Source organism: Gemmiger formicilis, assembly GCF_900167555.1.
Classification (GTDB): domain Bacteria; phylum Bacillota; class Clostridia; order Oscillospirales; family Ruminococcaceae; genus Gemmiger; species Gemmiger formicilis.
Map to the genome: position 1 here is coordinate 1 of NZ_FUYF01000010.1, position 57671 is coordinate 57671.

General features: G+C 58.5%; 50 protein-coding genes and 1 pseudogene (1 of these 51 running past the window's edge). 29 read left to right on the forward strand and 22 right to left on the reverse strand.

The genetic code is table 11. The annotated features are described in order from the left end of the window. Positions 1-425: 425 nt before the first annotated feature. On the reverse strand, positions 426-2861 hold the full coding sequence (locus B5D32_RS09130; protein ID WP_078784756.1) for a glycoside hydrolase family 94 protein: 2436 nt from the start codon (positions 2859-2861) through the stop codon (positions 426-428). Between the two features lie 469 nt (positions 2862-3330). Here B5D32_RS09130 and B5D32_RS09135 point away from each other — a divergent pair, with 469 nt between their 5' ends. From B5D32_RS09135 to B5D32_RS09150, 4 genes are all read left to right on the forward strand, one after another. After that, a complete protein-coding gene (locus B5D32_RS09135; protein ID WP_078784757.1) occupies positions 3331-4347 on the forward strand; it encodes a LacI family DNA-binding transcriptional regulator in 1017 nt (338 codons plus the stop codon). A gap of 79 nt (positions 4348-4426) precedes the next feature. Continuing rightward, positions 4427-5884 carry an ABC transporter substrate-binding protein gene (locus B5D32_RS09140; protein ID WP_078784758.1) on the forward strand — a complete coding sequence of 486 codons (1458 nt, stop codon included), beginning with the start codon at positions 4427-4429 and terminating at the stop codon, positions 5882-5884. A gap of 255 nt (positions 5885-6139) precedes the next feature. Beyond that, positions 6140-7117, forward strand: coding sequence for a carbohydrate ABC transporter permease (locus tag B5D32_RS09145; protein ID WP_078784759.1), 978 nt, complete (start codon positions 6140-6142; stop codon positions 7115-7117). Positions 7118-7198: 81 nt separating this feature from the next. Next, entirely contained in the window at positions 7199-8029 is an 831-nt protein-coding gene (locus B5D32_RS09150; protein WP_242943432.1) for a carbohydrate ABC transporter permease, read from the forward strand. A gap of 240 nt (positions 8030-8269) precedes the next feature. Here B5D32_RS09150 and B5D32_RS09155 read toward each other — a convergent pair. Together B5D32_RS09155 and deoC are read right to left on the reverse strand one after the other, a co-directional pair. Next, positions 8270-8425 (reverse strand): annotated as a pseudogene (locus B5D32_RS09155) (AlbA family DNA-binding domain-containing protein); the annotation flags it as partial. A 184-nt stretch (positions 8426-8609) separates the two neighbouring features. Further along, entirely contained in the window at positions 8610-9290 is a 681-nt protein-coding gene (deoC, locus tag B5D32_RS09160; RefSeq protein WP_078784762.1) for a deoxyribose-phosphate aldolase, read from the reverse strand. 259 nt (positions 9291-9549) lie between these two features. Here deoC and B5D32_RS09165 point away from each other — a divergent pair, with 259 nt between their 5' ends. Beyond that, complete coding sequence (locus tag B5D32_RS09165; protein ID WP_078784763.1) at positions 9550-10725, forward strand: IS110 family RNA-guided transposase; 1176 nt, start codon at positions 9550-9552, stop codon at positions 10723-10725. A gap of 149 nt (positions 10726-10874) precedes the next feature. Here B5D32_RS09165 and B5D32_RS09170 read toward each other — a convergent pair whose 3' ends face one another. The 9 genes from B5D32_RS09170 to agaB form a co-directional block, all read right to left on the reverse strand. Next, positions 10875-11750: a YitT family protein gene (locus B5D32_RS09170; RefSeq protein ID WP_309424224.1), complete on the reverse strand. Its 876-nt coding sequence runs from the start codon at positions 11748-11750 to the stop codon at positions 10875-10877. A gap of 65 nt (positions 11751-11815) precedes the next feature. Next, positions 11816-13249 (reverse strand): HAD family hydrolase, encoded by a 1434-nt coding sequence (locus B5D32_RS09175; RefSeq protein WP_143402726.1) that lies wholly within the window; start codon positions 13247-13249, stop codon positions 11816-11818. A 13-nt stretch (positions 13250-13262) separates the two neighbouring features. Next, positions 13263-13703, reverse strand: coding sequence for a PTS sugar transporter subunit IIA (locus B5D32_RS09180; RefSeq protein WP_078784765.1), 441 nt, complete (start codon positions 13701-13703; stop codon positions 13263-13265). A gap of 44 nt (positions 13704-13747) precedes the next feature. Next, the gene (locus B5D32_RS09185) at positions 13748-14500 is read right to left on the reverse strand and encodes a GntR family transcriptional regulator (protein WP_078784766.1); all 753 of its coding nucleotides are present in this window, start codon (positions 14498-14500) and stop codon (positions 13748-13750) included. Positions 14501-14520: 20 nt separating this feature from the next. Next, positions 14521-15390 carry a PfkB family carbohydrate kinase gene (locus tag B5D32_RS09190; protein WP_078784767.1) on the reverse strand — a complete coding sequence of 290 codons (870 nt, stop codon included), beginning with the start codon at positions 15388-15390 and terminating at the stop codon, positions 14521-14523. A 2-nt stretch (positions 15391-15392) separates the two neighbouring features. Beyond that, positions 15393-16397 carry an SIS domain-containing protein gene (locus B5D32_RS09195; RefSeq protein ID WP_242943429.1) on the reverse strand — a complete coding sequence of 335 codons (1005 nt, stop codon included), beginning with the start codon at positions 16395-16397 and terminating at the stop codon, positions 15393-15395. Positions 16398-16500: 103 nt separating this feature from the next. Then, positions 16501-17286, reverse strand: a complete 786-nt coding sequence (locus B5D32_RS09200; RefSeq protein WP_227594606.1) for a PTS system mannose/fructose/sorbose family transporter subunit IID — start codon at positions 17284-17286, stop codon at positions 16501-16503. After that, positions 17276-18076 carry a PTS mannose/fructose/sorbose/N-acetylgalactosamine transporter subunit IIC gene (locus B5D32_RS09205; RefSeq protein ID WP_078784769.1) on the reverse strand — a complete coding sequence of 267 codons (801 nt, stop codon included), beginning with the start codon at positions 18074-18076 and terminating at the stop codon, positions 17276-17278. Before B5D32_RS09205 ends, B5D32_RS09200 begins: the two co-directional genes overlap by 11 nt. 69 nt (positions 18077-18145) lie before the next feature. Next, a complete protein-coding gene (agaB, locus tag B5D32_RS09210; protein WP_078784770.1) occupies positions 18146-18622 on the reverse strand; it encodes a PTS galactosamine transporter subunit IIB in 477 nt (158 codons plus the stop codon). A 210-nt stretch (positions 18623-18832) separates the two neighbouring features. Here agaB and B5D32_RS09215 point away from each other — a divergent pair, with 210 nt between their 5' ends. Both B5D32_RS09215 and eutH read left to right on the forward strand, forming a co-directional pair. Continuing rightward, positions 18833-19957 carry an SIS domain-containing protein gene (locus B5D32_RS09215; protein WP_078784771.1) on the forward strand — a complete coding sequence of 375 codons (1125 nt, stop codon included), beginning with the start codon at positions 18833-18835 and terminating at the stop codon, positions 19955-19957. Between the two features lie 5 nt (positions 19958-19962). After that, entirely contained in the window at positions 19963-21021 is a 1059-nt protein-coding gene (gene eutH / locus B5D32_RS09220; protein ID WP_078784772.1) for an ethanolamine utilization protein EutH, read from the forward strand. Between the two features lie 110 nt (positions 21022-21131). Here eutH and B5D32_RS15755 read toward each other — a convergent pair whose 3' ends face one another. Genes B5D32_RS15755 through B5D32_RS09255 form a run of 7 tightly spaced genes read right to left on the reverse strand, consistent with a single transcriptional unit; the run spans position 21132 to position 25762 of the window. After that, entirely contained in the window at positions 21132-21356 is a 225-nt protein-coding gene (locus B5D32_RS15755; RefSeq protein ID WP_078784773.1) for an integrase core domain-containing protein, read from the reverse strand. Next, entirely contained in the window at positions 21350-21481 is a 132-nt protein-coding gene (locus B5D32_RS15760; RefSeq protein WP_078784828.1) for a helix-turn-helix transcriptional regulator, read from the reverse strand. The genes B5D32_RS15755 and B5D32_RS15760 overlap by 7 nt, the downstream gene beginning before the upstream one ends. A gap of 17 nt (positions 21482-21498) precedes the next feature. Then, a complete protein-coding gene (locus tag B5D32_RS15555) occupies positions 21499-22593 on the reverse strand; it encodes an NTP transferase domain-containing protein (RefSeq protein ID WP_242943430.1) in 1095 nt (364 codons plus the stop codon). After that, positions 22535-22876 carry a winged helix-turn-helix domain-containing protein gene (locus B5D32_RS09240; RefSeq protein ID WP_078784774.1) on the reverse strand — a complete coding sequence of 114 codons (342 nt, stop codon included), beginning with the start codon at positions 22874-22876 and terminating at the stop codon, positions 22535-22537. The genes B5D32_RS15555 and B5D32_RS09240 overlap by 59 nt, the downstream gene beginning before the upstream one ends. Before the next feature lie 9 nt (positions 22877-22885). Further along, on the reverse strand, positions 22886-23698 hold the full coding sequence (locus B5D32_RS09245; protein WP_078784775.1) for an ABC transporter ATP-binding protein: 813 nt from the start codon (positions 23696-23698) through the stop codon (positions 22886-22888). Further along, the gene (locus B5D32_RS09250) at positions 23695-24678 is read right to left on the reverse strand and encodes a FecCD family ABC transporter permease (RefSeq protein WP_078784776.1); all 984 of its coding nucleotides are present in this window, start codon (positions 24676-24678) and stop codon (positions 23695-23697) included. Before B5D32_RS09250 ends, B5D32_RS09245 begins: the two co-directional genes overlap by 4 nt. Continuing rightward, complete coding sequence (locus B5D32_RS09255; protein WP_078784777.1) at positions 24671-25762, reverse strand: ABC transporter substrate-binding protein; 1092 nt, start codon at positions 25760-25762, stop codon at positions 24671-24673. Before B5D32_RS09255 ends, B5D32_RS09250 begins: the two co-directional genes overlap by 8 nt. A gap of 146 nt (positions 25763-25908) precedes the next feature. Between B5D32_RS09255 and B5D32_RS09260 the strand changes: the two genes are divergently transcribed. The 3 genes from B5D32_RS09260 to B5D32_RS09270 are packed head-to-tail and all read left to right on the forward strand — an operon-like array spanning position 25909 to position 29426. Beyond that, on the forward strand, positions 25909-26670 hold the full coding sequence (locus tag B5D32_RS09260) for an FAD binding domain-containing protein (RefSeq protein WP_078784778.1): 762 nt from the start codon (positions 25909-25911) through the stop codon (positions 26668-26670). 12 nt (positions 26671-26682) lie between these two features. Beyond that, positions 26683-27153: a (2Fe-2S)-binding protein gene (locus B5D32_RS09265; RefSeq protein WP_078784779.1), complete on the forward strand. Its 471-nt coding sequence runs from the start codon at positions 26683-26685 to the stop codon at positions 27151-27153. Beyond that, complete coding sequence (locus B5D32_RS09270) at positions 27150-29426, forward strand: xanthine dehydrogenase family protein molybdopterin-binding subunit (RefSeq protein WP_078784780.1); 2277 nt, start codon at positions 27150-27152, stop codon at positions 29424-29426. Before B5D32_RS09265 ends, B5D32_RS09270 begins: the two co-directional genes overlap by 4 nt. A gap of 189 nt (positions 29427-29615) precedes the next feature. Here the strand turns inward: B5D32_RS09270 and B5D32_RS09275 are convergent, their stop codons facing one another. Continuing rightward, on the reverse strand, positions 29616-30206 hold the full coding sequence (locus B5D32_RS09275) for a helix-turn-helix domain-containing protein (protein WP_078784781.1): 591 nt from the start codon (positions 30204-30206) through the stop codon (positions 29616-29618). Positions 30207-30458: 252 nt separating this feature from the next. Here B5D32_RS09275 and B5D32_RS09280 point away from each other — a divergent pair, with 252 nt between their 5' ends. The 9 genes from B5D32_RS09280 (at position 30459) to B5D32_RS09315 (ending at position 45661) form a co-directional block, all read left to right on the forward strand. Continuing rightward, positions 30459-31532, forward strand: a complete 1074-nt coding sequence (locus tag B5D32_RS09280; protein WP_078784782.1) for a mandelate racemase/muconate lactonizing enzyme family protein — start codon at positions 30459-30461, stop codon at positions 31530-31532. A gap of 35 nt (positions 31533-31567) precedes the next feature. Beyond that, positions 31568-32737, forward strand: a complete 1170-nt coding sequence (locus tag B5D32_RS09285) for a DUF819 family protein (protein ID WP_078784783.1) — start codon at positions 31568-31570, stop codon at positions 32735-32737. 22 nt (positions 32738-32759) lie between these two features. Beyond that, complete coding sequence (locus B5D32_RS09290) at positions 32760-34841, forward strand: CocE/NonD family hydrolase (protein WP_078784784.1); 2082 nt, start codon at positions 32760-32762, stop codon at positions 34839-34841. A 469-nt stretch (positions 34842-35310) separates the two neighbouring features. Next, the gene (locus tag B5D32_RS09295; RefSeq protein WP_078784785.1) at positions 35311-36018 is read left to right on the forward strand and encodes a LytR/AlgR family response regulator transcription factor; all 708 of its coding nucleotides are present in this window, start codon (positions 35311-35313) and stop codon (positions 36016-36018) included. Beyond that, positions 36018-37331 carry an ATP-binding protein gene (locus B5D32_RS09300; RefSeq protein WP_078784786.1) on the forward strand — a complete coding sequence of 438 codons (1314 nt, stop codon included), beginning with the start codon at positions 36018-36020 and terminating at the stop codon, positions 37329-37331. Before B5D32_RS09295 ends, B5D32_RS09300 begins: the two co-directional genes overlap by 1 nt. 228 nt (positions 37332-37559) lie before the next feature. After that, the gene (locus B5D32_RS09305) at positions 37560-39947 is read left to right on the forward strand and encodes a glycoside hydrolase family 2 TIM barrel-domain containing protein (protein WP_078784787.1); all 2388 of its coding nucleotides are present in this window, start codon (positions 37560-37562) and stop codon (positions 39945-39947) included. A gap of 16 nt (positions 39948-39963) precedes the next feature. Then, a complete protein-coding gene (locus B5D32_RS15215; RefSeq protein ID WP_159447020.1) occupies positions 39964-40107 on the forward strand; it encodes a hypothetical protein in 144 nt (47 codons plus the stop codon). Positions 40108-40644: 537 nt separating this feature from the next. Further along, positions 40645-45084 (forward strand): efflux RND transporter permease subunit, encoded by a 4440-nt coding sequence (locus B5D32_RS09310; RefSeq protein WP_078784788.1) that lies wholly within the window; start codon positions 40645-40647, stop codon positions 45082-45084. Next, positions 45071-45661 (forward strand): TetR/AcrR family transcriptional regulator, encoded by a 591-nt coding sequence (locus B5D32_RS09315; protein ID WP_078784789.1) that lies wholly within the window; start codon positions 45071-45073, stop codon positions 45659-45661. Before B5D32_RS09310 ends, B5D32_RS09315 begins: the two co-directional genes overlap by 14 nt. Positions 45662-45884: 223 nt before the next feature. On the opposite strand, the gene B5D32_RS09320 is transcribed toward B5D32_RS09315, so the two are convergent. Then, positions 45885-46730: a MurR/RpiR family transcriptional regulator gene (locus B5D32_RS09320; protein ID WP_078784790.1), complete on the reverse strand. Its 846-nt coding sequence runs from the start codon at positions 46728-46730 to the stop codon at positions 45885-45887. A 126-nt stretch (positions 46731-46856) separates the two neighbouring features. Beyond that, the gene (locus tag B5D32_RS09325) at positions 46857-47525 is read right to left on the reverse strand and encodes a GDSL-type esterase/lipase family protein (RefSeq protein ID WP_078784791.1); all 669 of its coding nucleotides are present in this window, start codon (positions 47523-47525) and stop codon (positions 46857-46859) included. Positions 47526-48071: 546 nt separating this feature from the next. Between B5D32_RS09325 and B5D32_RS09330 the strand changes: the two genes are divergently transcribed. The 10 genes from B5D32_RS09330 to rfbH all read left to right on the forward strand — a co-directional run. After that, a complete protein-coding gene (locus tag B5D32_RS09330) occupies positions 48072-49439 on the forward strand; it encodes an ABC transporter substrate-binding protein (RefSeq protein ID WP_078784792.1) in 1368 nt (455 codons plus the stop codon). A 170-nt stretch (positions 49440-49609) separates the two neighbouring features. Next, complete coding sequence (locus B5D32_RS09335; RefSeq protein ID WP_078784830.1) at positions 49610-50488, forward strand: carbohydrate ABC transporter permease; 879 nt, start codon at positions 49610-49612, stop codon at positions 50486-50488. A gap of 17 nt (positions 50489-50505) precedes the next feature. After that, positions 50506-51441, forward strand: coding sequence for a carbohydrate ABC transporter permease (locus tag B5D32_RS09340; protein WP_078784793.1), 936 nt, complete (start codon positions 50506-50508; stop codon positions 51439-51441). Positions 51442-51784: 343 nt separating this feature from the next. Further along, the gene (locus B5D32_RS09345; protein WP_078784794.1) at positions 51785-52714 is read left to right on the forward strand and encodes a dihydrodipicolinate synthase family protein; all 930 of its coding nucleotides are present in this window, start codon (positions 51785-51787) and stop codon (positions 52712-52714) included. Positions 52715-52724: 10 nt separating this feature from the next. After that, positions 52725-53174 carry a NanQ anomerase/TabA/YiaL family protein gene (locus B5D32_RS09350; RefSeq protein ID WP_078784795.1) on the forward strand — a complete coding sequence of 150 codons (450 nt, stop codon included), beginning with the start codon at positions 52725-52727 and terminating at the stop codon, positions 53172-53174. A gap of 181 nt (positions 53175-53355) precedes the next feature. Then, complete coding sequence (locus tag B5D32_RS09355) at positions 53356-54057, forward strand: N-acetylmannosamine-6-phosphate 2-epimerase (protein WP_078784796.1); 702 nt, start codon at positions 53356-53358, stop codon at positions 54055-54057. Positions 54058-54068: 11 nt separating this feature from the next. Then, positions 54069-54983, forward strand: a complete 915-nt coding sequence (locus B5D32_RS09360) for an ROK family protein (RefSeq protein ID WP_078784797.1) — start codon at positions 54069-54071, stop codon at positions 54981-54983. A 362-nt stretch (positions 54984-55345) separates the two neighbouring features. After that, entirely contained in the window at positions 55346-56128 is a 783-nt protein-coding gene (gene rfbF, locus B5D32_RS09365; protein WP_078784798.1) for a glucose-1-phosphate cytidylyltransferase, read from the forward strand. Next, on the forward strand, positions 56128-57207 hold the full coding sequence (gene rfbG / locus B5D32_RS09370) for a CDP-glucose 4,6-dehydratase (protein WP_200805183.1): 1080 nt from the start codon (positions 56128-56130) through the stop codon (positions 57205-57207). Before rfbF ends, rfbG begins: the two co-directional genes overlap by 1 nt. A gap of 2 nt (positions 57208-57209) precedes the next feature. After that, on the forward strand, positions 57210-57671 hold the beginning of the coding sequence (rfbH, locus tag B5D32_RS09375) for a lipopolysaccharide biosynthesis protein RfbH (RefSeq protein ID WP_078784799.1). The gene runs 876 nt beyond the window's last position; only the first 462 of its 1338 coding nucleotides appear in the window; the start codon lies at positions 57210-57212; its stop codon lies off the right edge, out of view.

Here is a 57671-nt window from a genome sequence, read left to right on the forward strand (position 1 = left end):
CAAGCCGGGGCTTGCAATGTAAATGCTTTTGTTTGCCTGCTGCAAATCCTTTTCGTAAACAGGCAGATAGGATTCACTGTCGAAAATTGCATGATCACATCTTTTTCAGAGCCCTGAAATTGGTGTACAGTGGCGCATATCGCCAAGGAGCTTTGGAATTGGACCGATACATACACCATTGAGGTTGCCGACCTAAGAGATGCCCTCTGCGCGCTGATGCTCGTGCTTGCGATCGATGCAGAGAAATGCTCGCGGAATAACCATACCTGACAGGCTGCACACAAAAAATACTCCCTTATTCTGCTGCGCGCGCAGCAGGATAAGGGAGTTTTCTGGTTCGTGAAGCAGCACGCCGGTGTATAAAGACCGTACAGAAAAAGCAGCAGCCCACTGCGGGCTGCTGCTTTGCGGTAAAAGGCGGACGGTCAGCCCATGACGACCTTGACCTCTACGGTTGAGCCGGCGGGAACAGGGGAAAGGATGTTACCGCTTACAGGCTTGCCGTCCACGGTCATGGCTTTGACGCCCTTTTCCAGATGGTCAGGGTTCTCCACAACGATTTCATAGGTTGCCCCGCGCCAGACACGGCGCAGGGTAAAGCCGTCCATCTCGTGCGGGATGCAGGGATCGATCTTCAGCCCGGCCAGCGTGGGCTGGATGCCCAGGATATACTGGCTCACATCCACAAAGGTCCAGGCCGCCGTGCCGGTCAGCCAGCTGTTTTTTGCTTCGCCAAAGGTGGCGGCGTCGCGGCCAGCCACCATCTGGCTGTAGACATACGGCTCGGTGCGGTGAATCTCACTGATGTCCTCAATGTATGCCGGACAGGTCTTTTTGTAGATCTCAAACGCGCGGTCACCATGGCCGACTACAGTCTCGGCACAGCTGACCCATGGGTTGTTGTGGCAGAAGATGCCTGCGTTCTCCTTGTATCCCGGGGGATAGCTGGAAATTTCGCCTAGTTCGAGATGGTACTTCGTGTAGGCGGGCTGCAGCAGCACAATGCCGTACTTTGTGTCGAGCTTGTCTTTCACGCTCTGCAAAGCGGTCACGGCCTCACCGGTGTCCACACCAATACCCGCCATGACGCACATGCCCTGCGGCTCGATGAAGATCTTGCCTTCCTCGCATTCCTCACCGCCGATCACATGGCCAAAGGCATCGTAGGCGCGGCGGAACCACTTGCCGTCCCAACCGGCAGTCAGTACGGTATGTTCCATCTCTGCAACCTCGGCGCGCACGGCGGCAGCTTCGTCGGTGTGGCCGGTGCTGTCAAGAATTTCGGCAAACTGGTTGCCGTACTTGACATACATACCGGCGATGAACACGCTCTCGGCTACAGGACCCTCGCTCGGGCCGGTGGTCTGGAAGCTTTCGCCCGGCTCCTTGCTGAAGCAGTTCAGGTTCAGGCAGTCGTTCCAGTCAGCACGGCCAATCAGCGGCAGACCGTGCGGCCCCTTGTGGGTGCGCAGATAGCCAAAGCTGCGGCGCAGATGCTCAAGAAGCGGCTGTGCAAGACTGTGGTCGTTGTCAAAGTCCACCGGTTCGTCCAGAATCGAGTAGTCGCCCGTCTCGCCCAGATAGGCGTACACGGCAGCAATCAGCCACAGCGGGTCATCGTTGAAGCCGGAGCCGATGTCCATGTTACCCTTTTTCGTCAGCGGCTGGTACTGGTGGTAGGCGCTGCCGTCGGGGAACTGGGTGGCGGCAATGTCCAGAATGCGCTCCCGCGCGCGGGCGGGGATCAGATGCACAAAGCCGAGCAGATCCTGACAGGAATCGCGGAAGCCCATGCCGCGGCCGGTGCCGCTCTCATAATAGCTGGCAGAACGGCTCATGTTGAAGGTGACCATGCACTGGTACTGGTTCCAGGTATTGACCATGCGGTCGAGCTTTTCATCGCTGCTCTTGACCGAGTAGGTGGACAGCAGGTTGTTCCAGTGGTCGTGCAGCCTGGCAAGTGCCGCATCGACCTGCGCATCCGTGGCATAGCGGGCAGCCATCGCCTGGGCGCGGGTCTTATTGATGACGCCGGGCGCGGCCCACTTCTCGTCCTCCGGGTTTTCTATATAGCCCAAAACAAAAATCAGGCTGCGGCTTTTGCCGGGCTGCAGGGTGACATTGACTTGATGCACGCCAACGGGTGCCCAGCCGTGGGCAACAGAGTTGGTGCAACGGCCGTTTTCCACGACCTCGGGATTCGCATTGCTGCGCCATGCGCCTAAAAAGGCGTCCCGGCTCGTGTCAAAGCCGTCAATGGGCGTGTTGACGGTGAACAATGCGTAATGGTTGCGGCGCTCGCGGTACTCGGTCTTGTGGTAGATGGTGCTGCCCTCGACCTCGACTTCGCCGGTAGAGAAATTGCGCTGGAAGTTGGTGGAATCGTCCACAGCATTCCAGAGGCAGAACTCCAGATAGCTGAATACAGTAAACGATTTCGGTGCATCACTCTCGTTGGTCAGCACCAGACGGTCGATCTCGCAGTTGTCGCCTACCGGCACAAACAGCTCCAGCTTCGCGGTCAGACTGTTCTTTTTGCCGGTAATGATGCTGTACCCGAGGCCGTGGCGGCACTCATAGCTGTCCAGCTCGGTCTGGGTGGGCTGCCAGCCGGGATTCCAGACGGTATCGCCGTCCTTAATATAGTAATACCGGCCGTTAGAGTCCGCAGGTACGTTATTGTAGCGGTAGCGAGTGATACGCCGCAGCTTGGCATCCTTGTAAAAGCTGTACCCACCGGCCGTGTGGGAAACAAGGCTGAAGAATGCCTCGCTGCCCAGATAGTTGATCCACGGCAGTGGCGTGCGCGGCGTGGTGATGACATATTCGCGTGCGGTATCGGAAAAATGACCGAACTTCATAGAGACCCTCTCCTTACTTATGGAAAGCAGATAAAATCGTGAGTTCAAGTCGAAAACGATTAAGTTATTACCCTTACAATACCGCGTTTTTCGGATAATTGCAAGGGCTGCGGCTGAATTTAACGATGATTTGGCAGGTTTCACAATTTTGAAAACCGAAAATTGGCACGAAAATCGAATGCCACCTATTTTATATAAGAGTGTTTTCCGTTTGTGGCACCATAAAGAGCAAATTTGGGTCTGCATCACCGGGCCGAAAAGTGTAAAAACGGCAAGCCGGGGCGCAAATTATGTCCCTTTTTCAGCGAAACTCCAAACGAAATTACCAAAACAGGTGTTTTGGCTTTTTGCAAATCGCCAAATCGAATCGAAATGCACAAAAAATGACAGAAAGGCATTGATTTTATGGTTGACATGTTGTATAGTGAAGATGCGAAAACGATTAAGGAAGATGCAAGGAGGCGATATCATGGCATCCATCAAAGACATCGCAAAGGCATGCGGGGTCTCGGTGGCTACCGTGAGCAAGGCGCTGAACGGTCACAACGATATCAGTCAGGCTACCAAAGAAAAGGTACGCGAGGCGGCAAGGCAGATCGGCTACATGCCAAACTCCGCAGCGCGGGCCTTAAAAACGAACCGTACCTATAATCTGGGCGTCCTTTTCGTGGACGAGGCGCAAAGCGGTCTGACGCATGAATTCTTCGCGGCTGTTCTGGACAGCTTCAAACGCCACGCCGAGGGCAGAGGCTATGATATCACCTTTATCAACCACAACATTGGCCACGGACACTCCAGTTACTTAGAGCACTGCCGCTACCGCGGCGTTGACGGCGTGATTGCTGCCTGCATCAAGTTCGATGACCCGGAGGTTATTGAGCTGGCTTACAGCAACCTGCCGATCGTCACAGTTGACCATGTCTTTAACAACCGGGCTGCCGTACTTTCCGATAACACCGATGGTGTCCACAAGTTAGTGGATCAGCTTGCCGCGCTGGGGCATGAGCGAATCGCTTATATCCACGGTGAGAATCACAGCGCAGTCACCCAGAAGCGCCTGGTCGGTTTCTACCGTGCCTGCGCCGCCCATGGGATCACGGTGCCGGACGCCTACATCGTGCCGAGCACCTACCGAGATGCGAAAAGCTGCGCCGCTGCGACCCGTCAGCTGCTGGCATTGCCGCAGCGCCCCACGGCAATCCTCTTCCCGGATGACTTCTCCGCCATCGGCGGCATCCAGACAATCCGGCAGGAAGGACTTCTGATTCCGCGGGATATTTCGGTGGCCGGCTATGACGGCAACCTGATCTCGCAGATCATGTCCCCGCAGCTGACCACCTACCGGCAGGACACCGAAGCGCTGGGCCGCGCCGCGGCAGAGCTGCTTATCGAGCAGATCGAATCCCCGCGCACGGCCTTGCCGGAACAGAAGCTGGTCTCCGGCAGTTTGCTGAAAGGGCAGTCCGTTGATGTCCCCAATCTATAGGTTCAAACCCGCAAGGATGCGGGTCACAATATCTGATTCATACATGAGTTCTTTTTATTAAAAAGGAGGAAAACACATTATGAAAAAGGCAATGAGTTTATTGACCGCCACTGCAATGGCAGCCACCTTGCTGGCAGGCTGCGGCGGAGGCACCGCAAGCTCGTCCGCAGCCCCCGCCGCTGATTCGACCTCTACCGAAGCCAGCAGCACGGCCGCAGAGCCCGCTGCCGATGCAGCCGCAGAGGAGGGCAAGGTCCTGAACATCTGGTGCTGGAACGATGAATTCCAGTCCCGCTTCAACGACTATTACCCCGGTGTCAAGGCGATCGCCGCCGACAAGTCCACCACAACGCTGGATAACGGTGTCACCGTAAAGTGGACCATCAACCCCAATGATAACAATAACTACCAGAACAAGCTGGACGAGGCCCTGCTCAAGCAGGACAGCGCCGCTGCCGATGACAAGATCGACATCTTCCTGATCGAGGCAGACTACGCGCTGAAATATGTGGATTCCGAATATACGCTGGATGTCAAGAAGGATGTCGGCCTGACCGATGATGATCTCAAGGATCAGTACCAGTACACCAAGGACATCGTTACCGTGGATGGCGTACAGAAGGGCACCACATGGCAGGCGACCCCGGGCCTGTTTGCCTACCGCCGCTCCATCGCCGAGGATGTGCTGGGCACTGATGATCCGACTGAGGTCCAGGCCGCACTGAGCGATTGGGATAAGTTCAACGATGTGGCTGAGAAGGCCGCTACCAAGGGCTACAAGATGCTCTCCGGTTATGATGATTCCTACCGCACCTTCTCCAACAATGTGTCCGCCGGTTGGGTGGACGGCACAACCGTCAAGGTCGACCCCAACATTATGAACTGGGTCGATCAGACCAAGACCTACACCGATAACGGCTACAACAACAAGACCAGCCTGTGGAGCGACCAGTGGGCCGCCGATCAGGGCCCTGCCGGCAAGGTTTTTGGCTTCTTCTACTCCACTTGGGGCATCAACTTCACCCTGCTGGGCAACTCTCTTGCCACGCCTGAGTCTGAGGGAGGCAAGCAGGAAGTCGGCAACGGTATCTTCGGCGATTACGCAGTCTGTCAGGGTCCTCAGCCTTATTACTGGGGCGGCACCTGGATCTGCGCAGCAGCCGGCACCGACAACATCCCCACGATCAAGGATGTCATGTACTCCCTGACCTGTGATGCCGACATCATGACCAAGATCACCGAGGATACGCAGGACTACACCAACTGCAAGAGCGCTATGGATTCCATCGCAGCTGACCCGAACTTCGGCTCCGCATTCCTTGGCGGCCAGAACCACATTGCCCTCTTTGCAGAGGTTGCACCTACCATTGATATGTCCAACGCCGGTCCGTATGATCAGGGCTGCAACGAGACCTTCCAGAGCTGCTTCAAGGATTACTTTGACGGTACGGTTGACCTTGAGACCGCGAAGAAGAACTTTGAGGATCAGATCAAGGTCAAGTATCCTGAGCTGAGCAGCGTCGAATGGCCCGCATAAATACCTGTGTGACCTTAAGGCAACACCGCACAATTCCCGCCTGACGGCTTAAGCACCGCTCCGGCGGCTGCGGCACCTCGCTCGCCGTATCGGCACTTAGAATTATGCGGTATTACCTTGAACAAAACGAACTGAACCGCAAACGCCATGCCAGGGGCGGGGAGAGACGCCCGCCCCTGGTTTTGTTTTTATCAGATTTTGAAAGGCTCTGCCCCCAGCAGGGCAATGCCCACACAGCTAAGGAGGGCGAGACCTATGAAAACAAAGAGAAAGGGCATGAGCTACGCCAAATGGGGCTATATATTTCTGGCGCCGTTCTTTATTACCTTTTTCATCTTCCAGTTCTGGCCGCTGGCAACGACCATCTACTATTCCTTCTTTGAGTATTTCCGCAGCGGCTTAAAGATCATCGGCCCCAACTTTGTGGGGCTGAAAAACTATGCCGCCATGATCAAAGAGGTGCCGAAGTATTTCAGCAATACCATGATCATGTGGCTGATGGGCTTTATCCCGCAGATTATTGTATCGTTGGTGCTGGCGGCGTGGTTTACCGATCTTCGGTTGAAGCTGCGGTTTCAGGGCTTCTTCAAGACCGTCATTTATATGCCCAACCTTATCATGGCATCGGCGTTCGCCATGCTGTTCTTTACCCTGTTTTCAAACGCGGAGACAGGGCCGATCAACTCGATCCTGCTCAAGCTCGGCATTGTGGCCGAGCCGGTGCGCTGGCTTTCCAATGTCTGGACAGCGCGCGGTCTGGTTGGGCTGATGAACTTCCTGATGTGGTTCGGCAATACGACCATCATTCTGATGGCTGCCATCATGGGTGTGGACCCCGGTCTGTATGAGGCCGCCCAGCTGGACGGTGCATCCTCGACCACAATGTTCTGGCGCATCACGATCCCGCTGATCCGCCCGCTGCTCGTCTACACGCTGATCACCAGCCTCATCGGCGGCCTGCAGATGTTTGATGTGCCGCAGGTTTTGACCAACGGCAAGGGCGACCCGAACGGCTCGACCAACACCATTATCATGTACCTGAACCAGCACCTGTACAGCAAAAACTACGGCACAGCCGGCGCTATCTCGGTGCTGATGTTCCTGCTTTGCGCGGTGCTTTGCGTCATCATCTACTTTACCCTCACGCAGGAGGATGACGGCCTGACCCGTGAGCAGCGCAAGGCTGAGAAAGCCCGCATCAAGGCAGCCAAAGCGGCCGCTAAGCATCACTAAGGAAGGAGCGTGAACGGTATGCCGAACGAGACCAAAACTGCAGCCACCACTACCGCAAAGGCAAGCAAAATTCACGACCCTATGCTGACCCTGCAGCGTGCAGTGGCCTATATCGTGCTGTTTGTCCTCTGCTTTATCTGCCTGTTCTTCTTCTATGTGCTGATCGTCAACGCCACGCACAACAACTTTACCATCCAGCAGGGGTTTGACCCGCTGCCCCGCGGCAGCTTTGGCGTTAACTTCTTCAACACCACCCATGATGCCAATGTACCGATCCTGACCGGTCTGCGCAACAGCCTGATCGTGTCGGCTGCCTGTGCGGCGCTGTCGGTCTATTTCAGCGCACTGACGGCCTACGCCATCTATGCGTATGACTTCAAGCTGCGCAAGCTGGCCTTTACCGTCATTCTGCTCATCATGACGATGCCCACACAGGTTTCGGCGCTCGGCTTTTTGAACCTGATGGACTCGATGAAGCTGACCAACACCCTCTGGCCGCTGATTCTGCCGAGCATCGCCGCACCGACAGTGTTCTTCTTCATGAAGCAGTACATGGATTCGAGCCTGCCGCGCGACATCATTGACGCGGCGCGCATTGACGGCTCGGGGGAGTTCCATACCTTTAACACGGTCATTCTGCCTATCCTGAAGCCCGCCATGGCGGTGCAGGCGATATTCAGCTTTGTGGGCGCGTGGAACAACTACTTTATCCCGGCGCTGATCATCAACGATGCCAAGTGGAAGACGGTGCCCATACTGGTTGCACAGCTGCGCAGCGCGGACTTTTTGAAGTTCGATATGGGTAAGGTGTATATGATGATCACCATTGCAATTCTGCCCGTTATGATCGTCTATCTGCTGCTCTCCAAGTACATTGTCCGGGGCGTTGCATTGGGCAGTGTGAAAGGCTAAAAAAGTTTTATAGACCGTAAAAAGCGGGCGAACAGAAATGTTCGCCCGCTTCAGTTTGTCGAAAAAGCCCTTTTTCGGGTAGAAATGTAGGGCGCGTGTCTATCTCCGCGCTAAGAGCCGCCGCTGTGCGGCGGTTGCGCTCCGAAACGCGCCTGCGGGCGCAGTGACCGCGCCGCACCGCTGGCTGCGCGCAGCGCATAAAATCGCGCCGGACGGCGCGCGGTTTCACGGTATATCGTACTATTGGATAGGCTCCATGCGCGTCTTGATGATCTCGCTGATTTTCTCGGCGTCGCTGTCGGGTTCGGTCAGCCCAACGATCTGCCCGTCATCCGCTATGCCGAAAATAAGCGCGCCGCCCAGCGTGTTCGCAAAAGCGCTCATGCTCTTGCACCAGCTTTTGCGCGAACTATCGGTGCTTTAATTATCGCCTGAAAAATATGGCGTTGCTGGATTATATTACAGAATGTTATAAAACAAAAAAAGGAAGTCAATAAAACAATAAGCACTACCAAGTTAAACTTAGTGGTGCTTATTGGCTTTCTGCAGTTCAGACCGTTCCGGGCATCCCCGGCGCTTTTTATAACCTGTGTTTCAGTTCTTCTACAATGCTTACGCTGGCTGTGGAGCCGATGCGGGATACGCCCAGCTCGATCATGCGCAAAGCGGTATCCAAAGTGCGGATGCCGCCGGCCGCCTTGATCTTTACCTCGTCGCCGACGCATTTTTTCATCAGCGCCACATCTTCAAAGGTTGCGCCGCCGGTGCCAAAGCCCGTGGACGTCTTTATGAAATCCGGGCGGACCTCCCGCGCGATGGAACACAGTGCGCGCTTTTCCTCCTCGGTCAGGTAGCAGTTCTCAAAAATCACCTTCGAGATCACCCCTGCACCGCGACATTCTTCTACAATGCCGGCCATCTCATGCTCAATGAAATCGTAGTTCTTCTCTTTCAGCTGCGTAATATTGATAACATAATCGATCTCATCCGCGCCATTGGCGATCGCATCTACGGTTTCGTATTTCTTGACCTTGGGCGTGTTCTGCCCCAAGGGGAAACCAACCGCCGCGCCCACATGGACCGATGTTCCCGCCAGCAGATCCTTGCACAGGGAAACGGGAGCCGGGTTGATCGCCACCATGGCAAAGCCGTACTCGCGAGCCTCTGCGCAGAGCTTTTCAAAATCCCCGCGCTGCGCATAGGCGCGCAGCTGGGTATGGTCAAAGTAAGCTGCCAATTCGGCAGGCGTAATAGGATTCATAACAAAACCTTCCTCGTATTATAAAGTAGTAGTTATTAGAGTCCCTCTCCAAGGACAAAATGCTACAATAGACAAGGTGCTGTGGATTGGTTTAAACCTCCTACCGCAAGACGGTTTCGGAAAGGCTCCAACCGCGGCTCTTTGTTTTTAGTGTTAATCAGTTAGATACCGCCAGACGGTTTATATAGAACGAGGTTACATAGCAAAGAGGTGTGGCTCTAAGCAGCACTGTAAAATAAAACGCCGGAGGTAAAAAGAAATGATTTTTGTTGGTATCGATGTTGCAAAGGACAAGCACGATTGCTTTATCCTCAACTCGGAAGGAACGGTCTTGGCAGATGTATTTACCATTGCCAATAACCGCATCGGTTTTGAGACGCTTCTTTCAAGAATCCAAAGCTGTTCCCAAGGTGAAAGCAAAATAAAAGTAGGGCTTGAAGCCACAGAACATTACAGCTACAATCTGCTGGGGTTTCTTTTAGACAGCGGCCTGGCAACCTATGTCATTAACCCTCTGCACACGAACCTCTACCGGAAAAGTCTCAGCCTGCGAAGAACCAAAACAGATCGGATAGACGCGCGTACCATTGCAATGATGCTCATGTCTGATGTGGACCTCAAGTCCTACTCAAATACAGCATACCACAATGAAGAGCTAAAGTCACTAACCAGATACAGATTTGATAAGGTAAAAGAGCGCGCCAAGCTGAAAAGCTCCGTTGCGCGGTTAGTGAATATTCTGTTTCCGGAGCTCGAAAAGCTGGTCTCAAGCCTGCACATCGCTGTTGTATACGCACTGTTGAGCAACTATCCGGGTGCAAGCTATATCGCAAACGCCAATACTGAAGAACTCGCTGAGACTCTTTGCACCGCCTCTAAAGGTCGTTATACCAAGTCTAAAACCGCGGAAATCCAAGTAGCCGCAGGGGTCTCCATTGGCTCGAAAATGCCTGCTAAGTCTATGGAGTTGAAACACACGATTGCTCTCATCCGCGAGCTGGACAAAGAAATTTCTGAGGTAGAATCCGCAATTGACAAGATTACATCTCAGATGGATTCTCCCATCTTTACAATCCCCGGTATTGGCCGACATATGGGTGCAATGATTCTTGCTGAAGTTGGAGATTTTTCCAACTTTGCAAGCGCAGACAAGCTGCTGGCTTATGCTGGACTCTCTCCATCTACATATCAGTCAGGGCAACTGCAAAACTGTTATGCTCACATGGAAAAGCGTGGCTCCAGATATTTGCGATATGCTCTTTTCAATGCCGCCAAATATGTTTGCCTTTGGTGTCCTACATTCTCGGCCTATCTTGAAAAGAAGCGTTCTGAGGGAAAGCATTACAATGTTGCCATCTCTCATGCTGCTAAAAAGCTGGTAAGGCTTATTTTTGCTATGCAGCGTTCTGGGAAAGCCTTCTTAGCTGATTATTAAGCGTGCGATTTTATACGGAGCGAGTATCCGACAACGGATGCTCTTGTTTGCTATACCAATTTTCACCACCTTAAAATTTCTCTCGAAAATTTTGTTTTGGGGCTTGACTTTTAATAGTTAGTCTTTCTTTTCGTGTGCGGCAGCAGCCTTTACAAAAACGATGCTGTCTTGCCGGGGTCAACGAAGCCCTCGCCGTAAACCTCGCCGGTTTCCGTCACCATGACCATGCAGCCGGGGTCTATGCGGTAGGCAGCCATCCGGATGCGGTACACCTGCGGTCTGGCACAGACGCAGAGCAGCATCTGCCGTTCCGTACCGGTGTATGTGCCCACCGCTTTGACCATCGTTGAGCCGCGCTCACATTGGCGGGAAATTTCGTCCGCAATTTCCTGCCCCTTGGTAGTGATGATCGTCAGCATTTTGCCGGCATTGCTGCCGTACATAATTTTGTCGATAACCAGCGAGGTAACCGCCGTTGTGACAAGACCGTACAAAACGGCATCGACAGAGCCAAACACAGGCCAACCTAACAGGATGACCACAAGGTCTATCGCACCGGTCACAACACCGACCGACAGATGCGGGCGCAGCACTTTGATCGACATCGTCAAGAAATCGGTGCCGCCGCTGGACGATCCCCGCATATACAAAAGCGCCAACGCGCCGCCCCATGTGATACCCGCAAACAGGGCCGCCAGCAACGGATCGCCGCCGTAGCCGGGCTGGTCTGCAAAGACAACATCCTGAAAAAAGGTACACCACAGCATACTGATGACGGTTTTTCCCAGAAAGGCGCGTCCCACAAAGCGGAAACCAAGCAGAACCAGGGGCACATTCAGCACCAGCGTTGTGATGCCGATGGGGAACCCCCACAGATAGTTGCCCAGCAAGGCAAGACCCGACAGCCCGCCGGGCGCAAAGTCCGCGCCCTTGGCAAAATAACAGATGCTCAGGGCGTACAGAAACCCCGCAACCAAGTTATACAGCTGATCTGTTACCAGGGTCTGCGTTTTTTCTTTCATCATAGAACACTGCCCCTTTTGGAAAACGAGGAGCCTTTCATGCGGGAAAGCGCTCCTCGTTTTATGATTTATCCAATCAGTTTTAATTTTTGAAGTGCATGGGCGATGCCATCATTTTCCACGGTGTCTGTGACCATATCGGCACAGGCGCGCACCTGCGGCAGGGCATTGCCCATAGCCACACCGATACCGGCCAGCTGCAGCATTTCCAAATCGTTGTCGGCATCTCCAAAGGCAATGGTTTCCTCCGTGGTGATACCGATTGCCGCACACAGGGCACGGATACCGTTTTCCTTGCCGCCGGATCGGCTCATCAGATCCACCACGGCATCTCCCCAGCGCTTTGTCCGGCAATGGGGCATCTGCCGCAGCAGTTCTTCTTCCTCCTCCTCGTTCACGAAGGGGATGACCTGATATATGCGGCGGTTTTCCAAATCGGAGATGTCACGCACAGCTGGCACGGCGGTGCCGATTTTTGCCTGCTCTGTCTCCATACGGGAATCCACACAGTTGGCGTACATCCTGTCTTTTTCAAGAAAAATGCAGCTGCAGTTCTTTTTTTGTAAAAACTGCTTCAATGCCGACAGATCCCCGGCAGGAATGGGCGTTTCCCGCACGATCTGCCCCTGCAGCTCGCAGAGCTGACCGTTCATATAAACAGCACCGTCAACCGTGATCCCGGGCAGCATATTCTCTTCCTCGATTTCCAGCGCATGGCGGCCGGTACACAGAAACACCTGCACACCGCTGCGCTGTAAAGCCTGCAGTGCCGGGGCTACACCGGGCGGCATCCGATGCCCGCCCACGGTAATCAGGGTACCGTCCACATCAAAGAAGGCTGCGCGTATCCTTTTTCCGCCGCACGCCGCCAGCGCAGGCAGCTCGGCAAGGCTGTCGATATGCAGCTGCGCCGCCCGCTGGTCAAACGGGAATCTTTCGTCCCGCAGGGCAGCCACAACGCCGCCCGCCGCCGTACCTGCCTGCACACCGTAGGTGGAGTCCTCCACAATCAGACACTCCTCCGGCCTGCGTTTCAGCTTGTCCATGGTGAAACGGTAAATTTCAGGATCCGGCTTGCTGTGGGTAAATTCGTGACCGCTGACGATACAGTCAAACAACTCCCGGATTTTGCACTGTGTCAGGACCTGCTCAATACATTCCCGGCTGCTGCTGCTTGCAAGGGCTACCTGCAGTCCCATCTGCTTTAATTCATGCAGCAGCGGGCGAACCTCCTTGCGCAGAATGTCCGGGTAATACACCTGGCAGCCGGCGTTCATGGCGTCCATTTCCTGCCGGAACGCGGCATCGTCGGTGCGGCGGCAGAGTTTTGCCATAAAGGGCATATATTCCTGCCCGGAAATGCCCACCAACGGGTACATGCTTTCCAGGGTGATCCACGGGTAGAGCGATTTCAGGTGCGTATACTGATGGTGCAGGTAGACCGGTTCACTGTCGATCAGCACGCCGTCCATATCAAAGATGACTGCCTTGATCGGCTTCATGGCGTTTCTCCCTTCAGATACCGTCCTCGTCCTCCTGCGGCTGGGCGGGAACCTCCAGCACAAACTTGCCGATGTTCTCGTGCCCGGTCTGCATAATGTCGGCGGCCAGTGCATCCACATCGGGGCATTCGTCACCGGTGATGTTGCGCATACACAGATCCATCAGCATACTGCTGTTCAGCCCGGAGATCACACGCACCCTGGGGCGGGTCATGGAAAGCCCCGCTGCGCGGTTGTACGGCGTACCGCCGGCAATGTCTGCCAGCACCAGAACAGCCTCGCAGTCTGCATAGCTGTCGATTGCCTCTGCCAGCTGCTTTTCAAACACTTCCACATCCATGCCGTCGGCAAAATCCACGGCCTTTACTTCCGCATCACTGCCTGCCAGCATTTTTACATTGGCAGCCATACCGGCGGCAAAGCCGCCATGCCCGGTCACAACTACACCTACCATAGCAAACTATACTCCTTTAGCAAGACCGGGCGCACAGACCCGGCTTATTGGTTGACAACTTCAAATTCAAATTTCTGGGTAACGCCGTCCAGATACTCTTTACTGAGGTCGATCGGACGGTCGTTTTGGTCCATGACCACGTTTTCGACATACAGCACGGGGGAACCGCGGTGTACGCCGAACAGGTTGGCAAACTCGACATTGGCGGTCTGCGCCATCAGCACACGGCGCGATTTGATGATCCTCTCGTGGTAAACGGTTTCAAAGACATCGTACAGCGAGCGCTGGGCAAAGTCGTAGGCATCAATACCGGGAAACACAGATTCCGGCACATAGTTTTCCACGAGAACAAAGGGCTTTCCGCTGACATAGCGCATACGCACAAGATGATAGCAGCGGTCCCCACGTTCGAGCTTGAGCCGTGCAAACAGTTCCGGGGTATAACTTACCCACTCTGCACGCAACACCTCGGTACGGTGTTCCAGGTTCAAAACCCCCATCTCGGCGGCAAAGCTCAGCTGCTTGTTCAGGAAGCGGCCGCGGGTATCGGGGCTGCGCACAAAAGTACCGCGGCCCCGCATGCGTTCCACAAAGCCTTCTTCGATCAGCATATTATAAGCCTGCCGCGCAACGGGGCGTGAAATGCCGAACTGGGCGCACAGCTCCTCCTCCGTCGGCAATTTTGTCCCTGCCGACAGTTTCCCGCTGGTGATAGCCTCCAGCAATGCCTTACGCAGCTGCTCGTACAGAGGGACTGCGCTGATTTTGTCAAGCTGTATTCCGTTCAGTTCGATCATAATAGGAAATCTCCTTTTTGTTATTCAATGCTGTCCCGGGAGATTTCCGCTTTACAGCCAAAGCCGCCCTGTGCCATACAGTTGCGTGCCGAGACCTGCTGCCCGGCAGCCAGTGCTGCCAGAAGCGCCTGCTCCGGCATGGGCTTTGCTTTTTGCCACCCCGCAGTATACAGCGAGCAGAGGAATGCAGCAAGGAAAGAATCTCCTGCCCCCATTGTATCACTTGCCTCTACCATTTGGGTAGTCTTTTCCACAATTTTCCCTTGTACGGACAACATTTGCCCGGCTGCGCCCATTGTAGCCAGCACATGCACCACGCCGCGACGATGCAGCGGCGCGCACAATTCCGCAAAAGCAGCCTTGTCCATCGGCTTGCAGGAAAGCATCGCCAGATCTATACCGTGGCAAACCTCGTCATAGTAGGCATCGGTGCGGTACTTTTCCTTTTCGCCGAAGTCATAGGCGAACACAGCGGGCAGCGCCTGCACAGCCGCCATCTGTTCGGGCATTTTGGCGTTGCAGCTGCTGACGATCAGATCGGCGGTTTTCAGCTCGTCCAGCTCCTGCGCACCGATCTGCAGCGGGCCGGTCCAGCTTTCCCCGGTGATGACCTCGATAAAGCTGCGCTCCCCGTTGACCACATCATAGCTGCACACCTTGGTGGTACGCCCTTGCAAAACGGGGCAATGGCTGATGTCCACGCCGTTTTCCCGGAGTGCTTTCTCCACAATATGTGCCATCTTGTCATCGCCGAGGGAGCCGAGATACTCGGCCTGTGCCCCCAGCCGCGCAGCATGAACTGCAACGTTTACCGCATTGCCGCCGGGGAAGCACTCCTGTGTATTGTGGTAATAGTCTATTACGTTATCCCCTAATGCAATCAGTTTCATACTCAATAGCTCTCTTTTCTGTAATAGCGGCGGATATCCAGAGAATGATCCGTGATGACCTCAATGTTCTTGCTGATGCGCTGCAGAACAGCCGCCATGACAACGGGGCTGAGCAGCGGGCGGAACTCATCGCTGATGCCGGGCAGTGCATACTCCTTCGTGTCAAAGCAGGTCAGCTTTTTGGTATGGCGGGCGGCAAACGCCTTTACGCGCTCGTCCTGTGCACGGGTGGGTCCCTCGGTCAGCAGCAGCGTGGTGCAGACATCGTCCTCCAGCAGCTCCAGTGTGCCGTGGAAGAATTCCGGGCTGGAAACGCTCTTGGTGCGGATCCACTGGCTTTCCTCCAGCACGCACATGCTGTAACTGTAGGCAGTGGGCCACAGATCGCCGCTGCCGATCCAGATGTTATACGGCTCCTTGCAGTAATCCTGCGCATATTTCAAGCACTTGGCATCTGCCTGCTTGCGTACCTGTGCCAGCGCAAAGGCAAGGTTCTTCAGCTCATCCGCAAAGCGGGGATAGGCATCAAAGTTTCCGCTGCGGTACAGGATGCGACCGATCAGGAGATAGAACACCAGCTCCTGCGGGCGGCCCTCGCCGTAGACGATGGTGTCATCGCAGATGGATTCCAGCGTGGAGTTCTCCTTGCCGACGGCGGCAAACAGGCGCACGCCCTGCTCTTTCAGCCAGTTGGCTGCCTTTACGGTCTCGGCGGTATCGCCGGACTTCGAGGTCAGGAACGCCACGGTCTTATCGGTGATGCGGTTGCAGTCACCGGTCATCAGGTTGGCGGACAGGACATTTTCGACCGGCAGGCGGGACATGTGGCGGATATAGAAGGCGAACGGATCCAGCATCGCCTGAGAACCGCCGCTGCTGGTGAACAGCAGCAGGTCAAACCCGTTATCCACAATCGAATCCGCGATTGCCTCGATCTTGGCGCGCTGGTCGTAGATCTTGGCGCCGTTGGCAATGATCTGATTTTCGTCAAAATTTACCATGCTCATGAGTACAATAGCCTCCATTTGTAATTTTGTTATGACAATATGGTCTGTAAAAAATGCGGCTCGCGGGGGAATGCTGAACCGGCGCGAGCCGCCGCAGTAAAACTTACATGATGCCCAGGAAGGACAGTGCAACCGACAAAGCAATGACCAACAGGATCAGCTTCATGGTGTTGACATTTTTCTTCTTGAACAGCCAGTAGAGCAGGAACACAAAGCCCAGCGGCAGAATGTTGGGCATGATGGAGTCAAAGATGCCCTGCACGGAAACACTGGAGATGACAAGCGTTTCGGGGAAAGCAAAGGATACATAGCTGGGGATCAATCCGCCAACGACCATAACGCCCAGAATACCGGCAGCCTTGCTGATATAAGCGGCGTTATCGCCGATGAACTTGATGGAGTTGACACCGGCATTATAGCCCAGACGCACGAACCAGATGCGGCTGAAGATAGCGGTCAGTGCCCAGAACAGAATGTAGAAGATGGGGCCCAGAACATTGTTCTGCGTTGCCAGAGAGCAGCAGATGGAGGCAATGATGGGCATGGCGGTGTACCACCAGATGGCGTCGCCCAAACCTGCCAGAGGTCCGAACAGACCGGTTTTCAGGCTGTGGATCATTGTGCGATCCTGACCGGCCTCCTCCATGGAGACGATCAGACCCTGCAGGATAGCAGCCATGTGCGGCTCGGTATTGATGAAGTCGAGGTTGTTTTTCAGCGCGGCGGCCATTTCCTCGTTGTTGTCGCCGTGGATCTTGCGGAAGCACTTGGTCATGCCGTAGCAGAAGCCTACGGCCTGCATACGCTCAAAGCTGAAGCAGCACTGTTCCGCCATAGAACGGACGGCCATTTCGTTGAGGTCTTTTTTGGTAATTTTGTTAGATGCCATCTTCAAAATCTCCTTCCTGGGCGGCAGTTGCAGCGGATGCAGCCGTCAGCTTGGCAGTCTCCATATCGCGGGTGAAATTGACATAGGCGATGCAACCCGCAATAACAGCAATGGGCAGGATGTTCTGGCAGTTGGTAATGACCATAATGACAAAACCGGCAAGCAGATAGGCTGCGTTTTCCTTCTTGAGCATAACGACCAGCAGCAGGGCAAGGCCGACAGCCGGCATCAGACCACCGGCAACTTCAAAGCCGTGGACAAGCCATTCCGGGAAGGCTGCCACAAAAGCGGAAATACCGCTCTGCAATGCGTAGGTGGACAGGAACGCGGCAAGGGCAAACATGGCGGCATACAGGATCCAGCCGGTATACATTACTTTGGCAATGCCTTTTTCGTCACCGGCGGCAGCGCATTTGTCAACCTTCGGCAGGAAGCCGGCGTAGAAGGTGTTGGTGCCGGTGTTGATCCACTGACCGATCAGTGCGAACGGAACGGCAAGACCCAGCGCCGTGTTGACATCGCAGCCGGTGGTGTACGCCAGCACGGTGGTCATCAGACCGGCAAACAGGGGATCCGGCGGCACGGTGCCGCCAACGGTCAGCAGACCCAGGTAGGAAAGCTCCGCAACGGCACCTGCCTGCATGCCGAGGCGTACATCACCGAGGATGATGCCCGTGAAAAACGCTACGACCAGCGGGCGGAACCACATAAAGGTTTCCATGTGTTTGTCAATCGCGCAGATAAAAACGAGCAGCGCAATCAGCAAACCTTGCACGAGTGTGATTTGCATAGATTTTCTCTCCTCTTTATAAAATATATTTTTTGCTCTGCAGACCGCCTGCAGAGCCGGAACCTTGGGTTACTTTTCAAAGTCCAGCTTGTGGTCGCCGGGTGCGATCTGGATGTAGACATCCACACCCTTGGCACGGATGGCGCGAAGGTCGTCCTTATCCTTCTCGTCCATATAAACGTGCACATCGCCGGTCACTTCCTTGCCGGGGCCGACATGCATATTGCCGATGCACAGCTTATCAATGGGAACGCCGCCCTCCACCAGCTTGCGGGCGCTCTGCGGGTTGCGCACGACCAGGAAGATGTGCTGGCTGGCGGATGCCTTGTGAATGACTGCAATGGTCTTGTCCAGCGTAAAGAATCGGATGCCGCAGCCGGAGCTTTTCGCGGTGGCGGTCATCAGGCTTTGCTGCAGCGGGTCGGCAGCGGCCAGATCATCCGCCACAACAATAAGGTTGACACCCGGTAAAGCGGTGGTCCACGCCACACCGACCTGCCCGTGTACTAAGCGATTGTCGATTCTTGTCATCAAAATGTCAGGCATAAGTTTTTCCTCCTTGTAAGATGCTGCAAAGATTTTTAGATTTTTTCTTAAATTTTTAGAAATTTTTTCTAAAATCTTTGTGTTATTGTAATGACAATATACCAAAGTTGTGGTATAATGTCAATAGAGTTCGGGGACTTCCCGAAGATTTTAACGTTTTACACAAAGTGAACGTTAAAAATTTAGACAAAATGTGAAGGAGACTGCTTTATGGAACACAAAAAGACTATGCTGGACTACATTGCCGACTGCCCGGAGTTTATCCGCAACAATGTCGCCGACAGCGCTGCGCTGACAAAGCCCCTTGTGGATGAGTATGTAAGCGGCGGCTACAAGAACATCTGGATCGTTGCGTGCGGTTCTTCCTCCAACGGTTCGCTCTGCGCACGGCAGTTTATCCGCCGCCACCTGAAGTGCGAGGTCAAGATCGTTACCCCCTTTAATTTTGTATCCAGCGAGAATGATTTCGGCGAGACCGATATGGTCGTTGTCGTCAGCCAAAGCGGCTACAGCCTGAACGCCCTGGACGCCATCAAGGTCATTGAGGCAAAGGGCCGCCGCTGCATCGGCCTGACCGGCGATGTCAACAGCGATCTGGGCAAGGTGTGCGATGTTGTCGCCAACTACGGTGTCGGGCGCGAAACAGTCGCGTATGTCACCCGCGGTGTCACCACGCTGGCACTTTTCTTTATGCTGTTTGCCGTGGAGGCTTCTGTCCGTCTGGGCATCAAGACCGCTGCCGAGGGCGAGGCTGTCAAGCAGCAGCTGCTGAAAGCCGCCGACATCAACGCCGCCGTACAGGCACAGACCCCTTCCTTTATTAAAGAGCACTACCGTCAGCTGTCCGGCATGACCAACGCCTATGTCTGCGGCGTGGGTGCCAACCTCGGCACCGCAAGCGAGGGCGCACTGAAATTCGGCGAGACCGTCAGCATCCCCACCGCTGCCTATGAGGTCGAGGAGTACATCCACGGCCCCAACATCCAGATGACCCCCCGCTACAGCGTATTTCTGATTGACGGCGGCGAAGGCACGGAGCGCATCCACCGCATTTTTGAGGGTACCAAAATCGTGACGGATAACGCCTTCCTGCTGACGCGCTGCGCCGATTACAAAGACGAGCACAATGTTATGTATGTGCCTATGGATGTGCCGGAGGAAATCACCCCGCTGTGCTGGCTGCCCTTCTTCCAGATGACGGCCTGCCGCCTGACGGATGATCTGGACCGCTGGAACAAGCATCCGCTGCAGCGCGCGATGGAGAAGTTTGTTTCCTCCAAGAGTGCCAACTATGTCAACAGCCCCTTCAGTGAAGACACGCCGGGCCGCGGGTAAGAGCGATGGCGTGGATATCTGCCGCCTTTTTCTGTCTGGGTGCTGCGGACACATTGCTGGGTGATCGGCTGGGGTTGGGCAATGCTTTCCGGCAGGGTTTTGCCGCCGTGGTGGATCTGCTGCTGCTCATGACCGGTTTTATGGCACTGGCACCCTGGCTTGGGACCCATCTGGCGCCTGTTATCACGCCGGTGTTTTCCGCCTTGGGGTGTGACCCTTCTCTGTTTGCCTCACTGTTTTTAAGCTGCGATGCAGGCGGCGCCGTGCTGGCCGCACAAATCGCACAGGAACCGGCTGCCGGGCTGTACAACGGTTTGATCGTGGCGGCCTTTCTCGGTGCCACGATCAACGGTACGATCCCACTGGCGCTGGGTCGGCTGACAGGCTCCAAACGAGCCGCCGCCGTTCGCGGATTGTTTCTCGGCTTTCTGGTCCTGCCGGTGGGCTGCCTGCTTACCGGGGCGCTGTGCGGCATTCCCCTGTCGGTTCTGCTGCACAACACCTGGCCTGTTCTGGCAGTAGCGGTCCTGTTGCTGCTGCTTTTCAAATCCGGCAGCAGCGCGATCGGCCCGATCTTCAACGGCATCTCTCTGGCGGTACGCGGTCTGACCCTGTTCGGCTTTTGCATCTCTGTCCTGCAGGAAACGACCGGTATTGTGCTGCTGGAGGGGCTGACCCCCTTGGCGGAAATCTACCCGGTTATATGCAGTATCGGCGCGTTTCTTGCCGGGATCCTGCCGTTTTTCGCCTTTGTACAGCGTCTGTTGACCGCACCGCTGGCCAAGCTGGCCGCACGGCTGCAGCTGGAGCCCGCCTCCATCACCGGTCTGGTCGTGACCTCCGCCAACTGCATCCCCACATTGCTGAGTCTTGATACGCTGGAGGAACGCGGCATCACACTGAACACGGCCTATGCCGTAGTAGCGGCTTACAGCGTCGGCGATTTTCTGGCATTTACCCTGCAATTCAGCCCCGCACACGCCCTGCCGATGATGGCAGGCCGCCTTTTAAGCGGCTTGCTGGCAGTGGTGCTCTGCCTGAAAACGACCCCCAAAACCACCTGAGTAAACACCCCCAACGGGCAGCTAAAGCCCGTTGGGGGTGTTGGTGTTTTCTGAATAGGTTCCCACTGTTGAACCCGGTAACTCCGGTTTGAAGGTGGGAACTTTTCTTTTTATAAGCAGCCAGAATAGAACGCCGATTCATATTGGTTCGGCGTTTTCATGTTTAGTTTTCTATGCGGGCGTTGGCTGTTGTAGAAATTGATATATTCGTCCAGAACGGCTTGCAGTTCCTGCGGTGTGCCATACAGGTGGTGATAGCGCCCGCACAATGCATTAACGCCCGAACGGTTCTGACTTTCAACTGTTCGGGCGCTGTTTGCAGATAAATCTAGCAGGTTTTTAAGCTGGGGGTTCGTTCACCTCGTTCGATAGCAACAACATAGCGTTCGCTTTTTCGTATGCGCTCTGCAAGGTCCTCTCTTGTAAGACCTTTATCATTGCGAGCGTGTTCAATAGCTATAAATCAAAAATACGGCATTACCCCTTGCCCCCGCGCAGCGCCTCAAGGTCGCTGCGGGTGTCGATGTCCCGCAGCTCGGCGGCGGGGGTGGGCAGCAGGCGGATCGCCTGCGGGTGGGCGCGCAGCACGGCGCTGCCGCCGCTACCCTCCGGCAGGTGAAGGAGGGCAGCAAAATAATCCCGACCGAACAGCACAGGGCTGCCCGGTGTGCCGTCGGGTGCGGCCGGCCGCCGGATCGTGTCCGGCGCGGCACCAATCGCCAGCGCCTCCAGCGTCTGGCGGGTCAGGCAGGGCTGGTCCCCCGGCAGAAACACACACCCCTGCAGGTCGGGCTGCTGCGCCAGCAGCGCGGTCAGGCCAAGGCGCACCGTATCGCTGCGGCGTGGCTCGGCATGGCGCAGCACGGGGAAGCCCCCTGCACGGCAGAGGGCCTCGACCTCGGCCGTGCGGGTCACGGCAATGCGCCCGGCAAACACCGGCGCGGCGGCCAGCGCCAGCGCATGGGCAGCCAGCGGCCGACCGTTCAGCTCGGCCATCAGCTTGTTGCCGCCGAACCGCCGCCCCAGCCCCGAGGCCATGACGATGCAGCCCAGCGGCGGCACAGGGCAGTCCAGATCGTACACAAAGGCGTCCGGGTCGGCGCAGAGCGCGCGCAGGAACGGGGTGTCCTGCTTGCGGACGACTGCGAGAACGCGGCAGACTTTCAACATATCCAGCACGCTTTGTTGAAAATCCGCGCAGCCGCTCTCCAGATAGCCAAGCTCGTCCAGCACGGCCCAGCCGCCGGCCGCCGCCATCCGCTGCAGGGCGGGCAGCCCCACGGCGGCAAAGCCGGCCGGCACGGGGCGCATCCGGTTTTCACCGGGGGGCAGGGCGGCATCAAACCGCCCGATGACCGCCGCTGCCCCGGCGGCTGCATCGCGCATCTCGACCCATCTGCCCGGGACGGCAGCGGTGAGAAGCATCGGGGCATCGGGGCAGAGGGATGGCATAAGTGCGCGCAGCAGCGTTGTTTTGCCGCTGCCGCGCCCGCCGGTCAGCAGCAAGTGGCGCTTACCGCTGGCCCGGAAAGAACGCAGAATAGAGCTCGCGGCTGGTCTGTACACAGGCATCACGGTAGGCCTCATACCTTTCTAAAAATTGGCGGGCCTCGGCGGTCAGGGTGCTGCCGCCGCCGCCCCGCCCGCCGATGGTCTTGCAGGTCAGGGCAAAGCCCAGTTCTTTTTCGGCGTGCTGCACAAGCCGCAGCGCCTTGGAGTAGGAAAGCCCCATCTGCGCCGCTGCGCTGCGCAGCGAGCCGGTCTCCTCGATCAGATGGAGCAGGCGGCAGGGCCCCTCGCCAAAAAAGCGCTCGCCTGCGTCATCGCAGAGCATCACGCGCAAAGCAGGTTTCATGGTATCACCTCACAGCGGCAGCAGGGCCAGACGGCGTCGGCCCCGGCAGTCGGTAACGGGCAGCAGCTCCAGCGGACCGTACACGGCGGCAAGGGCTGCCTGCAGCACGGCAGGCGGGTCGGTTCTGGGGTGCAGCACCGCCGCGACCCCGCCGCCCTGCAATACCACCAGTATATCACAGCTGTCCAGCGCCAGCGCGGGGTCGTGCAGGCAGACCAGCGCGGTCTTGCCGCCGGTGTGGACCAGCTGCGCCAGCAGCGCGGTCATCCGGCTGCGGTTCGCAAGGTCAAGCGCACTGTCCGGTTCGTCCAGCAAAAGCAGCGGCGCATCCTCGGCAATCGTGCGCGCCAGAATACAGAGCTGCTTCTCGCCGCCGCTCAGCGTCAGGTAGTCCTGCCCGGCCTTGTCGGCCAGACCTACGGTGCGCAGGGCCTCGTCCGCAGCGGCGCGCATGGCGGCGGTGGGGCTTTGCAGGACCCCCAGCCGCGGGTTGAAGCCCATAAGCACGACCTCCCGCGCCGAGAGCGAGACCGAGATGCCGCTCTGCTGCGGGATATAGCTGACGGTCTGCGCAAGCCTGCGGGTGGACAGACTCTCCAGCGGGACGCCGTCCAGAAGGCACTGCCCGGTGTGGGGCAGCAGCCCGGCAGCCGCCTTGAGCAGCGTGGTCTTGCCGCTGCCGTTTACCCCCAGCAGCCCGATCAGCTGCCCTGACACCGGGACAGAAAAGCTGACCCCTTGCAGCACGGCTGCTGTGCCGTACCGTACGGTGAGGTCCTGCACGCAAAGCCCCACGGGCGGGGGCGTGGTTTGTGGCATCATGACGCATCCCTCCCCGGCCACAGGATCAGATAAAGCAGAAACGGCACGCCCAGCAGCGAGGTAAAGATGCTGACCGGCAGCTCGGTGGAGGCTGCCGTCTTGGCCAGCGTGTCGGCGGCCAGCAGCAGGGCGCTGCCCAGCAGCCCGCTCAGCAGGCAGGCCGAGCGCCGGTTGTGCCCCGCCAGCAACCGGGCGCTGTGGGGGGCCAGCAGCCCGACAAAGCTGATAAGCCCTGTCACGCTGACAACGGCGGCAACCGTCATGGTGGCAAGCGTCAGCAGCAGCAGGCGCATCGCACCCACCCGCACGCCGAGCAGCCGGGCCTCGCCCTCCTCAATCGAGAGCAGCAGCGCCTGCCGGTGCAGCGCAAAGATCGCTGCGCAGCAGACCAGCACAACCGGCACCGGGAACCACACCCGGCTGCGGGTCACGGCGGCCAGACTGCCCATGATCCAGTACTCGATGCTGGCCAGCTCCTTCTCGGGGTCGGCGGTCAGCTTGAGCAGCATCAGCAGCGTCTGGGCCAGCGCGTGGACGGCGATGCCCGCCAGCACCAGCGACATTTTGCTGCGCCCCGGCGCGGCAGCGGCCAGCCCCAGCGAGAGGAACACCGCCGCCAGCCCGCCCGCAAAGGCACAGACCGTGGTGGACAGCGCCCCTGACGAAACGAACAGGATGGCGAACGCCGCGCCGACACTGGCCCCCGAGGAGACGCCGATGATGTCGGGGCTTGCCAGCGGGTTGCGGAATACGGTCTGGTAGACAAAGCCGGCCACCCCCAGTCCAAAGCCGCCGATCAGCGCCATAACGGCGCGGGGCAGCCGCAGCACGGTGAAGGTGCGCACCGCCATGGCATCGCCGGCCAGCAGCGCCGCCGGTGTTATGGGGTAGCGGCCCAGCGCAAGGGCCGCACCAAAGGCCATAAAAACGCAGAGCGCTGCGCCAAGAAGGCACAGCGCCGTGCGCTTGCGGTTATTCATAGGAGGCAGGGGTGAAGCCGTAGTAGGTCGTGTAGAATGTATCGGCGCAGTCATGGTAGAACTGCTCACTCACCTGCTCGGGATGCAGCACGCTGCCCAGATAGACGCTGCCCAGGAAGCTGCCGGGCACGGGGGAGTCCACAGCCTCGATGGCGTGGGGCAGCTGGTAGACATGGCCCTCCCTGACGGCGGTGCAGTCGGCCAGTGCGGCATCGTTCAGGACGGAATCGACATCATAGTCGGCATCGGACGCCAGAATGATGTAGTCGGGATCCCAGTCCAGCACCTGCTCATAGGAGACCTCGGCCCAGTAGGTGTCCTCAACACTGGCGGCGGCGTTGAGACCGCCGGCGTTCTCGATCATATAGTTCTGGTACATGGCGGGGCCGGCGGTCTGCAGCACAGAGCTGTTGCCGGCCATGTAGACGGTGGGGGCCTCGGCATCGCCGATGGCCTCGTGCAGGCTGAGCAGGTTGTCCTCAATCGCGGACTTCAGAGCCTCACCGCGGGCAACGGTGTTGGTGGCCTGAGCCAGCAGGTCGATGGCGCCGTACAACTTGTCCTGATCCTCCGGCTTGACGGCCAGCACGGTCAGGCCCAGCTCCTCCATCTGGGGGATGGAATCCTTCAGCTTGGCGGGCACGATGACAAGGTCGGGGGTCAGCGCGGCGCAGCCCTCAAGATCAAACTCCTTGGCGGTGCCGATGCTGGGCAGGCTCTGCAGTTCGGGTGCGGAGAGGTTGTAGATCGTGCGCTTGTCGGCCTTGGCCTCGACGCCGACCAGCTCGTCCTGCACGCCGAGGGCAATGAGCAGGCTGGTGGAGATGTAGTAGCCGCTGGCCAGCGTCTTGGGCTCGGTCTCGATGGTGACCTCGCGGCCCAACTGGTCGGTGACGGTCAGCGGGTAGGTGACGGCGGTCTCGGCGGCAGCGGGTGCAACGGCAGCCTCCTCGGGGCTGGCGGTGACCTCGGGTGCAGCGGCGGCGGAGGCGGCGGCCTCGCTGCTTACGGCGGCGGTGCTGCCGCAGGCGGTCAGCGCCATGGCGGCGGCCAGCAGCAGGGCGGTCATTTTGGTCATTTTCATGGATCTTTTTCCCTCATACAATAAAAAATATCGTTGTATTTTTAAAACAACAACGGTATTATACCAGATTTTATGGTAGAATAAAAGTACCTATCCACGAAAAGTGTGATTTTTTCGCCCAAAACAGAAAAAACGGAGATTGACCCATGATGACGATACGCGAATATGCCCGCCCCGCCACGCTGGAGGAGGCATGGCAGCTGAACCAGAAAAAGCCCAACCGCGTGCTGGGCGGTATGCTCTGGCTCAAGATGGAAAAGATCAATGTCGGCACGGCCATCGACCTGTCGGCCTTGGGGCTGGATACGATCGAGGAGACTGACACCGAGATCATCATCGGCGCTATGGCAACGCTGCGCGATCTGGAAACGAACGCCGCCCTGAATGCCTACACCGCGGGGGCTGTGCGGGAGGCTGTGCGCCACATTGTCGGCGTACAGTTCCGCAACTGCGCCACGGTGGGCGGCAGCATCTATGGCCGGTTCGGCTTTTCCGATGTGCTGACGCTGTTTTTAGCGCTGGACTGCGAGGTCGAGCTGTACAGGGCGGGCCGGATGCCGCTGGCGCAGTTTGCCGCGATGCCCTATGACCGCGATATTCTGACCCACATCTGCCTGCGCAAGACGCCGGGGCTGAAGGTGCAGTACCAGTCGGTGCGCGCGACCCAGACCGATTTCCCGATCCTGACCTGTGCGGCTGCCCGCACGGCGCAGGGGCAGTACCGCTTTGCCATCGGCGCGCGCCCGATGAAGGCCGTGCTTGTCACGCCGGACTGCGACCCGGCGCAGATGCCCGCCGCCGTGCAGGCAGCCGTCAAGACCGGCAGCAACCTGCGCGGCAGTGCCGAGTACCGCACCCACCTGACCGGTGTGCTGGTCCGGCGTGCCGTGGCCGCGCTGGAAAATTGACGGAGGTATACCATGCAGATCACATTTACCTTAAATCATAAAAAAGTCACCGCCGAAATCGCGGCTGACACCGTGCTGCTGGACCTTGTGCGCAGCCTCGGCTGCAAGAGCGTCAAGCGCGGCTGCGAGACCGCCAACTGCGGCCTTTGCACGGTCTTTCTCGATGAAAAGCCGGTGCTGTCCTGCTCGGTGCTGGCGGCGCGGGTCAACGGACGCAGCGTCACCACGCTGGAGGGGCTGCAGGAGGAGGCTGCCGAGTTCGGCGCCTTTATCGCCGATCAGGGTGCGGAGCAGTGCGGCTTCTGCAACCCGGGCTTTATTATGAACGCGCTGGCGCTTTTCCGGGAAAACCCCGACCCCGGCGAGGACGAGATCAAGGAGTATCTGGCCGGCAACCTCTGCCGCTGCTCCGGCTATGAGGGCCAGCTGCGGGGCATTTTGAACTTTTTAGCGTGGAAAAAGGGGAAGGAGGCTGCCCAATGAAAACCGTGAACCAATCCATGCGCAAAAAGGACGCTATGCAGCTTGTGACCGGCCAGCCCGTCTACATGGATGATGTCATCCCGCAGGACTGCCTGATCGTAAAGCTGCTGCGCTCCCCCCATGCCAACGCTATCGTGCAGGAAATCGACACGAGCCGTGCCCTGCTGGTGCCGGGCATCGAGGCAATCTACACATGGAAGGATGTGGACCAGCAGGGCCGCCGCTACACCCAGGCGGGCCAGACCTACCCCGAGCCGAGCCCCTATGACCGGCTTGTCATCGACCGCCATGTCCGCTTTGCGGGGGATGTTGTCGCGATTTTGGCCGGCAAGGATGAAAAATGCGTCGATAAGGCGATGAAGCTCATCAAGGTCCGGTATGAGGTTCTGCCCGCCGTGCTGGACTACCACACGGCACTGGACAACCCCGTCCTTGTCCACCCGGAGGAAAACTGGGAGTCGCTGGCACCGGTCGGGGCCGACAACAAGCGCAACCTGTGCGCCCACGATGAGAGCGGGGCGGGCGATATTGAGGCGGTGCTGGCGGGGTGCGATGTCGTCATCGACCATACATACCACACCCGCGCCTGCCAGCAGGCCATGATGGAGACCTTCCGCACCTACTGCAGCATAGATGCCTACGGGCGGCTGAATGTCCTCAGCTCGACCCAGATCGTTTTCCACTGCCGCCGGATCCTGGCCAATGCGCTGCACATCCCCAAGTCGATGATCCGGGTGGCCAAGCCCCGCATCGGCGGCGGCTTCGGCGCCAAGCAGACCTCGGTCTGCGAGGTCTACCCCGCCTTTGTGACATGGAAAACCAAAAAGCCCAGCAAGATCATCTTCAGCCGGTACGAGAGCCAGATCGCCTCCACCCCGCGCCATGAGATGGAGCTGCATGTCCGCCTCGGTGCGACAAAGGACGGCATCGTCAGGGGCATCGACCTCTACACCCTGTCCAACACCGGTGCTTACGGCGAGCATGGGCCTACAACGGTGGGCCTGTCCGGCCACAAATCCATCCCGCTCTACGGCAAGGCCGAGGCATTCCGCTTTGTCAGCGATGTCGTCTACACGAACCACATGTCCGCGGGCGCTTACCGCGGCTACGGTGCGACTCAGGGCCTGTTTGCGGTGGAGTCCGCCGTCAATGAGCTGGCCGACAAGCTGGGCATCGACCCGTTTGTGATCCGCCAGCGCAACATCGTCCATGAGGGCGATGTGATGCCCGCCTACTACGGGCAGGTCAACACCAGCTGCGCGCTGGACCGCTGCCTGCAGGCCGTGCATGACAACATCGGCTGGGACGAAAAATACCCCGTGCGCGACATGGGCAACGGCAAGGTGCGCGCCGTGGGCATGGGCATGGCGATGCAGGGCTCCGGCATTACGAGTGTGGATGTGGGCAGCGCCAGCCTGAAGATCAACGATGACGGGTTCTATACCCTCTCAATTGGTGCAGCCGACATGGGCACCGGCTGCGACACGATTCTGGCGCAGATCGCCGCCGAGGTGCTGGACTGCCCGCTCGACAATGTGACGGTCCTCGGCGCGGACACCGATTCCTCGCCCTACGATTCCGGCTCCTACGCATCCAGCACGACCTATGTCACCGGCAAGGCGGTTGAGCAGTGCGCCGAGCAGCTCAAGCAGAAGATCTGTCAGGTCGGCGCGGGGCTGCTGGGCCTTGATGAGCGTGCAGTCGTCTTTGCGGGCGATGCCGTGACAAGCGAGGACGGCACGCAGCGCGCCACGCTGGCGCAGATCGCCGCAGCCTCCCAGTGCGGCAGCAATACGGCGCTGGAGGCAGTTGTGACCCACAGCTCGGAAATCTCGCCCCCGCCGTTCATGGTGGGCGCAGCCGAGGTCGAGGTCGATCTGGAAACCGGCGAGGCGCAGGTCATCCGCTATGAGGCAGCCGTTGACTGCGGCACACCGGTCAACCCGAACCTTGCGCGGGTGCAGGCCGAGGGCGGCATCCTGCAGGGCATCGGTATGGCGCTGACCGAAAATGTCACCTACGATGACCGCGGCATGCCGCAGGAAAACTCGCTGATGCAGTACAAGATCCCGGCGCGCAACGACATCGGGCATATCCATGTCGTATTTGAGAGCAGCTACGAGGGCACCGGCCCCTTCGGTGCCAAGAGCATCGGCGAGGTGGTCATCAACACCCCGCTGCCTGCCGTGGCCGATGCGATCTACCACGCCACCCACAAGCGGTTCTATGAGCTGCCCATCACCCGCGAGCAGATCGCGCTGGCCGGGCAGTAAAAGGCAGGGAACGGCGAAAAAGACCCTCTGCGGGGGATAAAAAAATTGCAAGCCGGCAGATCGCCGGCTTGCAATTTTTTTTCAGGCTGCAAAAAACTCTTGTAGGGGCGGGCATTGCTCGTCCGTGCCCGTTTGTCTGTGAAAAACCTTCCCGGAAAACGCGCTGCTGCGCCAAGCCGGTGCGAAGATTCAGGTTTCGCCACCGCGGTTAAAACTGCGCCGGTTGTTGGGGAACCAAATGGCAGGGGTGAACACAGCCAGCCCCACCGCTGTGATATCCCCGGGGTTGGAAACGATGTGGGGCAGGTTGGACTGTACCACAGTGGTGTCTCCGGCGTTCAGGCGGGTAGTCTTGGACTCCACCAGTACATCCAGCTGCCCCTGTTCCAGCAGCAGGATTTCCTCACTGGGATGGATCACCGGCAGGTCGCCGTCCTTGCAGTGGGGTTCCAGCTCAAAGCGTATGACCAACGACTGAGGTACAAAATTTCCGTTGGGCATGGGCGTAAGCAGATGATACCGTACATTGGAATTGGGCTGGGAGAGGATCAACATATCCGCCTGACGGGTTGTCAGGCCGGTGCTGCTCTCACCTCCCATAAACAGATAGGTGGGGATGTCCAGAGCGGCGCTGAGTTTGCGCAGGGTGGACAGGGAAGGGTCGGTGAGATCGCGCTCGATTTGGGAGATATACCCGATGGACAAACCAGTCTTTTCGGCCAGTTCCTTGAGGGTGATTCCCCGCTTTTTCCGGATATTTCGAACATGTTCGCCCAGCATAAGACCTCCCGCTTTTTCGTAAAAAAATTTATTTACAGTATATCACAAAATGCTCTGTACGTAAATAAGCAAGAAAAAATTCGATATTTATAAAATTTTTTACTAAAGAAAATTAGATGATTTCTTGATTATCTTACAAAATGTTCTGAAAAGTGTGAAAAAAGCAGAAAAACTCTTGACAAAAATTTTAGAAATAGTAAAATTTATAAAAAATTGTAAATTTTATAAAAATTATTGTGCAGGAGGAACCCTATGAAAATCACAGACGTAAAGGTAGAAACCATCCGTATCCCCATGAAAAAGCCCTTCCGTATTGCTTTTGCGGTACAGGATCATTCGCTGAATGTGCTGGTGAAGATCTCCACCGACGAAGGTCTGTGGGGCATCGGTGAGGCCGCGCCCTTTGAACCGGTAACCGGCGAGAGCGCAGCCACCGTTCTGGAAGCGCTGAAACTGTTCCGCACCGGATTGATCGGCATGGACCCGCTCGATGTTGAGGGCATCCACAGGATGATGGACCGTCTGCTGTCAGGCAACACCTCGGCAAAGGCCGCGGTGGATATTGCCCTGTACGACATAAAGGGCAAACTGATGGGTCAGCCTCTGTACAAGGTGCTGGGCGGCAGCGTGAACCAGATCGTCACGGACATGACGGTGGGCATTGACACACCGGAAGCCATGGCCGCCGAAGCCCGGGAACGGGTGGAAAAGGATGGCTTCACCATTCTGAAAATCAAGGCCGGCATCAACCCGAGCGAGGATATTCAGGCATTGACCCTGATCCGTCAGGCGGTGGGCCCCAACATCCGCCTGCGTGTGGACGCCAACCAGGGTTACACGGTCAGCGATGCGGTGCGCACCCTGAAAGCCTTTGAAGAGTTGGGCGTGGAAGCGGTGGAACAGTGCCTGCCCAGCTGGGATCTGGACGGTATGCGCTTTGTGCGTTCCAAGGTGGACTTGCAGGTCATGCTGGATGAGTCGGTCCACACCCCCATCGACGCAGCAAAGGCCTGCAAGATCGATGCTGCAGACATTATCAACATCAAACTGATGAAGTGCGGCGGCCTGTACCCGGCGGAAAAGATCAACGCCATTGCCGAGGCAAACCATGTACAGTGCATGGTGGGCTGCATGCTGGAGACCAAGGTGGCCATTGCTGCCGGTGTGAGCCTGGTTGCCGCCAAGCAGAACATCACCGAGGCGGACTGCGACAGCTTTATGTACGCCGTGGACCCCGAGATGGGTATGCCCGGCGGTTTTGCCGTGAATGGCGGCGTCTACACCCTGTCCGACAAGCCGGGCCTTGGCATCGATATTGATTTTTAAGCGGGACCCCGCAGAGAGGTATAGAGAGGTATATTATGGCGAATACGATTTTTTCCTCCGAAGGCGCGCTCCTGTTCATCATGGTCGCCACGGTTGCACTGGGATTCTGGCTGCAGCGGTTCAAGGTGTTCAAAACGCTGGGCCCGGCCCTGACGGTTATCGTCATGGGCATCGTGATGTCCAACCTGCGGATCGTGCCTACCTCCAGCCCTACCTATGATGCCATCAGCAGCTACTGCGTGCCGTTGTCCGTTTCCATCTGCCTGCTGAGCCTGGACCTGAAACAGATGCGCAAATTATCCAAGGAACCGATCATTGCGTTGGCCTCGGCCATATTCAGCGTCTGCGTGGCAGCTTTGGTGTTCGGCATACTGTTCGCCAACAAAATCGACGAGGGCTGGAAGGTGGCCGGTATGTTCGTGGGCACCTACACCGGCGGCAGTTCCAACCTGACCGCCATCGCTGTAGGCCTGGATGCCAGCAAGAACACCATCGCCTCGGCCAATGCCGCCGACTATGTGGTGGGCATCCCCACGCTGATCCTGATGTTTGCTACCCCCGCCCTGTACAAGAGTTCCAAATGGCTGAAAAAGCTGTGGCCCTATGATATGAGCGAGTCGGAGCTGCTGGGGGATGGCAACCACGAGGAACTGATGGCCTCCAAGGAATGGTCCATCCAGGAAATCGCCTGGTTGCTGGCCATCGGCTTTGGCACCGTGTGGGCTGCCACCAGCATCTCCTCGATGGTATTCGGAGCAGGGTTCCGCAGTGCAGGCCGCATCCTGCTCATCACCACCTTCTCCATCATCCTGGCACAGGTGCCGGCCGTCCGCAAGCTGCGCGGCAACTTTGACCTGGGCCTTTTCGTAGCGGTGCTGTTCCTGGTGACCATCGGCTTTGCGGTGGACCTGAAGCAGTTCTTCGGATCTACCTTCTACATCACCCTGTTCTGCTTCTGTGTCATCGCCTGTTCCATTCTGCTGCACCTGCTCATCACCCGGCTGCTGAAAGTCCGTTTTGAGTATGTGCTGCTGTCCATCGTGGGCTGTATCTCGGATGGCCCCACCGCCGCCCTCATCGCCTCCAGCGCCCAGTGGAAGACCCTTATCAACATCGGCTTGCTCATGGGCGTACTGGCCGGTGCCCTGGGCAACTATGTGGGCATCGGTGTAGCCTATGCCATCCGTGCTTTCATCGGCGCCTAAACGGAAAACGGGAGAAACGGAAATGCGTAATTTTGACTTATATGTTTCAGGCATCCTGTACGGCAGACTGCGGCTGGGCGACGGCACACCCCAGATCCGGAAACTGGACGTGCATACCGGCGCGCTGCTGGACTGGCAGGACCTGACTGAACAGGACCGGGATTTTTACCGTTTCTTTGTGAAGATGGACTTTGCCGCCCTGGGGCAGAACCTGTCCCAGTACGAGACGGGTCTGCATGGCACCGGGGAAGTTTCCCTGTGCGGCGAGCGCTACACCAGCGAAGACGGCTGCAGCTACCTGCAGCGGGATGTAAAATTCCCCAACAACAAACAGATGAAGGACGGGCGGCTGATCGCCGTCACCTGCCCTGCCCGGGAGATGGTCACGGTGCTGGTGGAACCCGGTGCCGAGGAGGAGACCATCCTGCGCCTGTGGCGCTCGACCTGGCCGGAGGAACAGTTGTTCCCGGTAGAACATGCGCAGACCTTCCCGGTGCCCATGCGGGACGGGGTACATCTTTCCACCAACGTATACCTGCCTAAAAACTGCAGTACCCCGGTGCCCGCAGTGCTGGTACGCACCCCCTACGGCAAAGAGGACGGCTGTGAGATATACTACCGTTACGTCCAGCGCGGCTACGCGGTGGTAGTACAGGATGTGCGCGGCAGAAACGCCAGTGAAGGCGAATGGCTGCCCAACTACCACGAGGTGGAGGACGGCGACGATACTCTGAACTGGATCGCCGCCCAGCCATGGTGCAGCGGACGCATCGGTATGGTGGGCGGGTCCTACCTGGGTTATGTACAGTGGGCAGCCGCTGCCAGCGGCAACCCCCACCTGAAAGCTCTGATCAGCGTAGTCTGCGCGGGCAGCGCCTTTGTGGATCTGCCCCGGCGGGGTGGGTCTTTCACCTCGGGCATGCTGGCCTGGGCCTTTGCGGTGTCTCAGAAAACCTTCCACCCTGAGCTGATGGAACGCGATGACTGGGAGAAAGTGCTGAACATCCGCCCCCTGACCGACCTGTCGAAAAAGGCTCTGGGGTACGATGTGCCCTTCATCACACGGTGGCTGGAACCCAGTGACTACAACGATTTCTGGCGTATGTCCAACTGGCAGGAACGCTCCGTCAGGGCGCAGATCCCGGCGCTGATTCAGTCCGGCTGGTTTGACGACAACGGCATGGGTACCACCGAAGCCCTGGAACTGGTCCATGACTTCCCTCGGGGCATGCGCAAGGTCATTCTGGGACCCTGGCAGCACAGCGGCAACAGTAAGTACGACATGCACGGGGTATCCTTCGGCAGCCAGGCGCTGCGCTTTGATCTGGACTGGCTGTATTTCCGCTGGTTTGAGCATCACCTCAAGGAAGTGGACAACGGCATCGACCAGACTGCCCCGGTAGAATACTACACCCTGGGCCAGGAGGTATGGAAGACCGCCGAAAACTGGCCAGTGCCCGAGACCCGGGTCACCCACTTGTATCTGGATAGTGACGGCCATGCCAACACCTCTGCCGGGGACGGGCGGCTGACTTTTGCCAAGCCGGAGCGGGAGAACTGCGACGGTTACGCCTATGACCCCGAAAATCCGTCCCAGCACATCATCGATATGTCGGAGAACGAGATCGAAGTGCCGGAGGACTACACCCGGGAGGAACTGCGTCAGGACCTGCTGTGCTACACCTCCCCTGTGCTGAAGGAAGACCTGGTTCTGACCGGTGATATGACGGCGGAGTTGTATATTTCTTCTGACGCGCCGGATACCGACTTTGTGGTGCGTGTTACCGACGTGGATGAGAACGGCCGGTCCATCAAGCTGGCGGATGGCCTGCTCAGCGCCCGATACCGTAATGGCTTTGCCCGGTCGGAGTTTTTGCAGGAAGGCGAGATCGTCTGCCTGAAGATCCGCACCACCAAGTTGTCCAATTGCTTCCGGAAAGGCCACCGCATCCGGGTGACTGTCACCTCCAGCGCCAAGAATTTCATCTTCCCCAACAGCAACACCCGGGAAGGTTTTGCTTCCGCCCGGACCGTGGTGGCCCATAACCGGGTATACCACGGTGGGCTGCACGCCTCCCGCCTGACGGTGCGGGTGGAACCCTAAGCGGATTGCCCTCCCTGTCAGCGGAAGCGAACAGATCACATTCTGCTCCGCAACCATCAAGCCTCGGCCAGAAAAGGCCGGGGCTTTTTTGGTTCCAGGGCAATACCGCATAATTCTAAGTGCCGCAGCCGCCGGAGCGGTGCTTAAGCCGTAAGGCGGGAATTGTGCGGTGCTGCCTTAGTTATTTGTGCGGGCTTTCCCTGCGTGAAAACCCTGTGAGACGGGTGTCCGCATTCCTCGATGGGACACCCCGGAAATGCGTTTGCGGGTGATCAAACGCTATGCTATGTAAAACATCTTCCCGCCCAAAGCGTGGGCAATCAAGGCGGATAAGCAGAACCATGATTTATTGAAAATTCGGAAAAGAATCTGTATAATACTTATCAGATAGAGCCTATATCCATGAAAGGCAAGCGGCATAGCAGTCGGCCCATAAACGCATTCATTTGCTCTCAAAAGGAGAATTTTCGTGAACTACATCGCAGTAGTCGAGGACAGCGCGCAGGATCGGGCAGTGCTGGACTCGTATCTGGAAAAATACCAGCAGGAGAAAAACTGCCATTTTCAAATCACGCATTTTTCAGATGGCGACGAGATCGCGCTGGGCTATAAGGGCGGCTATGACCTGATTTTGATGGACATCGAGATGACCTTCATGGATGGTATGTCAGCAGCCGAGGAGATCCGCCGCGCCGACCCGGAGGTGCTTATCATCTTCATCACCAACTCGCCGCAGTATGCCATCAAGGGGTACGCGGTGCAGGCGCTGGACTATATCTTAAAGCCGCTGAGTTATTACGCTTTCTGCCAGCGGATGAACCATGTGCGGGAGCTGCTGGGACGCCGCCAGAAGCATTTCCTCACGGTGCCCTGCGCGGGCGGCGTGCAGAAGCTCGACGCCTCCGATATTTATTATGTAGAAATTTGCGACCACGACCTGCTGTTCCACACCAAGCAGGGCGAGGTGTATTCCACCGGCTCCATGCGCGATGTGGAGCAGAAGCTGCCGCCGGAGAATTTCTTCCGCAGCAGCAAGGCGTACCTTGTCAATCTGGAACACGTGGACGGCATTCAGGACGAGGACGCCATCGTCAACGGTGAGCGGGTGCAGATCAGCCGCGCCAAGCGCAAGGCGTTTTTGGCGGCGCTCAATCACTACATGGGGGAAAACATCTGATGGAAACGGAAGTTCTGGGCAACATTCCCCGCCTGTATACCGCGCTGGCGGACTGGCTGGCCTGCCTTTTATATCTGTTCTTCCTGCCCAAGCGTACAGCAGGCTGGCGGCGGTATACGATCCATGCGGTGTTTTTGCTGCTGCTCGGCGTCTTTATGCAGGCAACGGGGCAGGTGCCGCAATTCTGGTTTCTGCCCTGCATTGCGGTATCCATCTTGATCATGTATCTGTACATCCGAATGCAGACCGACGTGCCCGCCCGGAGCGCGGGGTATTACTGCGTCCGCGCGTTTATTTTGGGGGAACTGGCCGCCTCGTTGGAATGGCAGCTCTACTACTATATGGTCGGGCAGCATGGCACGCCGGGCACGGGTGTGCGTGTGTGCATTTTGGCAGTCGTCTATGCCGCAGTGTATGGCGTGGTGTTCGCGCTGGAACGCAATTATAACGATATTGCTTCGCCTCTGCACGTCCACAAAAAGGAATTTCTCAGCACGTTGTTCATCGGTGTGGCGGTCTATGCCGCCAGCAACCTGAGCTATGTCAGCCCGGACACGCCGTTTTCCGGCAAAATGACGGCGGAAATTTACAACATCCGCACGCTGGTAGACCTGGGCGGCATGGCCATTCTGTTTGCGCACCACATGCAGCTGGTGGAGTACCGCCGCAAAAAGGAGCGCGATGCTTTGCAGAACGTCTTGCAGGCGCAGTACGCACAGTACCGCTCGGCGCAGGACAGCATTGACCTTATCAATAAAAAATATCACGACCTCAAGCACCAGATCGCCGTGCTGCGCAGCGAGACCTCAGAGGAAAAGGCCCACTACCTCGACGCGATGGAGCAGGAGATCCGCAGCTATGAGGCGCAGAACAAGACCGGCAACGAGGTGCTGGACACGATCCTGACCAGCAAAAGCCTGTACTGCCAGCAGCACGGCATCACGCTGACCTGCGTGGCAGACGGTGCGGCGCTGGATTTTATGGATACGATGGACCTGTGTTCGCTGTTCGGCAATGCGCTGGACAACGCCATCGAGAGTGTAGAAAAGCTGCCCGACAGCGAGCAGCGACTCATTCATCTGGTGGTGGCACGGCAAAAGAGCTTTTTGTGGGTCCGGGTCGAAAACACCTACGACGGTGCCTTCCAAGCGGACGGCAACCTGCCAAAAACGACCAAGTCCGACGCCCGCTACCACGGCTACGGTCTAAAGAGCATCTACGACACCGCCGAAAAATACGGCGGCACCGCCGAGATCACCACCCAGGAGAACCAGTTCACATTAAAGGTGCTGTTTCCCATCAAGCAGAAATAACCCGGACAGCCCATTTTGGTGGGCTGTTTTTTGGTTTAAGCAACCTGCACATAAAGCGCATGATACGATTGTCTATTTTGCCAATGCCGCAGGCGGCTTGCGTGGGAAAAACGACCGTTCACGTAGTGAATCCCCTTTTTGCTGTACATTGTGATATAGTGCAGACAACAGAAAAGGAAAGTCTCCTGCGTTTTTTGCTATGGATAACCTTGAAAGCGAGGATCTTGTATGAAAGCAACATCCCTTCTCACCGGCTGGACGTGCCGCCATTTGGGCGATACCGCACCCGGCAAAACGGTGACCCTGCCCCATGATGCCATGCTGGCTGAACCCCGCACCGCCCTGAGCGCGGGCGGTACCAATACCGGCTGGTACGAGGGATATGACTACGAATACCGGCGCACCCTGACCGTGCCGGAAAACGAGCTGGCAGACACCCACATTCTGGAGTTTGAGGGCGTCTACCATAATGCCGAGGTCTGGCTCAACGGTCAACAGGCTGCGTTTCGCCCCTACGGCTACACCAACTTTTATGTTGATTGTGCGCCGTATCTGCACGCAGGGGAGAACGAGCTGCGTGTCATTGCCCGCAACGCCGACCAGCCCAACAGCCGATGGTATTCCGGCGCGGGCATCTACCGCCCGGTGCAGCTTTGGACGGCAAGGGGTGCGCATATCACACTGAACGGCGTTAAAATTCGCACCCTGTCGCTTGACCCCGCCGTCGTGGAGGTGCGCGTAAAGACCACCGCCCCCGGCACGGTGCGCCTGATGGTGGACGACCTGCCCGCCATGCAGCAGGAGAGCGACGGCGAGGCCGTATTTACCCTGACCCTTGACAACGCCCGCCTTTGGACACCTGAAACGCCAAACCTGTACACCTGCCGCGTCAGCTTTGCCGATGATGTGGTAACCGAGACGTTCGGTGTTCGCAAGGTCGAGTGGGGGACGGACGGTTTCCTGCTCAACGGCAAGCGGTACATCATCCAGGGCGCGTGCATCCACCACGATAATGGTCTGTTGGGTGCAGTTTGTGACCCCGACGCCGTGGCGCGCAAGGTACGCCTGCTGAAAGAGAACGGCTACAACGCCATTCGCTCAGCGCACAACCCCTGCTCCAAGGCGCTGCTGACCGAGTGTGACCGGCAGGGCATGCTTGTCATGGACGAGTACATCGACCATTGGTACATCCACAAAACCGAGCATGACTACGTGGATTATTTCAAGGAGTGGTGGCATCAGGATCTGACCGACATGGTGGAAAAAGACTACAACCACCCCTGCGTCGTGCTCTACTCCACCGGCAACGAGGTCAGCGAGACTGCCCAAAAGCGCGGCATCGCCCTGACCAAAGAGATGACCGACTTCCTGCACGGGCTGGACGATTCCCGCCCGGTGACCTGCGGTGTGAACATCTTCTTCAACTTTTTAAGCTCCATCGGCTTCGGCGTGTACAGCGACGAAAAGGCAAAAAAAGAAGCCGAGCGCGCCGAGAAAGCCAAACAGCGCGGCGAGAAGGCCGCCAAGAAAAAGGCAGTCGGCAGTCAGTTCTTCAACAATCTGGCGGGGCTGCTGGGCGATGAGTTCATGAAGCGCGGCGCGACCCTGCACGGCTGCGACGTCAAGACCCGTGACGCCTTTGGCAACATGGACATTGCGGGCTACAACTATGGCATCTACCGCTATAAGCACGACCTGAAAAAGTACCCGCAGCGGTTGATTTTGGGCAGCGAGACCTTCTGCAGCGATGCTTATAAATTCCGCGAGCTGGCCAAACAGGAACCCCGCTTGGTGGGCGACTTTGTCTGGGCGGGCATGGACTACCTTGGCGAAGTCATGGTCGGCTCGTGGGAGTACGCCGACTACGCCGAGACGTTCGACGGCGGTCCGGGCTGGGTGTCGGCGGGTTCGGGGCGCATCGACCTGACCGGCAAGCCGCTGGGCGAAGCCCTTTATACCCGCGTGGCGCTGGAGGCCGACAACGGCCCCTATATCGCCGTCTGCCCGGTCAACCATACCGGAGACCGCCACAGCCCCAGTGCGTGGAAGATGACGAATGCCATGCCCAGCTGGAGTTGGACCGGCTGCGAGGAGCGCAAGGCCAACGTGGAGGTCTACGCCCGCGCCGCCCGTGTGGAGCTGGTGCTGAATGGTCACACGGTGGGCAGTAAAACGCTGAAAAACGACTGCTTGGCGAGGTTCAGCATTCCCTACGAGAGCGGCACGCTGGAAGCCGTCAGCTATGACGCTGCCGATCACGAAATTGGTCGCTGCAAGCTGCAAAGTGCCGGCGGCACGACCTGCCTGACGCTGGACGCCGAAGAACCTACTGTAAAACCGGGGCGCCTGTGCTACATCCGTCTGCGCTACACCGATGAAAACGGCATCACCAAGCCGCTGGCGCGCGGCAATATTCAGGTACAGGTGCGCGGCGGCACGTTGGTGGGGCTGGGCAGTGCCTGCCCTTTCAACAAGCACAGCTATCTGGACAGCGAAACCGATACCTACTACGGCGAGGCTCTTGCCATCGTCCGCATGGGGGACGGCGAGGCCATGACGATTGCTGCTTCCGACGGCGAATACAGCGCGGAGCTGACCGTGCCTGCGCAAGCATGAGGTGAGCTGTGGAGGTATGGGCTATTTTGCGGCGCTTGCCATCACGCTGTTTCTGGCGGCGTTCGTGCTCATCACCGTCATCAACGGCGGCGTGCAGATGGTGATTTACTTCCCGATTTATAAAATCATCTTCCCGGAAGGGGAGCAGAAGAAAAACTAAACCGCCCCCAAAAGGGTTTGGAACAGGTCGGTACCATGCAGCATTCCTTTGTACGCATGGGACAAAATCCGTTCTGAGCCTTGGCACACAACACTACAAAACTCAACAAAAGCTCGTTGAAACGATAAGTTTCAACGGACTTTTCAGTATGTCAAAAAACATCTACTTTGCCTTGTAGAGAATGTAGGGGCGAACATTGTTCGCCCGCCAACTTGGCGCAGCAACGCTCTTTTTGGAAGGCTTCTCACAAGGCGAACGGGCACGGGCGAGCAATGCTCGCCCCTACAATACGCTTTTTTGACAGTCTGAAAAGCTCGTTGAAACGATTAACTTCAACGAGCTTTTGTCGGCTCTTTTTTAGGGTGCAAATTTCAGTGCAGGACCTCGCACCAGCGCCTGGCCGTAGGCCATCGGGCGGATGCCGATGCCCTTAGCAGCTCCATGGCGCGCTGGACGCGCAGCCCTTTACAACCGGCGGTCAGGGTGCTATAATAAATCCGACCGACCGGTCGGTCGGAAAAGAAAGGGAACACTTCCATGCCGAAATACAGCGTTAAAAAGCCATTTACCATTCTGGTGGCGGTCATTCTGGTGCTGGTGCTGGGCTTTGTCAGCCTGACCGGCATCCAGACGGACCTGCTGCCCGCCATGAACCTGCCCTACCTGATGGTCATCACGACCTACCCCGGCGCCAGCCCCGAGCAGGTCGAGGCCGACGTGACCAAGCCGCTGGAAAATGCACTTTCGACGCTGAACGGCGTCAAGAACGTGACGAGCCAGAGCAATGAAAACTACAGCCTGCTCTTTCTGGAATACCAGGACGACACCGACATGGACAGCGCCATGGTCAAGGCCAGCACCGCCGTGAACCAGCTCGGCGACGCGCTGCCCGATATGGCGTCCACGCCGACGCTGATGGAGATCAGCCCGGACATGATGGCGACGCAGTACATTGCCGTGGACTACGACGGCATGGATATTTACGAGCTGTCCGACTATGTCAGCGAGAACGTGCTGCCCCAGCTCGAGCGCGTGGACGGCGTGGCCAGCGTGTCCACGACGGGCCTGGTGGAAAAGTCGGTGCAGATCACGCTCGACCAGGAAAAGATCGACGCTGTCAATGACAAGCTGCTGGTCAAGGTCAGTGACCGCCTGGCTGCTGCCAAAAAAGAGCTGGATGCCAACAGGAAAAAAATTAACGATGGCATGAAGGAACTGGACGCCGCCCAGGCCCAGTTGGACGCGGGCAAGGCCCAGCTGAACAGCCAGAAGGCCGACGTGACGACCCAGCTGCGGGACGCCATCACCGAGCTGGACAAGCAGATCCCCGAGCTGGAAAAGAAGATCGCCGGTCTGCAGACCGACCTGGACGAGGCAAACCGCAAGCTGGAGGATGCCAAAAATACAAATACCACCCTGCCCGAGGTCACGCTGCCCATCGACGACGCGCTGTTTGCGAGCTGCAAGACGGTGCTGGCCGCCTACGACCCGCAGTATAACGCCGACGCGCTCCCGGCCAATCTGGCCGAAGCCAAGAGCGACCTGAACAAGATGGGCGCGATGATCAACTCGATCGACCGCGCGGATGCGGCCATCCGCCAGCGCGCCGAAGACGAAGGGCTGCTGGAGCAGAACATGACGGTGGAGCAGACTGCGGCCTACTTGGACGCCCAGTATGCGGCCATGAGCGCCCGCATCCAGGCGCTGGAGGTGGAGATCGCGTCGCTGCAGGACACCCTCAACAACACCGAGGACGAGGCCGAACGGGCCGATTTACAGGCGCAGATCGACGCCAGGCGTGCCGAGCAGGCGCAGGACCAGGCCGTCATCGACGGCAACGCCGTCCGCCGCGCCCGCGTCAGCGAGCTGAGCGGCAATCTCTCGACCCTCTCCACGACGAAGGTCGCCCTGCAGAACGCCACGACGCTGCTGACTGCGCGGCAGGAGGCCGAGACCGCGCTGAACGACGGCATGCAGCCGCTGCAGCAGACGCTGAACGATACCGCCGCCGCCCTGCGCGACCAGTTGACGAAGGCGCAGGAGATGCTGACCCAGCTGAACGAACAGCGCGACAAGCTGCAAAAAATGCTGGCAAGCCTTGGTGACGAGGCGGTAGACCCCGCCATGGCCGATATGGCCGTCCAGCTGCTGCTGAGCGGCACCGAGGCCCAGCTGCAACTGGGCGAGTTCCAGGTCTCCAGCGGTAAGACCCAGCTCGAGGCCGGCAAGACCCAGCTTGAGGCCGCGCAGGAGGAATACGAGTCCGCCCGCGAGGAGGCGCTAAAAAGCGCGAATCTGGACCAGCTACTGAACATGACGACGCTGCAGCAGCTCATTTATGCGCAGAACTTCTCGATGCCCGCGGGCTATATCGAGGGCGGTGACGGCGACGACAACCGCTACATCGTCAAGGTCGGTGATGCCTTTGCCGACGCGGACGAGCTGAAAAGCATGGTGCTCTGCAATGTCGACGGCATCGGCGACGTGCGCCTGTCCGATGTGGCCGAGGTCGAAATGACCGACAACGCCGACGACGCCTACGCCAAGGTGGACAAGAACCGCGCCGTGCTGCTGTCGCTGTACAAGAGCTCGACGTCGTCCACCTCGACGGTCTCCAACGCCAGCAGCGCGGCGATGGAAACGATGATGGCCGAAAACGAGGGCCTGCACCTGACGCCCATCATGGACCAGGGCGACTATATCAAGCTCATCGTCAACAGCGTGCTGTCCAACCTGATCGAGGGCGCGGCGCTGGCCATCATCGTACTGGCGCTGTTTTTGAAGGACCTGCGCCCGACCATCGTCGTGGCCATCAGTATGCCGTTGAGCGTGCTGTTTGCCATTGTGCTGATGTATTTCACCGGCATTACCTTCAATATCCTGTCGCTGTCCGGCCTGGCGCTGGGCGTCGGCATGCTGGTCGACAACTCGGTTGTCGTCATTGAAAACATCTACCGTCTGCGGGGCCGCGGCGTGCCCGCCGCCCGTGCGTCGGTGCAGGGCGCGCGTCAGGTGGCCGGGTCCATCGTATCCTCCACCCTGACGACGATCTGCGTTTTTCTGCCGCTGGTGTTCACCACCGGCATGGTGCGCGAGCTTCTCAGCGACATGGCCTGGACCATCACCTTCAGTCTGCTGGCGTCCCTTGTTGTGGCGCTGACCGTTGTGCCCTGCGCGGGCTCCACCGTGCTGAAAAAGCAGAAGGACATCAAGCACCCGCTGTTCGACAAGGTGCTGAACGGCTATGAAAAGCTGCTGCGCTTCTGCCTGCGCCGCAAGGCTGTGCCGCTGGCGCTGGCCATTGCGCTGCTGGGGGTGTCGGTCTGGCGCGTCGCCACCATGGGCATCGTCATGATCCCCGACATGAGCAGCAACCAGCTGACCATTACGGTCAATGTGCCTGACGATACGGCTAAGGCGGACGCCTTCGCCACGGCGGACAGCGTCATGGACGCGGTCATGAGCGTGGACGGCGTCGACACCGTCGGCGCGATGTCGGGCGGTTCCAACAACATGGTCGCCATGGCCGGCGGCAATGCCGCCACCGACAACACCACGTTTACCTATTACGTCCTGCTGGGCGACAAGGCACCTAAGGCCAAGGTCGTGGAGCAGGAGATCTACGGCAAAACAGCAGATCTAAACTGCGAAATTGAAGTGAACTCCAATGGCATGATGGACATGAGTGCGCTGTCCGGCTCCGGCATCGAGGTGGACCTCTACGGCAGCGACCTCAATGACCTGGCCGCCGCGGGCAAGCAGGTCATGGCGCTGATGGAGGGCATCGACGGTATCCAAAACGTCACCGACGGCCAGGATGCCGGCGACGCCGAGATCAACATCACGATTGACAAGGACAAGGCTATGCGGATGGGTCTGACCGTCGCGCAGGTCTACCAGCAGATCGCTGCCAAGCTGACGACGGACACCACCGCCACGACGCTGAAGGCGGGCGGCGACAGCTACAGCGTCGTTATCGTCGATAAGACCGACACGCCGACGCTGGACGATATTTTCAATATGGAGTTCGAGACGACGACCACCGATGAGAACGGCAGCAGCGTAAAGGAGACGCACACCCTCGGTGAGTTCGCGACCCGCACTACGACGGCGGGCTATACGACGATTGCCCGCGAGAACGGCTCCCGCAAGCTGGCCGTGACGAGCGAGACCGCCAACGGCTACAACACGACGCTGCTCTCCCGCGAGCTGGAGCCGCAGCTGGCCGCACTGGACCTGCCCGACGGCGTGACCGCCGAGCTGGCCGGTGAGACGACCCAGGTCACCGAGATGCTGAGCCAGATGGCAAAAATGCTTGCACTGGCATTGGCTTTTGTCTATTTTGTCATGGTGGCGCAGTTCCAGAGCCTGCTGTCGCCGTTCATTGTTCTGTTCACGATCCCGCTGGCCTTCACCGGCGGTATGCTCGGCCTGATGGCTGCCGGTGAGCAGCTGTCGCTGATCTCGCTGATGGGCTTCCTGGTCCTGATGGGCGTCGTCGTCAACAACGGCATTGTGTTTGTGGACTACGCCAACCAGCTGCGCATCGGCGGGCTGGAGCGCACCGATGCCCTTGTGGCGACGGGCCGCACCCGTATGCGCCCGATCCTGATGACGACGCTGACGACGGTGCTGGCGATGGTCACGATGCTGTTCGGCACCGACATGGCCAGCGAGATGAGCACCGGCATGGCCATTGTCATCATCGGCGGTCTGAGCTACGCCACGCTGATGACGCTGTTCGTCGTGCCTGTGCTGTATGACCTGTTCTACCGCAGGCCGCCGGTCAATATTGACGTCGGTGATGACGGTCTGGACGACCTGCCCGACGATGCGGCCGAGTTTGCGGCAGAGTTCGCCGCCCGCCGCGCCGCCGAGGCTGCATCCGCGCCCCGCCGCCCGGATCTGAGCCGCGCGGCCCGTGCGCCGGAGGAAAACGACGGGGAGAAAAAGGAGGCCGACCATGACAATGGATAACCATGCAGCCCGCAAGGCTGCCGTCTACGAGGCTGCCCTGCAGCTGATCGCCCGGGGCGTCAGCCCCGCCGCTATGACTATCCAACAGCTGGCCGATACGGCAGGCATTGGAAAAGGTACGGTGTACGGCTATTTTTCCTCAAAGGAGGAGATTCTGCAGGGCCTGGCCGAATACTGCTTTGCCCGGGAAAACGAACGCATCCGCGTCCTGTTTGCCGACTGCTGCACCCTGGCCGGGCTGGAGGAGCGGGCGGTAGCCTATTTGCAGGACATTGCCTCCAACCGGATGGGCGATTATAAGATGATTGCCCAGGCGCTGGGCACGACGGGAAGGTGCGAATCTGTGCCCGCCTGTGCGGACGAGCTGCGGGACATCATGCGCACGCTGCTCATACGCCTGCAGGCTGCGGGGGAGATCGACCCCGCGGTAAGTTTGGAATACTGCTGCACCGCGATCTTTTCCGCCGTTGTCGGCGGCCTGATCGGACTGTGCTTTACTGCGGAATGCGGGATACAGAGCGCCCTGCCGGAGAATTTAAAAATGATGCTGCATCGGACATTACAGGTGCAGCAATAAAAAGCAGCCCGTGAGCGACAGTGCTCACGGGCTGCTTTGTGCTTAGGCAACACCGCATAATTCCCGCCTTACGGCTTAAGCACCGCTCCGGCGGCTGCGGCACGGCATCTGCGTTGCCAAAATGCTCGATAATACACAAAGTATTATCTGCGCTTTTGGCTTAGCAGCTGCCGCACCTCGCTCGCCGTATCGGCACTTAGAATTATGCGGTATTGCCCTTATATTACAGCAGCTTACTCCCTAGCGCGCGGCTTGTGCGGGAGAGGGAGAGGTTGGCAAGCTCCTGATTGTCCAGCGTGTAGCGCAGGACGAGGACGTTCGCCACAAAGAGGACGGCCAGCTTGACCGGCATGCTGCCGGAGTCGAGCGGGCTTTCTTTGGCGCCGCACAGAAGCACGACATCGGCCAGCGCTGCGCCGGGGGCGTCGCTGTAGTGGGTGAGCAGGATGACCTTGGCACCGTTCTCCCTGGCCAAATGCAGCGTGTCCATCATATCCCGCGTCGCGCCGGAGTAGGAGACAAAGACCACGACGTCCTCGGGGCCCATCAGGCTGGCGGCGATGGCCTGCATGTGGCTGTCGCCTGCCGTGCGGAACTTGGTGGAGAGCATCGAGAACCGCGCCCAGATGTCGCAGGCCAGTATATAGCTGCCGCCCTGCCCGAAAAAGAACACCTGCCGCGCCCGCTGCAAAAGCGTGGCCGCGCGGTCCACCGACTCGGGGTCCAGCGCGCTGCGGGTGCCGTTCAGTGCCTCGATGGCTGTGTTGTAGGCGTGGGTGCAGAGCGTCTGGGTGTCAACGCCCGGCTCCAGCTTGAGTGAGACCGGCATCGCCGTGGCCGTGGCCTTCGCCAGCGCGATCTTCATCTCATTATAGCCGTCAAAGCCCAGGGCGCGGCAGAAACGGAAAATCGTAGCCTCTGCCACACCGCAGGCCTTTGCCAGCGATGAGATCGACAGGTATTGTGCGTCCTCTGCGTGCTGCATAAGGTAATCTGCAACGATGATGCCGGATTTCGTCAGGCTGTCGCGCTTGGCGCGCAGCATATCCCAAAAACTTTGCTCTGCCATGATGGAGGGTCCTTTCTGCTGTGGTGTGTTGCGGAACTTGGCCCCCTCTGGCGCAAGTGCTACCTCCCCCATGTCGGGAGAGGCTGTCTCGCAGAGGGAGGCAAGGAGGCTGGCCGCTGCTATTACTTATAATGTATCCCCGGTCAGCGCCTTCTGCAAGGCTTTGGCCAGGACTTTGTGGGACTGGACGGTCATGTGCATGCCGTCAAGGGGCGAGCAGCCCGCGCCGGGCAGTTTGTTGGCGTCCAGGAACCGCACGTTGGCGATGTCCTTCAGCATCGGCTCCAGCTGGGCGGCAATGCCGGCGCAGCGTTCATGGCAGCCGGTGCCCATGGCATCTTTAAAAATCAGGTGGTCGTACTCCGGCGTGATGGACGGCGGAACGATGACGAGCACGTCCGGCCTGGCGTTGTCGCGCCAGCATTCGGTGTGCAGGGCCTTCTTGACGAGCCGCACGATGCCCAGAGAGATCAGATGGGAATTGCAGCCGAACCGCTCCTTGCTGTCGTTCGTGCCCAGCATGATCGTCACGGTGTCCAGCGGCGCGTGGCTCATCAGGATCGGCGTGATGCCCCGCAGCCCGTTCATACCTTCTGTAATAGGGTCGTCAAACACGGCGGTGCGCCCGGGCAGCCCCTCTTCGACCACGCTCCAGCCGTCGCCCAGCAGGTCCTGCAGCACCATCGGGTAGCGCTCATCATCGCCGTAGCGCCCGTCGCGGGCAGGGTCATAGCCGTAGGTGTTGGAATCGCCGAAGCAGAGTACCCGGCGGCGGGTCATATTTTCATAATTCATAAAAAAGGCTCCCTTTCTTAAAAAATGAAAAGTTATTTCGTTCCTTCCATTATATAGGGAAATACCCGCGCTTGCAAGAGGCTTTTTCCCGGAAAAAGCGGCCCGTTTTTGTGCAAATGTGCAAAAATTGAGACGGATCGCGTGAAAAGGATGTTTCATTTTGACATCTTGTATTTTTTTGACAAAAGGGGTATCCTACTACCAAAGCAAAGGCGCTTACCCGTAAATGTAACGGGTGAGCGCCTTTTTGCTTTACAGCACCAAAGCGCGCGCGATAGAAAATTTTCAAAGGTAAAAGTTGTTTTCATTTTGTAATAAATCAAAAAAGAGGCGATTTTCCCATGAAAATCAAGAAAAACCGATAGAAACGCATGTATTTTGCAACTATGTGGATGAGATTTGTGCAGCATGTACAAAAACGACAGTTTTTCTTGGCTATTTCACCTCTGGACAAAATGAAAAAAGTTTTCTAAAATAGAGACATCACGAGGGACACAGAACGAAGATGCCCCACAAAGGCCGAAAGGCAAAAAAGGAGAAAAACCTATGAAGAAGCAAGTTTCCGCGATCCTGGCCGCCAGCATGGCAGCCAGCATGCTCGTCGCCTGCGGCGGCTCCACTTCCAGCGCAGCGACCTCTACCGCAACTGCTGAGAGCACCTCTACCGCCTCCAGCGAGGCCGCTCCCGCGGAGTCCACCGCCGATGCCGGTCAGGCTGCTGACATTACGCTGTGGACCTACCCCATCGGCAAGTGGGGCGATTCCGAGTCCGTTGATGCGCTGCTGGCAGACTTCAACGCCCAGTATCCTGACATCCACGTCACCGTCGAGTACCTCGACTACACCAACGGCGACGACCAGGTCAACACCGCTATCGAGGGCGGCAGCGCACCTGACATCGTCATGGAAGGACCCGAGCGTCTGGTTGCCAACTGGGGCGCCAAGGGCCTGATGGCCGATCTGAGCGACCTGTGGACCGACGACCAGAAGGCCGACATCAGCGCCAGCGTTGAGGCCGCCTGCAAGGATTCCTCCGGCGCTTACTACGAGTTCCCGCTCTGCATGACCGCACACTGCATGGCCATCAACAAGACCGTGTTTGAGGCTGCCGGTGCTATGCAGTATGTCGATGCCGAGAACCACACCTGGACCACCGACAACTTCCTGAAGGCTGTGCAGGCCGTCTACGACTCCGGCAAGACCGACGTCGGCGCGATCTACTGCAGCGGCCAGGGCGGCGACCAGGGCACCCGCGCCATCATCAACAACATGTACGGCGGCACCTTCACCGATGCAGCCCACACCAAGTACACCGCTGATTCTGCCGAGAACGTCAAGGCAATCGAGACCCTGTACAACCAGGACGGCATCAACTTTGACGCCTCCATCAACGGCGGCGAGGAAATCACCCTCTTCCGCAACGGCACCCTGCAGATGGCCTTCTGCTGGAACATTGCCCAGCAGACCAACGCTGACAACAGCGCAGCCGGCACGACCAACAGCGGCGACGACATCCTGTTCATGGCGTTCCCGACTGAGTCCGGCGACCCCGCACTGTGCGGCGGCATCTGGGGCTTCGGCGTGTTTGACAACGGCGACGAAAACAAGATCGCTGCTTCCAAGACCTTCATCAACTTCATGGCCAACTCTGACGAGACCGCAAAGGCCGTCAAGACCTCTACTTACTTCTCCGTCAAGAACTCTCTGTCCGACCTGTACAAGGACGACGAGGTCATGAACGAGTACCAGAAGCTCATGCCTTACCTGGGCGACTACTATCAGGTCACTCCCGGCTGGGCCGAGGCTCGTACCGCTTGGTGGAACATGCTGCAGCAGGTTGGCCAGGGCACTGACGTGACCACCGCCGTTACCGAGTTCTGCAACACCGCCAACGCAGCGGCCAGCGCATCCTGAACCTCCTGAAAAAACCTCCGGTTTGTAACTAAACCCCACGGCGTCCGACCTCTGACCTGAAACGCAGCGGTGGGACGCCACTTTTATCGAATGAACCCGTGACTTTAAAACAGAAGGGAGCGATCCTCTTGGCACATACCGCAGTTGCCAAAAAGCAGAGCGAGCCGAAGATGAGCCGCGCGCTTGTCCGGCAGGAGACCATCGCCGGTTACCTGTTCCTGCTGCCCAGCCTCATCTTCTTTATCGGCTTTGTCATCTATCCCATGGTGATGTGCATCTTCACCAGCTTCTTTGACTCTAGCATGAACCGCGCCGATGTGTTCATCGGCCTGCAGAACTATGTGGAGCTGTTCCACGACAGCGTCTTTCTGGGCGCACTGCGCAACACGCTGATCATTGTTGTCGTGTCGGTGCCCATCACCTGCATCTTCTCGCTGTGGGTGGCGTCCGCCATCGTCAACATGCCGCCGTGGGCGACCTCGCTGTTCCGCGTCATCTTCTATCTGCCCGTCGTCACCGGCTCTGTCGCTGTTACCGTCGTGTGGAAGTGGATGTTCAACAACTACTACGGCATCTTCAACTATCTGGGCAAGTCGATGGGCCTCCTTGACCAGAACATCAACTGGCTGGGCGATACCCGCTACGCGCTGGCCTGCATCATCCTGATCCTGCTCACGACCTCTGTCGGCCAGCCCATCGTGCTGTATGTCTCCGCGCTCGGCAACGTGGACCAGTCCCTGGTCGAGGCCGCTGAGGTGGACGGTGCCACGAAGCTGCAGGCCTTCTGGAAGATCAAGTGGCCGCAGATCATGCCCACCACGCTGTACATCCTGGTCATCACGACGATCAACTCCTTCCAGTGCTTCGCGCTGATCCAGCTGCTGACGTCCGGCGGCCCGAACCACTCCACCGATACCATCATGTATTACATCTACTACACAGCCTTCAAGCTGTACCGCTACGGCTACGGCAACGCGATGGGCGTTATCCTCGCCATCATGATCGCCGTTCTGTCCGCTGTGCAGTTCAAGGTCACGCGGTCTGATTGAGAAGGAGGGAAATGACTATGGATACCAAAAAGAAAAAAAAGAAGATTTCCCCCTACATGGTGTTCAGCACCATCGTCATCATCCTGCTGGCCATCGCGTTCGCGTTCCCGCTGTACTGGATCCTGACGGGCTCCTTTAAGACGCAGATCTCCATCAACTCCACCACCCCTGAATGGTGGCCGAGCGAGTGGGTCATGACGAACTATGATAAGCTGTTCAGCCGCCAGAAGTCCCCGCTGTGGGAGTTCGCGGTGCCGTTCAGCAGCCACTTCAGCGCGGACGGAAAGGACATCATCTGGTGGGCCGGTCCCCAGGTGCCCGCCGCTGTGCGCTGGCTCATCAACACGGTCTTTATGGCCGTTGCCTCGATGATCCTGACCTGCATCACCTCCGCTATGGCGGGCTATGCGCTGGCCAAAAAGCGCTTTGTGGGCCGCAGCATCCTCTTTACCCTGATCGTCTGCGCCATGGCGCTGCCGAAGCAGGTCATCCTGATCCCCCTGCTGCGCGAGATGAGCAGCCTGCAGCTCTACAACACGATCTGGGCGGTCATCTTCCCCATCGTCGGCTGGCCGTTCGGCGTATTCCTGATGAAGCAGTTCAGTGAGGGCATCCCCGGCGAGATGCTGGAGGCCGCCCGCATCGACGGCGCGAGCGAGGCCAAGACCTTTGTCCGCATTGCGCTGCCCATGATCAAGCCGGGCATCGGCGCACTGGCCATCTTCACCTTCATCAACTCGTGGAACGATTACTTCATGCAGTTGATCATGCTGTCCAGCACCAGCAAGCTGACGATCTCTCTTGGTATCGCCAAGCTGCAGGCCGAGAACTCCACCGACTACGGCCTGATCATGGCCGGTGCCGCGCTGGCAGCCGTGCCCATCATCATCGTGTTCCTGGCCTTCCAGAAGTACTTCACGAAGGGCATCACGATGGGCGCTGTCAAGGGCTAAACCCGGGAACGGGCGGCGACGTGGAGTTCTCTCCCTCCGGCCTTCGGCCACCTCCCTCGCAGAGGGAGGCAAGGCCCCCGGCCTCCTCTGCGAGGGGGCTGTCGCCGCAGCGACTGGGGGAGAGAACCTCGCCATTACCCGAAGCCTACCCCTACACGAAGCCTTCCCCCTTGGGGGAAGGTGTCTGTGGCCCCGACCACAGACGGATGAGGGGCAGCCTGCCGGAGATTGCCCGCAAACGGGCCGTGTCAGCAGGCTCCGCCCTCATCAGTCACCTTCGGTGACAGCTTCCCCCTCGGGGGAAGCCTTTACATACAGTTTTACGAACAGGGAGTGTTTGTATATGAAAGACATCAACAAATATCGCGGCATTATCCCCGCCTTCTACGCCTGCTACGCACCGGACGGCTCTATCTCTACCGAGGGCGTCAAGGCACTGACCCGCCACCTGATCGCCAAGGGCGTCAAGGGCGTTTACGTCGGCGGCTCCTCCGGCGAGTGCATCTACCAGCACCCGGATGAGCGCAAGGCCGTGCTGGAGGCCGTCATGAGCGAGGCCAAGGGCAAGATCACCGTTATTGCCCACGTCGCCTGCAACAACACGGCGGACTCCGTCGAGCTGGCCGCCCATGCTGAAAAGTGCGGCGTTGACGCCATCGCGTCCATCCCGCCGATCTACTTCCACCTGCCCAACTACGCCATCGCGGACTACTGGAACGCCATGAGCGCCGCCGCGCCCAACACCGAGTTCATCATCTACAACATCCCGCAGCTGGCCGGTACTGCCCTGACGATGCCCCTGCTGAACGAGATGCTCAAGAACCCCAACGTCATCGCGGTCAAGAACTCCTCGATGCCCACCCAGGACATCCAGATGTTCAAGGATGCCGGTATTCAGGCGCGCGGTGCGGACGGCTTCGCCGTGTTCAACGGCCCCGATGAGCAGTTCGTCTCCGGCCGTGTCATGGGCGCGGACGGCGGCATCGGCGGCACCTACGCCGTCATGCCCGAGCTGTTCCTCAAGATGAACGAGCTGATCGAGAAGGGCGACATCCCCGCTGCCCGCGACATCCAGTACAAGGCGGACCGCATCATCTACAAGATGTGCGAGGCCCACGGCAACCTGTACGCGGTCATGAAGGAGATCCTGCGCCGCATGTACGGTCTGGAGCTGGGTGGCGTGCGCGCCCCGCTGCCGGGCCTGATCCCCGAGGATGAGCCCATCGTGGCCGAGGCGCAGAAGATGATCGAGGACGCCGTCGCGGCCCTGTAAGAGGTGTGAAATGATCGTAGATTCGTTTGATTACATTGCCTGCTACAAGGACCTGCACCCGAATCTGGACAAGGCCATCGACTGGCTGAACAGCCACACGCTGGACGCGCTGGAAAACGGCAAGACCATCATTGACGGCGAGAACGTCTTTGTCAACGTGATGGACGCCGACCTGCGCGATGCCGACGGCGCTGCGTTCGAGTACCACCGCCGCTATGCCGACCTGCAGATCGACCTGACCGGCAGCGAGCATCTGGGCTGGGCGTCCGAGGGCACGGAGCAGGGCGAGTTTGACGAGGAAAACGACTTCGGTCTGCGGACCGGCCCCGAGCACTGCGGCATGACGCTGGGCGGGGGACGCTTTGCCGTGTTCTTCCCCGGTGAGCTGCACAAGCCCAGCTGCAAGACCCCCGGCTGCGACCACGTAAGAAAAGCCGTGGTCAAGATTTTGATGAAATAATTTGCATTCCCCAAGCCTTCCCCCTTGGGGGAAGGTGGCCCCGCAGGGCCGGATGAGGGGTAAGCTATCGGTGGTTGCCCGTAAACGGGCTGCCGCCGTAAGCTCCGCCCTCATCAGTCACCTTCGGTGACAGCTTCCCCCGAGGGGGAAGCCTTTTTGCGTATAGAAAGGAGCCTTTCCCATGACCCACGAACAAATTTTCAACCAAATCAAGGGCGGCCTTATCGTCTCCTGCCAGGCGCTGGAGCATGAGCCGCTGTATACAAAAGAGGGCGGCGTCATGCCGCTGATGGCCAAGGCGGCGGCACAGTCCGGCGCTGTCGGCATCCGCGCCAATACGGTGCGCGACATCACCCAGATCAAGCAGGTCGTGGACCTGCCGGTCATCGGCATCATCAAAAAGGATTACCCCGGCACGCCGATGTACATCACCGTCACGATGCAGGAGGTTGATGAGCTCGTCGCCTGCGGCGTGGACATTCTGGCCGTGCAGGGCACCGGTGCCCTGCGCCCCAACGGGCAGACGAGCGCCGAGTTCATCCGCGCCATCAAGGAGAAGTACCCCGACCAGCTCGTTATGGCCGACTGCGACAACATTGAAAACGCGCTTGCCTGCGCCAAGGCGGGCGCAGACTTCGTCGGCACGACGATGCGCGGCTACACGCCGGAGACGAAGGGCATCGACGACGTCGACTTCGGCTTCATCGCCCAGCTGGCGCGGGAGTGCCCGGCCAAGGTCATCGCCGAAGGCCACATCCACACGCCGGAGCAGGCCGTGCAGGCGCTCTACGCCGGTGCGTTTGCCCTCGTCGTCGGCGGTGCCATCACCCGCCCGGCGGAGATCACGGCCCGCTACACTGCGGCCATCAACAACCACAAATAAGCAGGTGCGCTATGAGTAAAACCTATCTGGGCGTTGACATCGGCGGCACGGCGGTCAAGCTGGGGCTCGTCGATGAGAACGGCAGGGTGCTGCGCCGCGCCGAGCGCAGCGTCAGCTTTGACGGCTACAAAACGCCGATCCTGGATACCGTGCAGGCGGCCATCCACGAATTCCTGACCGCGGACGCGCCGAGGCTTGAGGGCATCGCTGTGTCCGCCACGGGCCAGATCGACAGCCGCCGCGGCGTGGTCGCGGGGACCTGCGGCAATTTCCCGGGGTGGATCGGCGTGGACATTAAAGGTACGCTGGAGCGTGCCTTCGGCCTGCCCGTCACCGTCGCCAACGATGCCAACTGTATGCTGCTGGGCGAGGTCTGGGCCGGTGCGGCTAAGGGCTATACCGATGTCATCGGTGTGACGCTGGGCACCGGCGTCGGCGGCGGCATCCTGACCGGCGGACGTCTGCTGGAGGGTGCGCGCGGCCTTGGCGGCGAGCTGGGGCATTTCCGTCTGCACGCGCTGGACGGCGTGGCCTGCACCTGCGGGGCCATCGGCTGCTATGAGCGCTACGCCGCCACAACGGCGCTGGTCCGCAGCGCCCAGGCGGCCGGGCTGGACGCGCCCGACGGACGCACGATCTTTGAGGCTGCCGCCGCGGGCGATGCCCGCACGCTGGCTGTGCTCAACGGCTGGATCAACGAGATCGCCCAGGGCCTTGCGGGCCTTGTGCACGTCTTCAACCCGCAGCTGATCCTGATCGGCGGCGGCGTCAGCGCACAGCAGGCGCTTCTGATCGACCCGCTGGCCGCGCAGGTGCGCAAAAGCATCATGCCCGCCTTCGCCGAGGGCCTTGAGGTCAGGGCCGCAGCCCTCCAGAACGACGCCGGCCTTGTCGGTGCAGTGTATTATTTTAAGCAGCAGCAGTAAGGCGGACGGCTCGGGTCGCCGAGGGCGCCGCCTCCCTACAGCTCCACCATGAAAATTCCCCCCGCCGCACCTCGGCGGCGGGGAATTTTTTTGCGGAAATACAGTATGTAAAATCTGGAACGCAAAAGCGCAAAAAATGTGCGAATGACAGCCTTTTGTGGGTTCTGGACAAAAATATTGACTTTGAACCGATGATTTTGGCACGGCGCAGACGGGCGTAAATTGTTGCAATTACAGAGCGTGTGTGTTATACTCCCTATTATGAATAAGTGTGTAAAATTGCCCAAACGAGGCGAAGCGCACGGGACAAAAACCGGTCATCGACGGACTGACCGGCTCACAATACAATAAAGGAGCACGCTATGAAAGTAGTAATTCTGGCTGGTGGCCTTGGCACGCGTATCAGCGAAGAAAGCGTCTACAAGCCCAAGCCGATGATCGAAATCGGCAACATGCCCATCCTGTGGCATATCATGAAGGAATATTCCTACTATGGCTTTCACGACTTTGTCATCTGCGCGGGCTACAAGCAGCACATGATCAAGGAATGGTTCGCGGATTACTTCCTGCATACCAGCGATATTACGTTTGATTTCACCCGCGGCCAGAACGAGATGATCGTCCACAACCACCACACCGAGCCGTGGAAGGTCACCGTTGTGGACACCGGCCTCAACACCATGACCGGCGGGCGCATCAAACGCATTCGTCCCTACATCGGCAATGAGACCTTCATGATGACCTACGGCGACGGCGTCTGCGATGTGGACATTGCCAAGCTGGTGGCATTCCACCGCGAGAACGGCAAGATCGCCACGCTGACCGCCGTTCAGCAGGAGCAGCAGAAGGGCGTTCTGGATATTGCCGAGGATAATTCTGTCCGTTCTTTCCGTGAAAAGAAGGCCAGCGACGGCGCGCTTATCAACGCGGGCTATATGGTGCTGGAGCCGCAGATTTTCGACTATCTGGACGGCGACGCCTGCGTCTTTGAGCAGAAGCCGCTGCAGAAGCTGGCCGAGGAGGGTCAGCTGATGAGCTATATCCACAAGGGCTTCTGGCAGTGCATGGACACCGCCCGCGAGAAGCAGACCCTGGAGAAAATGCTTGCCACCGGCAACGCGCCCTGGAAGAAGTGGGAGGATTGATGATGGTACATTACGATCCTGAATTTTACCGCGGCAAGCGGGTGTTCGTCACCGGCCACACCGGCTTCAAAGGCAGCTGGCTCTGCAAGATGCTGCTGATGGCCGGGGCCGAGGTCACGGGCTACAGCCTGCAGCCGCCGACGCAGCCGAACCTTTTCTCCATCGCCGGCGTCGAGGACAAGATGCACAGCGTCATCGGCGACATCCGCGACTTTGACGCGCTGAAGGCCGCTTTTGACGCGGCGCAGCCCGACATTGTGCTGCACCTGGCCGCGCAGCCCATCGTGCGCGACAGCTACAAGGACCCGCGCTACACCTATGAGACGAACGTTATGGGTACGGTCAACCTGCTGGAATGTGTGCGGCTGGCCCGGCAGCAGGGCAGAGCGCTCCGCTCGGTGCTGAACGTCACCACCGACAAGGTCTACCACAACAACGAGTGGGCCTGGGGCTACCGCGAGAACGAGCCGCTGGATGGCTTTGACCCCTACTCCAACAGCAAGAGCTGCTCGGAGTTGGCGACGCACTCCTACATCAACAGCTTTTTTGCCGATAAGACCGTGGCTGTCTCGACGGCCCGCGCGGGCAATGTCATCGGCGGCGGCGACTTTGCCAATGACCGCATTATCCCCGACTGCGTCCGCGCCATGGCCGCGGGCCGTAAGATCGGCGTGCGCAACCCCTACTCGACCCGCCCGTACCAGCATGTGCTGGAGCCGCTGGCGGCCTACCTGCTGATCGCCCAGCGCCAGTACGAGGACAGCCGCTTTGCGGGCTACTATAACGTAGGCCCCGACGACTGCGACTGCGTCACCACCGGCACGCTGGTGGATCTGTTCTGCCGGGCCTGGGGCGGCGACGCCGCCTGGGAGAATCAGGCCGAGGCCAATGCCCCGCACGAGGCCAACTTCCTGAAGCTGGACTGCAGCAAGCTGAAAACGACCTTCGGCTGGACGCCGCGCTGGCACATGGCCGAGTGCATGGAAAAGACCGTCGCCTTCAGCAAGATCTGGCTTGCCAACGGCGATGTCCCGGCGGAGATGGAAAAGGAAATCAATATTTTTTTGGAGGAGCAATAATTATGTGGAAGAACGAGGCAGAAGCCCGCGAGCAGATCAAGGCGATGGTCGCCGAGTATTATCACGACTTCAAGGAGAAAAAGACCCCTTATCAGGAGGGTGACCGCATCACCTACGCTGCCCGCGTCTTTGACGAGAAGGAAATGTGTGCCCTGACCGATGCCACGCTGGACTTCTGGCTGACGACGGGCCGCTTTGCAGACCAGTTCGAGAAGGAGTTCGCTAAGTGGATCGGCGTTAAGTTCGCCCATCTGGTCAACAGCGGTTCCTCCGCCAACCTGACCGCCTTCATGGCGCTGACCGCCCCCGAGCTGGGTGACCGCCAGATCAGGAAGGGCGACGAGATCATCACCGTGGCCTGCGGCTTCCCCACCACCGTGACCCCGGCCATCCAGTACGGCGCGGTGCCCGTGTTTGTGGATGTGACCGTGCCCCAGTACAACATCGACGTCACCAAGCTCGAG

Coding starts and splice junctions, on each gene's coding strand:
- B5D32_RS09130 (WP_078784756.1), bottom strand. CDS start 2,861: ATGAAGTTCGGTCATTTTTCCGATACCGCACGCGAATATGTCATCACC.
- B5D32_RS09135 (WP_078784757.1), top strand. CDS start 3,331: ATGGCATCCATCAAAGACATCGCAAAGGCATGCGGGGTCTCGGTGGCT.
- B5D32_RS09140 (WP_078784758.1), top strand. CDS start 4,427: ATGAAAAAGGCAATGAGTTTATTGACCGCCACTGCAATGGCAGCCACC.
- B5D32_RS09145 (WP_078784759.1), top strand. CDS start 6,140: ATGAAAACAAAGAGAAAGGGCATGAGCTACGCCAAATGGGGCTATATA.
- B5D32_RS09150 (WP_242943432.1), top strand. CDS start 7,199: ATGCTGACCCTGCAGCGTGCAGTGGCCTATATCGTGCTGTTTGTCCTC.
- deoC (WP_078784762.1), bottom strand. CDS start 9,290: ATGAATCCTATTACGCCTGCCGAATTGGCAGCTTACTTTGACCATACC.
- B5D32_RS09165 (WP_078784763.1), top strand. CDS start 9,550: ATGATTTTTGTTGGTATCGATGTTGCAAAGGACAAGCACGATTGCTTT.
- B5D32_RS09170 (WP_309424224.1), bottom strand. CDS start 11,750: ATGATGAAAGAAAAAACGCAGACCCTGGTAACAGATCAGCTGTATAAC.
- B5D32_RS09175 (WP_143402726.1), bottom strand. CDS start 13,249: ATGAAGCCGATCAAGGCAGTCATCTTTGATATGGACGGCGTGCTGATC.
- B5D32_RS09180 (WP_078784765.1), bottom strand. CDS start 13,703: ATGGTAGGTGTAGTTGTGACCGGGCATGGCGGCTTTGCCGCCGGTATG.
- B5D32_RS09185 (WP_078784766.1), bottom strand. CDS start 14,500: ATGATCGAACTGAACGGAATACAGCTTGACAAAATCAGCGCAGTCCCT.
- B5D32_RS09190 (WP_078784767.1), bottom strand. CDS start 15,390: ATGAAACTGATTGCATTAGGGGATAACGTAATAGACTATTACCACAAT.
- B5D32_RS09195 (WP_242943429.1), bottom strand. CDS start 16,397: ATGAGCATGGTAAATTTTGACGAAAATCAGATCATTGCCAACGGCGCC.
- B5D32_RS09200 (WP_227594606.1), bottom strand. CDS start 17,286: ATGGCATCTAACAAAATTACCAAAAAAGACCTCAACGAAATGGCCGTC.
- B5D32_RS09205 (WP_078784769.1), bottom strand. CDS start 18,076: ATGCAAATCACACTCGTGCAAGGTTTGCTGATTGCGCTGCTCGTTTTT.
- agaB (WP_078784770.1), bottom strand. CDS start 18,622: ATGCCTGACATTTTGATGACAAGAATCGACAATCGCTTAGTACACGGG.
- B5D32_RS09215 (WP_078784771.1), top strand. CDS start 18,833: ATGGAACACAAAAAGACTATGCTGGACTACATTGCCGACTGCCCGGAG.
- eutH (WP_078784772.1), top strand. CDS start 19,963: ATGGCGTGGATATCTGCCGCCTTTTTCTGTCTGGGTGCTGCGGACACA.
- B5D32_RS15555 (WP_242943430.1), bottom strand. CDS start 22,593: ATGCCTGTGTACAGACCAGCCGCGAGCTCTATTCTGCGTTCTTTCCGG.
- B5D32_RS09240 (WP_078784774.1), bottom strand. CDS start 22,876: ATGAAACCTGCTTTGCGCGTGATGCTCTGCGATGACGCAGGCGAGCGC.
- B5D32_RS09245 (WP_078784775.1), bottom strand. CDS start 23,698: ATGATGCCACAAACCACGCCCCCGCCCGTGGGGCTTTGCGTGCAGGAC.
- B5D32_RS09250 (WP_078784776.1), bottom strand. CDS start 24,678: ATGAATAACCGCAAGCGCACGGCGCTGTGCCTTCTTGGCGCAGCGCTC.
- B5D32_RS09255 (WP_078784777.1), bottom strand. CDS start 25,762: ATGAAAATGACCAAAATGACCGCCCTGCTGCTGGCCGCCGCCATGGCG.
- B5D32_RS09260 (WP_078784778.1), top strand. CDS start 25,909: ATGATGACGATACGCGAATATGCCCGCCCCGCCACGCTGGAGGAGGCA.
- B5D32_RS09265 (WP_078784779.1), top strand. CDS start 26,683: ATGCAGATCACATTTACCTTAAATCATAAAAAAGTCACCGCCGAAATC.
- B5D32_RS09270 (WP_078784780.1), top strand. CDS start 27,150: ATGAAAACCGTGAACCAATCCATGCGCAAAAAGGACGCTATGCAGCTT.
- B5D32_RS09275 (WP_078784781.1), bottom strand. CDS start 30,206: ATGCTGGGCGAACATGTTCGAAATATCCGGAAAAAGCGGGGAATCACC.
- B5D32_RS09280 (WP_078784782.1), top strand. CDS start 30,459: ATGAAAATCACAGACGTAAAGGTAGAAACCATCCGTATCCCCATGAAA.
- B5D32_RS09285 (WP_078784783.1), top strand. CDS start 31,568: ATGGCGAATACGATTTTTTCCTCCGAAGGCGCGCTCCTGTTCATCATG.
- B5D32_RS09290 (WP_078784784.1), top strand. CDS start 32,760: ATGCGTAATTTTGACTTATATGTTTCAGGCATCCTGTACGGCAGACTG.
- B5D32_RS09300 (WP_078784786.1), top strand. CDS start 36,018: ATGGAAACGGAAGTTCTGGGCAACATTCCCCGCCTGTATACCGCGCTG.
- B5D32_RS09305 (WP_078784787.1), top strand. CDS start 37,560: ATGAAAGCAACATCCCTTCTCACCGGCTGGACGTGCCGCCATTTGGGC.
- B5D32_RS15215 (WP_159447020.1), top strand. CDS start 39,964: ATGGGCTATTTTGCGGCGCTTGCCATCACGCTGTTTCTGGCGGCGTTC.
- B5D32_RS09310 (WP_078784788.1), top strand. CDS start 40,645: ATGCCGAAATACAGCGTTAAAAAGCCATTTACCATTCTGGTGGCGGTC.
- B5D32_RS09315 (WP_078784789.1), top strand. CDS start 45,071: ATGACAATGGATAACCATGCAGCCCGCAAGGCTGCCGTCTACGAGGCT.
- B5D32_RS09320 (WP_078784790.1), bottom strand. CDS start 46,730: ATGGCAGAGCAAAGTTTTTGGGATATGCTGCGCGCCAAGCGCGACAGC.
- B5D32_RS09325 (WP_078784791.1), bottom strand. CDS start 47,525: ATGAATTATGAAAATATGACCCGCCGCCGGGTACTCTGCTTCGGCGAT.
- B5D32_RS09330 (WP_078784792.1), top strand. CDS start 48,072: ATGAAGAAGCAAGTTTCCGCGATCCTGGCCGCCAGCATGGCAGCCAGC.
- B5D32_RS09335 (WP_078784830.1), top strand. CDS start 49,610: ATGAGCCGCGCGCTTGTCCGGCAGGAGACCATCGCCGGTTACCTGTTC.
- B5D32_RS09340 (WP_078784793.1), top strand. CDS start 50,506: ATGGATACCAAAAAGAAAAAAAAGAAGATTTCCCCCTACATGGTGTTC.
- B5D32_RS09345 (WP_078784794.1), top strand. CDS start 51,785: ATGAAAGACATCAACAAATATCGCGGCATTATCCCCGCCTTCTACGCC.
- B5D32_RS09350 (WP_078784795.1), top strand. CDS start 52,725: ATGATCGTAGATTCGTTTGATTACATTGCCTGCTACAAGGACCTGCAC.
- B5D32_RS09355 (WP_078784796.1), top strand. CDS start 53,356: ATGACCCACGAACAAATTTTCAACCAAATCAAGGGCGGCCTTATCGTC.
- B5D32_RS09360 (WP_078784797.1), top strand. CDS start 54,069: ATGAGTAAAACCTATCTGGGCGTTGACATCGGCGGCACGGCGGTCAAG.
- rfbF (WP_078784798.1), top strand. CDS start 55,346: ATGAAAGTAGTAATTCTGGCTGGTGGCCTTGGCACGCGTATCAGCGAA.
- rfbG (WP_200805183.1), top strand. CDS start 56,128: ATGATGGTACATTACGATCCTGAATTTTACCGCGGCAAGCGGGTGTTC.